This window comes from Pseudotabrizicola sp. L79 (genome assembly GCF_036553525.1).
GTDB lineage: Bacteria > Pseudomonadota > Alphaproteobacteria > Rhodobacterales > Rhodobacteraceae > Pseudotabrizicola.
Genome location: NZ_JAZHDA010000052.1, coordinates 278,686 through 326,966 on the forward strand (window position 1 = coordinate 278,686; position 48,281 = coordinate 326,966).

Genomic DNA, 48,281 nt, shown 5'->3' on the forward strand with positions numbered 1-48,281 from the left:
GCGTCGGCCCTTTGGCCCATACCGTGGAAGACTGCGCCTTGCTGTTTGCCGCCTTGCAGGGCAGCAGCGCCCCCGATCTGCGCGGGGCCAGCCTGTCGGGGGCGCGGCTGTTGGTGCTGGACACCGTGGCCTTTGACGACATCCGCGACCGCCCGGCCAATGGCTTTGACGATGCCGTCAGCCGCCTGTCGCGCGCCGGGGCGCAGATCAGCCGCGCGCCCTTTGCCCCCCTGACCGAGGCCATGGCGCTGACCGGAACCGTTTTCACCGCCGAGGCCTATGGCATCTGGCGCAATACGATCGAGGCCGCACCCGACAAGATGTTCCCCCGCATTCTCGAACGCTTTCGCGCAGGGGCCGAGGTCATGGCCGCCGATTACGTCGCCGCATGGCGCAGGCTGGCCCAGATCCGCGCCGAATGGGCGGCGCAGATGGCCGCCTTTGATGCCGTTCTGGTGCCCACGTCGCCGATCCTGCCCCCCCATGCCGACCGGCTGATGAATGACCCGGCCTATTATGTCACCGAAAACCTGCTGGCCCTGCGCAACACCCGCATCGGCAATCTGATGGATCAATGCGCCATCACCCTGCCAACCATGCAGCCCTCGTGCGGGATCTCGTTGATGGCACCGCCCCGCGCCGAAGAGCGCCTGCTGCGGCTGGCTGCGGCGGCCGAACGTGCCCTGCATTAGCGCCGCACAGCGCCTTCGGGACGAAAAAGACACAATCCCTTGGGCCCAACCCCTCGGGATCAACCGTTTTTCTGGACCTTACGCCCCCCTGTCGCTAATCTGATGGGAAACGGGGCGCAATGACCCCGAAACACGAGGCAGTCATGGCATTTCCTGAGCGGTTTTCGAACCTGCCAGAATACGCATTTCCGCGCTTGCGGACCCTTCTTGACGCGCATGCCCCCGGCGATGCGCCCATTGCCATGACCATTGGCGAGCCGCGCCATGCCATGCCCGATTTCGTCGGCCCCATCCTTGCCGAAAATCTGGCGGGCTTTGGCATTTACCCGCCCAATGACGGCACGCCCGAATTGCTGGGGGCCATCGGCACCTGGCTGCACCGCCGCTACGGCGTGGCGCTTGGCCCGGATCGGCTGATGGTGCTGAATGGCACCCGCGAAGGCCTGTTCAACGCGGCCATCGCGCTTGCGCCCGAAACCAAACGCGGCAAACAGCCCGTCATCCTGATGCCCAACCCGTTCTATCAGGTCTATGCCGTGGCCGCGCTGACGGTGGGGGCCCAGCCCGTTTATGTGCCAGCCACCGCCGAAACCGGCTATCTGCCCGATTACGAAGCGCTGCCGCCCGACCTGCTGGACCGGGTGACGGTGGCCTATCTCTGCTCTCCGGCCAATCCGCAGGGCGCGATTGCCCCCGCCGATTACCTGGCCCGGCTGATGGCCCTGGCCGAAAAGCATGATTTCCGCATCTTTGCCGATGAATGCTATTCCGAAATCTGGCGCGATGCCCCGCCGCCGGGGGCACTGCAAGTGGCCGATGCCACCCAGACCGACCCCGAGCGTGTGGCCGTCTTTCATTCGCTGTCCAAGCGGTCAAACCTGCCCGGCCTGCGGTCAGGCTTTGTTGCCACCGGCGCGGCCAGCATGGCCCGCATCCGCCAGTTGCGCGCCTTTGCCGGTGCGCCCCTGCCGCTGCCCATCCAGCGCGTGTCGCAAGCGGCGTGGGAAGATGAAACCCATGTCACCGCCTCGCGCGCGCTGTATCAGGCAAAGTTCCGCATCGCCGATCAGGTGTTTGCGGGCCTGCACAACCGCGTCGCGCCCGAGGGTGGCTTTTTCCTGTGGCTGCCCGTGCCCGGCGGCGACGGAGAGGCCGCAGCCCTGACCCTGTGGCGCGAAACCGGGGTGCGGGTGCTGCCGGGGGCCTATCTGTCGCGTGATACGGCCACGGGCAATCCGGGCAAGGCTTACATCCGGGTGGCGCTTGTCGCCCCCGAAGACGAAACACACCGCGGGCTGATCAGGCTGCGCGATTGTCTCTACGGTTGAGGTAAGGTCATGGCTTCCATCCACGCCCGTCAGCGCGACCCGCTTTTGGATCAGAACACCCAAGCCATGCTGGAAAAGCGCGGCAAAGAGCTTTTGGGCATTGCCCTTCTGGCCCTTGCGCTTGCCTTTGCCCTGATGTTGGGCAGCTATTCCCCCGAAGATCCGGGCTGGATGGTCGCCAACGAAGAACCGGCGCAAAACCTGCTGGGCCGCTTTGGCGCGGCACTGTCTTCCACGCTGATTATCATCGGCGGCAAGGGCGCGTGGATGATCCCGGTCATCCTTGCGGTCTGGGGCCTGCGCTTTGTCACCCATCGCGGGGCCGACCGCGCGATGGGGCGCATCGTCTTTGCCGTCATCGCAGTGGCCGTTGCCTCGATCTTCGCCTCAACCCTGGTTCCGGGGGCCGACTGGCCACATGCCTTTGGCCTTGGCGGGTTGTTCGGCGACACAATCCTTGGCGCCCTTCTGGGCATGGCCCCGGTCAGTGCGGGCATCGGCCTGAACCTGTTTTCCATGCTGCTGGGCCTGCTGTTGGCCGTGATGGGCTTTTGGGTCACGGGCTTTACCATCGTCGAACTGGGGGGCCTTGCCCGCTTTTTGCTGAACGGTGCGATTTTTGCCTATGATTCCTGTCTGGTGATGATGGGCAAAGGCACCGCCCAGGCCGCCCAGGCGATGGAAGCCCGCCGCACCGCCCGCGCCGAGGCCGCCACCCAGCGCGATGCCCAGCGCAGCCAGGACTGGCAGCCCGAGGCCATGGCACCCGCCGCCGCACCTGCCGCCGCCGCCCGTGGCGGGGCCCGCGTGCAACGCGCGCCAGACGCGTCCGACGCGCCCACCACATGGGGCCGCCCCGCCGCGCTTGCCGGCCCGCTGCGCGCCGATCCGCGCTATCCCGAACCCATGGCCGAGGCCGCCCATTACGCCCCCCCGCGTGAACGCGCTGGCCTGCTGTCGCGGATGCCGCAACTGATGCGCCGCGTGGCCGATCCGGTGCCCGAACCGGAACTGGTCGAACCCGCAACGCTGACGCATTTTGATGCCGAACCGCCCAGCGATGACCGCATCAAGGCCCGCATCTCGGATGCCATCCGCAACCGCGTGCGCCAGCCGATTGCCACCAGCAACCCGATCACCGCCGCCGTTCAGGCCCGCCGCGAACCGCCCGTGGCCCGCAATGCCCAGCGCAGCCTGACCCAGCGCCTGCGCGGCCCCCAGCCGCTGATCGCCAACACCCGCCGCGCCACACCGGCAATCGCGCCCGATGGCCTGCCCGCCGAACCGCCGCTGACCTCGGCCCATGTGCCACCGCAGCCTGCCGCCCGCAGCCCCCTGCCACCACCGCCGCCGTTGCCCACCGAAACGGCACAGCCTTGGCCAGACCACGGCAACCTGTTCGCCCCGTCAGACGACATCGACCACGATGCGCTGTTCGAAACCCCGCTTGATGCCTATGAGGCCGATGCCGATTGGCTGCGCGACACCGCGCCCGCACCGCAACAGGATTTCGACACCGATTTTGATACCGATTTCGACAGCGACGCAGACCTGCATCCCGCCCCCCCTGCCCCACCGCTTGCCGCCCCTTCGGCCCCGTTGCGCGTGGCCCCGGTGATCGAAAGCCGCAAGGGCGTGGTCCAGCACGCCCCGAAAAAACCGCTTACCCCCTCACGTCAGGCCGTGTCCGAGGCCCAGCCCCGCCTGCGCTTTGAAGATCAGGTGTCTCAGGATTACGAACTGCCGCCGCTCTCGCTGCTCGCCTCTCCGTCCACCATCATCCGCCATCAATTGTCGGACGAGGCGCTGGAAGAAAACGCCCGCATGCTGGAATCGGTGCTGGATGATTACGGCGTCAAGGGCGAGATCGTCTCTGTCCGCCCCGGCCCCGTCGTCACCATGTATGAACTGGAACCCGCCCCCGGCCTGAAAGCCAGCCGCGTGATCGGCCTTGCCGATGACATCGCCCGCTCGATGTCGGCCCTCTCTGCCCGCGTCTCGACCGTGCCGGGCCGCAGCGTCATCGGCATCGAACTGCCCAATGCCACCCGCGAAAAGGTGGTGCTGCGTGAAATCCTTGCTGCCCGTGACTTCGGCGACAGCAACATGCGCCTGCCCCTTGCGCTTGGCAAAGACATCGGCGGCGACGCCATTGTGGCCAACCTTGCCAAGATGCCCCACCTTCTGATCGCAGGCACCACCGGCTCGGGCAAATCGGTCGCCATCAACACCATGATCCTGTCGCTCCTCTACAAACTGACGCCCGAGGAATGCCGCCTGATCATGATCGACCCGAAAATGCTGGAACTGTCGGTCTATGACGGCATCCCGCATCTCCTCTCGCCCGTCGTGACCGACCCGAAAAAGGCCGTCGTCGCGCTGAAATGGGTGGTGGGCGAGATGGAGGAACGCTACCGCAAGATGTCCAAGATGGGCGTGCGCAACATCGAAGGCTATAACGGCCGCGTGCGCGAGGCCCTTGCCAAAGGCGAATTGTTCAAGCGCACCATCCAGACCGGCTTTGACGAAGACACCGGCGAACCCGTCTTTGAAACCGAAGAATTCGCGCCGCAGGTCTTCCCCTATATCGTTGTCATTGTTGACGAAATGGCCGACTTGATGATGGTGGCCGGCAAGGAAATCGAGGCCTGCATCCAGCGCCTTGCCCAGATGGCTCGCGCCAGCGGCATCCACCTGATCATGGCCACCCAGCGCCCCTCGGTCGATGTCATCACCGGCACGATCAAGGCCAACTTCCCCACCCGGATCTCGTTCCAGGTGACCTCCAAGATCGACAGCCGCACCATCTTGGGCGAACAGGGGGCCGAACAGCTCTTGGGTATGGGCGACATGCTTTACATGGGCAACGGCGCCAAGATCACCCGGATTCACGGCCCCTTCGTGTCAGATGAAGAGGTCGAGGAAATCGTGAACCACCTGAAATCCTTTGGCCCGCCCAAATACATGTCGGGCGTCGTCGAAGGCCCGGATGAAGACTCGGCCAGCGACATCGACATGGTTCTGGGCCTCGGCGGGGGCGATGGCGAAGATGCGCTTTACGATCAGGCCGTGGCCATCGTCGCCAAAGACCGCAAATGCTCGACCAGCTATATCCAGCGCAAACTGGGCATCGGCTATAACAAGGCCGCGCGTCTGGTGGAACAGATGGAAGAACAAGGCGTCGTCACCTCGGCCAACCATGTGGGCAAGCGCGAAATCCTGATCCCCGAGGCTTAGGGCCATGAAAATCCGGCGCGCCAGCCTTGGCCGCCGGAATCCTTTCCCGTGTTTTCAACGGCTTGCCGGGCGCCCCCCGGCTTGGCCGGAATAAACCTCGCTATTGGGGGGCAAACCCGCTATCCCCAAGGGGCAACTCTCTCTTTCGGACCTGTTCCTTCCGGCTCAGCCTTCGATCTTCAGCTTTGCCGGGCTGTCTCAATCCTGCGGGCAGCAATTATTAAAGGAATACCACGATGGCCAATGGCACCGTGAAATGGTTCAACTCCACCAAAGGTTTCGGCTTTATCGCTCCGCAAGGTGGCAACAAGGACGTCTTCGTTCATGTCACCGCTCTGGAACGCGCGGGCATCCGCGGTCTTGATGATGGTCAGGCCGTCAGCTTCGACATCGAGCGTGACCGCGATGGCCGCGAATCGGCGACGAACCTCGTTCTCGCCTGACCCGACAGGTCAGCTTGCGGCCGGGCCTTGGGCAGATCGCCCGCCCTGGCCGCCCACCTGACGACACCGGCGCCGCCCTGCGCGCGCCGGCCTTATTTTGAAAGCAGACAATCTTGATTGAAATTCAATGGGGGGAACCTCTCTCCTTCGTCATCTCGCCCGAAGGCGAGGTGCAAAACTTCAGCACGCTGGAACAGGCCCGCTACTGGCTGCGCCGCAAATGGCCCGTCGCCGATGCCGCCCGCCAAAGCGCGCTGACCCGGATCGAAGCCGCGATGGATTGCGTCGGCTCGGTGGGCACCGCCCGCCGCGCCTTTATCTCGGCCGCCCGCTCGGCAGGCTTTGTCCATGACCATCTGGTGACTGCGGCCCCACGCTAGGGCCGCACCTGCGCGGGGCCACTGCGCCCCGCCTCTCCCCCTCCCTCCGCCACACCCTCCGCCACCCCGTCCAGCATCGCCAGCAGCAGCGCCTGTATGCGGTCCAGCCGCGCCTGTGCCGCATCTATGGCCTTGTCCGCTGCCGCCCCGCCTGCGGCGATACGGCGATCCAGTTCGGGCTTCTCGGCCATATAGGCCTCCATCTCGCGCAGATAGGTCGCGCGCAGATCATGCCCGTAATCCACATCCGCCGCGCCCTTCACCACCCCGGCCAGCCGCGCCAGCATAAAGGCCCGCAGCACCGCATTCATCCGTGTCAGATGCCCCGCCCCCATCGCCTGAAAGAACCGCAGCACATCTTCATCCAACCGGATCGAGACATGGCGCTTTTTCGGCACGGGGTCTTCGGCGGCAATCTGGTGCCAGGCTTGCGGAATGCGGTCAGATTGCACCAACCCCCAACGCAGATCGGCCTCCAGCCCCCGCATCACCCCGGCCAAATGGTGAAAGGCAGCGCGTTGCTTGGTTTCGCTCGCGGTGATGTTTGGCATGGCAGGCCCCTTTCGCTCTGGCCCCACCCTGCCCCAGATCCCTTGCCAAACAAAAAACCCGGCGCACGCCCTGTGACCACAGATGCACCACGCCAAAACCACAGCAAAACCACGCCCTTGGCACAGCCAAAACCACAGCCTGCCCCCAAAGGGGTGATCTGATCAACAAAAGGGGAAAGTGGCGGACCCGGAGCGATTCGAACGCCCGACCCTCAGATTCGTAGTCTGATGCTCTATCCAGCTGAGCTACGGGTCCGTCGTGTGGGCGGATTTAGCGGCCCCCGCCGGGGTTTGCAAGGGCAAAAGTCACGAAATCTCATTCAACTGCTTGGGAAGGCGAATAATGAACTCGGTTCCCTCCTCATCACTGCGCGCAAGCTCCAGCCGCCCCCCATGGCCGCGCACCAGTTCGGCGGCGATGACCAGCCCCAAACCCGTGCCCCCTTTGCGCGCATTGCCTTGAAAAGCCTCAAACAAATGCTCTTTGGCCTTGGTCGGCAGGCCCGGCCCGGTGTCGCCCACACGCATCCACCAGTCACGCTCATCCTCGCCCGCCGACAATTCAATGGTGCCGCCCTTGCCCGTCGCCTCGATCGCCTGACGGGCATTGCGCACCAGATTGCCAATGGCCCGCAACAATTGCTCGCGGTCGGCCCGCAAGATCAGGCCGGGGGCCGCATCGATCAGGCAGTTAACCTCTCCTTCACTGGAAAGGCCTTCTCCTTCAACGACATCTTCCAACAGCGGGCGGATCGCAAACCTGTCCAATCGCGGCGGCGGTTCCTCGGCCTTGCCAAAGGCCAGCGTCGATTCACACAAATTAACCGCCCTGGTGATCGAGTTCACCAGTTTCGGCGCCGCCCGCGCCACCGTCGGATCTGCGCTGTCTTCGATGCGGTCTGCGAAAAGTTGGGCCGTTGTCAATATGTTACGCAGATCGTGGCTGATCTTGGCCACCGCCCCGCCCAGTTGCGCCAGACGCTCTTTTTGCTTCAGCGCCCCCGTCAACTGCCGTTGCAGGCTTTCCAGCGCCTCTTCGGCCAACCGCAATTCAACCACCCCAGCCGACGGCGCAATCACCCGCCGCGCATCTTCCGGCGCCTCGGCATAGGCCTGCATATGCCGCACCACCCGCCGGATCGGGGCCACGATCATGGTCTGCACGCTGATAAACAAAAGCACCGCCGTCACCGCCGAAATCAGCGCCGAAAGCACCAGAATCCGCGCCCCGTATTCCAGCATCGCCTGCCGTAAAGGCCCGGTTTCCAAGGTAACTTCGATCAGCAAACCGGCCTGCTGCACCGGGTTGCCAATCACCCGGATCACCCGGTTTACCGGGTCGATCATCACCTGAATCGCATTGCGGATCAGTTCCCACGGCCCCGACAGCCGCAGGTCATAGGTTTCATAAATCTCGGCCGGAATGGGCGAGGACAGCACCAGTTGGCGCACCTCATCGCGGCGCAAGACCACGTTGAACACCCCGGCATTCACCAGCAATTCCGCCTCAAGATCGGGGGCGATCATCTCATCTGTGGTCAGCAGTGCCAGCGACGCAATCTGCGCCTTTTCAAGGCGTTGCAGCAGATAATCGGCCCGAAACCGGGCGATCGAGGGCAGAAAGATCAGCACTTCGGCCAGCATGACAAAGGCAATGGTCAACAGCAGGAAGCGCCCGGAAAGGGTTCTCAGGAACCCGCCCCTGTTCTTGCTGTCCTTTGGCACCGTGTCACCCTTGCAAAACCCTAGGGCAGATAGCGCTGCACCAGCCCCACCACCCGCTTTACCATAGGATTATCAAAGAGTTTCGGGGAAAAATAGGCTCCTGCCGCGCGTTTGCTGATTTCCCCCAGCGTCGGATAGGGCGCCACCATCCCGGCCACCGCCCCCATCTTCAGGCCCGACGAAATCGCCAAAGCCCAAAGGCCAATCAACTCGCCCGCCATCGGCCCCGCCATACTGGCCCCCACAGGCCGCCCCTTGACGACCATCACTTTCAGCAGGCCCTTGCCCTTGTTCTCGGCCAAGGCCCTGTCATTATGGCCGAACTCCTGCCGCAGCACCGTCAGCGCCGCGCCATGGGCCTTGCGGGCCTCGGCCTCGGTCAGGCCGACCTGCGCCAATTCAGGGTCGGTATAGGTGGCCCAGGGGATATGCCGCGTGCTGGCACGGGCCGGCAGGCCAAACAGGATCTGCCGGATCACCACGCCCGCGTGATACCCCGCAACATGGGTGAATTGCAGGCCCCCCGCCACATCCCCCACCGCATAAACGCGCCGGTTGCTTGACCGCAGCGCGGCATCCACCGTCACGCCCTTGCGATCATAGACAACGCCCGCCGCCTCAAGGTTCAGCCCGTCCAGATGCACCTTGCGCCCTACGGCCAGCAGCAGATGGCTGCCCTCGATCACACGGCCATCCTTCAGCGTGACGGCAATCGTGCCATCCCAGCCAGCCACTGATGTCACTGGGGCCTCTTCCAGCACCAAAACGCCTTCCTGGCGCAGGTTTTCCAGCACCACAGCCGCCAGTTCAGGGTCATCGCGGCCAAAGGCGCGGGCGCCCTCAATCACTGTCACCTCACAGCCGAGGCGCCGATGGGCCTGCGCCATTTCCATCCCGATGGGGCCGCCCCCGATCACGATCAGATGGTCTGGCTTTTCGCGCAGATCAAAGATCGTCTCATTGGTCAGATAGGGCACCGTCTCAATCCCTGGAATCGGCGGCACAAAGGGGCGGCTGCCGGTGGCGATCACAAAGCGCCGGGCCTTGATCCGGGTCTGGCCAGCCTCAACCGTGTCAGGCCCGGTAAAACGCGCCCAATCGCGGATGACGGTGCAGCCCAGCCCTTCAAAGCGGTCTTGGCTGTCAACGGGGGCAATGGTGGCAATCACTTGCGCCACATGGTCTTTCACAGCCGCAAAATCCACCTGCGGCTCAACCGCCGTGATGCCAAAGCCCGCACCGGCGCGCATCGCATGGGCGGCCTTGGCCGCCGCGATCAGCGCCTTAGAGGGCACGCAGCCCGAATTCAGGCAATCGCCGCCCATCTCGCCGCCCTCGATCAGCACCACGCGCGCGCCCATCTGCACCGCGCCCGCCGCCACCGACAACCCGCCAGAGCCTGCGCCAATCACACAAATATCGGTTTCAATCTGCTGCATCTCAGGCCTCTTTCTTCAGTTTTTTCAGGATGATCGGCAGCGTTGACAGGGCTGCCAACCCCAGCAGCGGCCCCAGAATATGCGGCGCAAAGATGATCGACAGATCTGGCGTCTCGCCCTTGGCGAAGACCTCGCCCAAACCTGCGCCGACCGATGTGTAAACAAGGCCGCCGGGAATGATGCCGACAAAGGTGGTGATTGCAAACCGCGCCAGCGAGGTGCCAACGAACGCAGGCAGCAAATTGGCGACAAAGAACGGCACAGCCGGAACCAACCGCATGATCAGCAGGGCAGACCATTCGTTTTCACGCAAAGCCGCCTGCAACCGCGCCGCTGCACCGCCCTTTTCTTCAATCTTCGCGGCCACATCGGCACCAAAGCCCGCACGGGCCGCCAGAAACACCGCCACAGCCCCCAAAGTGGCCGCCAGCACGTTATACAATGTGCCGGGAAACAGGCCGAACAAGAACCCGCCTGTCAGCGTCGCAACGGTGGCGCCGGGCAAGCTAAAGGCCACAATCACCACATAGGCGGCCACAAAGGCCAGACTGGCCAGCCCGAAATTGGCATCTCGAAACGCCAGCAACGATTCGCGATGCTGGGCCAGGGCGTCAAATGACAACTGGTCGCGCAGGGTAAAGGCCCCCAGAATCGCAGCCAACAAGATCAAGAGAAACGGCAGGCGTTTGGCCCAAACCGGGCGGGGGGCAGTGCGGTCAGTCATATCAGCGTCCTTTTTCATGCGGCCAAGATGGACCAGCCGACAGCACGGGCGATAGGGGCCTCACGCCCGCTTGATCAGCGGGCCGTCAGGCGTGTACAGAACGGGGGGCTTTGAAACATTAGGCGGGCCTTTCACGGGTTTTCGCGGGAAATGTTGCAGGAATTCCGCCCCTGCGCCGTTGACTTGCCCCCCAAGCCCCCGTAAAGGACGGGCTTCAAGTTCCCTGCCCTCGAATCCTTGGGGTTCGGGCAAGATGTCTGATGGAGAGCCGCTATGAAGCGCACATTTCAACCGTCGAACCTGGTCCGCAAGCGCCGCCACGGGTTCCGCGCCCGCATGGCGACCAAAGGTGGCCGTCTGGTGCTGGCTGCCCGCCGCTCCAAGGGCCGCAAGCGCCTGTCGGCCTGATCTGCTGGCCCCTTGGGGTCTGCCGGATGCTGAATGACATGACGCCGCCGAAGGAAACGGGCAAAGGCATTTCTGCCGAAACGCCCGTTGTTCCTTCGGCGGTTTCTGTTTGCCTGTCCACGCTGAAAACCCGGCCCGAATTCTTGCGGGCTGCCTCGGCCCGCCGTCATGGCACCGGGGGTTTTCTGTTGCAGGCACGCTGTCGCAATGATGATACGGCGCGGATGCAGGTTGGCTTTACCGCGTCGAAAAAGATCGGCAATGCCGTGGCGCGCAACCGCGCCAAACGCCGCCTGCGCGAAGTGGCACGGGCGATCCTGCCGCAGTTGGGGCAACCCGGTTGGGATTATGTGCTGGTCGCCCGCCCCGGCGCCACCATCAGCCGCAATTACACCGATCTGTTGGCCGATTTGCAGGGCGCCCTGCGCCAGATCCATAAAGGCCAGCCATGACCCCGCTTGCCCGCATCGTGGCCCTGCCCGTGCGCGCCTATCGCCTGCTGCTGTCGCCGTGGGTCGGGCATGGCTGTCGGTTTCAACCCACCTGCTCGGCCTATGCGCTTGAGGCGCTAGAGCGCCATGGCGCCGCCAAGGGCGGCTATCTGATGGTGCACCGGCTGTGCCGTTGCCATCCTTGGGGCGGGCACGGCTATGATCCGGTGCCGGGGGCAGACCCCCAGCACGATCTAGACCAGCGTGGCGACCACAGCGCGTAGCGTCTCGATCCCTTCGCCCTTTTCCGAACTGGTCACGATGATTTCAGGAAACGCCGCCGGATGCTTGGCCAAGGCCGTCTGCACTTGGGCGATCGTCTCATCCCTTGTGGCTTTGTTCACCTTGTCAGCCTTGGTCAGCACCACCTGAAACGTCACCGCCGCCCGGTCAAGCATGGTCAGGATCTCGTCATCAACCGACTTGATGCCATGGCGCATATCAACCAGCACAAAGGCGCGGCGCAGGGTCTGGCGGCCTTGCAGATAGCTTTTCAGCAAGGCCTGCCACTTGGCCACCACGGCCACTGGCGCCTCGGCATAGCCATAGCCGGGCAAATCGACCAGATAGCGATCTTCGCCCAGAGTGAAATAGTTGATCTCTTGGGTGCGCCCCGGCGTGTTCGAGGCCCGCGCCAGATTCTTGCGCCCGGTCAGCGCGTTGATCAGACTGGACTTGCCCACATTCGACCGCCCGGCAAAGCAGACTTCCACCCGGTCAGCCGCAGGCAGGCCCGACATGGCGACCACGCCCTTGACGAAATCAACCGGCCCCGCAAACAGCAGGCGGCCTTTTTCGCGGCTGAAATCATCGGGTTCATCGGCCAAGGGGAACTTCAGGGTCATATCACGGTCACCTCATCCCCAAGCGCAACAGCGCCGGATTGCACGACGACGGCATAAGTGCCGAAATCTTCATGCCCAAAATGCTGCTGCAACGCAGCCAAAGTATCGGCATCGCTGCGCCCGGTTTCGGGGTTCACCGTCGTGGCCTTGCAACGCGTGATGCGTTGCCGCACCTCCAGCACTGCATCGCCGATCTGCAAATGCCGGCCGATCAGATCAAACTCGGCCCAGGCGGCCAGACCATCCAGCCACAGGTTCCCGCGCCAGCGATGGATCGACAGATCCTGCCCCATCACCTGGCCAAGCGCCCTGTTCGAAGCCAGACCCAGCACCGACACGAATGGGTCGGGCCAGTCGGTCATCGCCTGCCCCGGCAAATGGTCAACCCGCGCCGGCGCAGGCCGCTCGGCGGGCCACAGGGGCCGCAGCCAATCCACCAGTGCCGGGCCTTCTTCATCAGGTGCCACGGTCAGCGCGCCCGCAAAGGGGTGGCGCAGCGTCACGCGGCGCGTCGCCGAATCAAGCTGGGCCGAAATCGCCATCAGCTCGGGCCCTGCGACACCGCGCAGAAAGTTCATCTTGGGGTGCCACTCGGTCAGCCGATCAAACTTTGCGGCCTCGTGCGTTACGGCCCATTCACGGTCGAATGGCAAAGCGCGCCCCTTGGTCAGGGACGCGCCAGCCAGTTCCTCAAAGCCCACGGACTTGATCGGATGGCGAACGATATGCGCCAGCCGGATCATTTCTTCTTGGACTTCGCACCCTTGTCAGCAACCACGGCGGCAGGCTTTTTCTTGAACCCCGACTTGATGTTGCCAAACAGGTCAGGCTTGTGGCCATGGCTGCGCATGATCGCATATTGCTGGGTAAAGGTGATGATGTTGTTGGTGATCCAATACAGCACCAGCCCGCTGGCAAAGCCGCCCAGCATGAACATGAAGATCCACGGCATCCAGGCGAAGACCTGTTGTTGCACCGGGTCGGTGGGGGCGGGGTTCAGCTTTTGCTGCAACCACATGGTGATGCCCAAAAGGATCGGCAGCACGCCAATGAAGATCAGCGCCAGGATACTGCCCGTTTCAGGCGGGGCCCAAGGCAACAGGCCGAACAGGTTGAACAACGAAGACGTGTCCGGGGCGCTCAGGTCATTCAGCCAGCCAAAGAACGGCGCGTGGCGCAGTTCGATGGTGACGAAAATCACCTTATACAGCGAGAAGAAGATCGGGATCTGGATCAGGATCGGCAGGCAGCCCGCTGCGGGGTTCACCTTCTTTTCCTTATACAGCTTCATCATCTCGCGCTGCATCATCTGCTTGTCGTCGCCCGCGCGCTCTTTCAGCGCCTCCATCTCGGGCTGCAACTCCTTCATCCGCGCCATGCTGACATAGGATTTGTAGGCCAAAGGCAGAACCAGCAGCTTCAGCACGAAGGTCAGGGCGATAATGGCCAGACCCATGTTGCCGATCACCGCATGCAGCCAATGCAGCACCGAGAAAATCGGCTTGGTCAAAAAGAAGAACCAACCCCAGTCGATCACATCGATAAAGCCCGCAATCGGCTGGCCCGTGCCGCTGACAGCACCGTCATTTTCATAGGACCGGATGGTTTCCCATTCCTTGGCCCCGGCAAAGATGCGCGACACATTGCTGACCGTCGCCCCGGGTGCCACGGCCACTACCGGCTGGCGGGTCTCGGTTTGGTAGATATCAGCGCTTGGCACATATTTGGTGACCGAGGTGAAGGGCTTGCCCTGCTCGGGGATCAGGATGGTCATCCAGTATTTGCTGGCAAAGCCGATCCATCCATCTGTGGTGGCATCAACCGTTTCGGCCAGCCCCCCTTCACGCTCGACCATGGGCAGGTCGGCCACGTCTTTGTATTTCGTTTCGGTCAGCGTGCCATCGGCGCGGGCCACGACGCCTTCGTGGCTGACAAAGAAGTTCTCCAGTTTGGTTGGCATGCCATGTTGCGCAACGATGCCATAGGGGAACAGTCGCGCCTCGGCCGTGCCGGTATTGGTGACCGTATCGGTGATGGTGAACATAAAGGCTTCGTCCACCGCGATTTCGCGCACGAACTCCAGCCCCTTGTCATTCGCCCAGACCAGCTTGACCGGGTTGCCAGGCGACAGGGTGCCGCCGCCTGCGGGCAGCCAGGTGGTGTTGGCACCCGGCACATCCGCATAATCCAAGGCACCAGCCGGGCCCCAGCCCGACAGGGCGTAATAGGCATTCTCCGTCCCCACCGGTGACAGCAGCCGCACAATACCCGAGTCGTCATCAATCGTCTGGGTATAGGCCTTCAACTCCAGATCATCGAGACGGGCCCCCAGCAGCGAGATCGACCCGGTCAGTTCGGGCGTGTCGATCGTCAGGCGCGGGGCTTCGGCCGCAGGCGTGGGTGCGGCAGTTGCGGTCGTCGCAGCCGGATCGGCCACTGCGGCGGGTGGCGCGGCCAAAGTGGCCGGGGCCTCGGTCGCTGCGATCGCTGGCGCGTTCGGGTCAACCACCGGTTCAGGCGGTGGGAACAGCACGAACCACACCATGATGACCACAAGGGACAACACGGTTGCGAGGATAAGGTTCTTGTTCTGGTCTTCCATCGAAGGCTACCGCCACCATTGTTCAGGTCAGCGGTGGTTCAACAGAAGGGGGCGGGAAAGGTCAAGCGGTTTTCGGGGAAATCGACGGGAAAGGGCCATTGTCATGCCGTCGCCACACCGTGCTTAGCCTTGGCGTGGGGGAATGATCCGCCCAAGAGCTGGCTTGGCCTGCAACGCAGCCTCGGCGCGCTCGATCCAGGAAAACGTCTCTTCCATTGCCATCGGGCGCGCAATCCCAAAGCCTTGCAGAAAACTGCACCCCAATTGCTCTAGCACGACCCGTTCTCCGGGGGTTTCCACCCCTTCGGCCACTGTTTGCAGCCCCAACTGATCACACAACATCAAAATTGCGGCAACGACCTTTTTCTGTTCAGGATCGGTGTCGATGTGGGTGACGAAACTGCGGTCGATCTTGATCCGGCGAATCGAAAAACGCCGGATATTGCCGATCGACGCCTGCCCCGTGCCGAAGTCATCAAGGTCGATGCCAAAGCCCATCTTGGCGATGGCGGCCAGATTGGCGATCACCTGATCATCCTCTGACGTGGCAGTAACGGTTTCCAGCACCTCTACCGTCAGACGGCTGCGATCAAGGCCGAAACGGTCCATCTCCCAGCTTAGCTTGTTGGCCAGACCGGGCGCGCGCAGTTCTGATGCGGACAGGTTGATGGAAACCTGCGGCACGGCGAACCCCGCCTGATCCCATCGGTTCAGCGCGGCAAGGGCCCCATACAGGATGACATCGCCCAAGCGTTCCGAAAGCCCCGCCTCCTCGATCACCGGCAGGAAATCGGCGGGCGAGATGATGCCGCGCTCGGGGTGGTGCCAGCGGGCCAAAGCCTCAAACCCCGAAAGACGGCCCGTATCGGCGCAGATCTGGGGCTGAAACCACGGGCGGATCTGGCCTTCGTCCAATGCCTTTTGAACGCCTTGGCGCAACAGGACCCGGTCTGCACGACGGCGTGACATGTCTGGCTGAAAGGCGCGGATCGCGCCGGGGCCGTGAAACAGCGCCTCATCCGCCGCAATGCAGGCCGCATCCAGCAGGCTGCTGCCCTTGGGCGCGGGGGCGCGTTCGGCTAGGCAAAACCCAACCGAAACCGATGGATGCAGCGTCAGCGCATCGACGACGATGGGCACAATCGCCTCAGACCGCAGGCGTGTGGCCATTTGAACCGCCGTCTCCAGATCATAGCGGCGCACGGCGGACAAACCGACGGCAAGACTGCCATCTGCCAGCCGCACCACCAGGTCGCCCTCTCTGACCGCTGCTGACAGCCGTTCTGCCGTGCGAAGCACCACCTGATCCCGCAGGGCCTGCCCATGGCGATCAAATTGCCGGGCCGGATCATCAAAGCTGATCACAAAACAGGCGGTCGTTCGGCCCTTGATGGGCATGTCACGCAAGATCGGGTCCAGAAAGCCGACCATATCCTCGGCCCCGCCCAACCCCCGCGGGGGGGGCACAGGTTCAGACGGGCGCAGGCTGGACGACAGCGCCAGCCAGACGGCAGGGGCCAGAACCGCCAGCACCACAAGGGCGGTTTCCCCGCCAACCCAGAACGTCAGCAATGACAGCGCCGGCAACAGCACCATCGCCTCAGCCGCCGCACGAAGCACGCGCCCTTTTTCCCAGACCCGTTTGATCGGTGCCATATCGCCCCCAAAGGCCATCGTCAGTTGCGACGACGCTAGGGGCCAGCCTTGACCGAAAGCTTAATCTGCATCCCGAAGTTGTGGAGGATTTTCAGCAGTTTCGAACGATCCCCGCAGCAGGGCGGCAAAGTCAAACAACGCCGGATCGGCCAGATGCGAGGGCCGCACGTTCATCAGCGACCGAAACATCACCTGCCGCCGCCCCGGTGTCCGCGCCTCCCAATCGTCCAGCAGTTTCTTGACCTGCGCGCGCTGCAAACCCTCTTGGCTGCCGCACAAATCGCACGGAATGATCGGATACCCCATCGACCGGGCAAACTTGTCGCAATCGGACTCGGCAACAAAAGCCAAGGGGCGGGCAACGAACAGATCGCCATCCTCATTCAGCAGGCGCGGCGGCATGGTCGCCAGACGCCCCCCGTGAAACAGGTTCATGAAAAAGGTTTCCAGCAGATCGTCGCGGTGATGGCCCAGAACAACGGTTGAACAGCCCTCTTCCCGGGCAATGCGATACAGATTTCCACGCCGCAGGCGCGAGCACAGCGAACACATCGTGCCGCCCGGTTTGATCTTGTCGATCACCACGGAATAGGTGTCTTGGTAGTCAATCCGGTGTGGCACCCCCATGCGCGACAGAAAGTCGGGCAGAACCGTGGCCGGAAAGCCGGGCTGGCCCTGATCAAGGTTGCAGGCCAGCAGGTCAACCGGCAACAGCCCGCGCCATTTCAGTTCATGCAGCACAGCCAGCAGCGTATAGCTGTCTTTTCCACCTGACAGGCAGACCAGCCAGCGATCGCCCGGCACCGCCATGCCATAGGTCTCGATCGCCTCGCGCGCCTGCTGCACCAGCCGCTTGCGCAGCTTGCGAAACTCCAGCCCCTTGGGGGCACCGTGAAACAGCGGGTGAATATCGTCGGCATCATCAAGCATCAGGCATCCCTCTGGCGTGGGCCGCTTATGCCAGAACCGCGCGCGACGCAAAAGCCGCCATTGCAGGGCCGGAATACCAGACCTGAGGTTGGGGGCGGTTTCGGGTAATCTGACAGCCAGATCAGACACAGGGGGCGAGATGGATTACATCTTTTGCACAAGGGGCATCTCGGCAGGGGCCTTTGTGCCCCGCCCCGGCCCCACGAAATTTCTTGAAATCCCACCCGGCGCGATGACCCTGCCCCCCGCCATGGCCATCCCCCGGCGCGACTGGTTTGATCGTGTGGTGGCTTTGGCTGAAACGCGGCGCAGCCCCAAAGGCACGCCTTATGGCGATATCCTGATCTATATTCATGGCTTTAACACCGCACAGTCGGTGGTGCTGGAACGCCACCGACTGATCCGCGCAGGCCTAGAGTCGCTGGGTTACAAGGGGGCAGTGATCAGCTTTGACTGGCCAAGCGCAGATTCGGCGCTGAACTATCTGGATGACCGGACCGATGCCAAGCTGACCGCCCTGCGTCTGGTCAGCGATGCCATTGCCCCGCTGTCGCGCTATATTCAGCAGGGATGCGAGATCTCTACCCATGTATTGGCCCACTCGATGGGCGCCTATGTCTTGCGTGAGGCGCTGGATGATGCCGACGACCGGCGCGAGATCGCCGCTACAGGCTGGACGCTGAATCAGGTGATGATCTGTTCGGGCGATATATCCGCCGATTCGATGGGGACCACTGCGAAAAGCTCTTCGCTTTATCGCAGATCGGTCAGGGTTACGAATTACCAGAACCCGTTTGACTCTGTCCTGTCGATTTCAAACGTCAAACGGGTGGGTGTGTCGCCCCGCGTCGGGCGGATCGGCCTGCCCCCCTCGGCCCCGCAAAAGGCGGTGAACGTGGATGTCGGGCTGTATTTCGACACGTTCCGGGCAGATTTCGTCGGGGCTTTTCCCGACCATAACTTCTACTTTCAGTCACCACAGTTTCTGAAAGACGTTTACCTGACCTTGCTGGGCGAGATTGACCGCGACGCCATCCCCACCCGGATCAGACGCGACGGGCGCCTTTACCTGCGCCCTGATCGCTAAACATGCTGGGCGCCGTTCACCTGAATCTCTGTGCCTGAAATATAGCTGGACTGATCCGAGCACAGGAACCAGATCGCATCGGCCACCTCTCGCGGTTGGCCAAGCCGTTGCATCGGCAGTTGTTCGACGATCTTTTCGGTGCCCGGCGACAGGATTGAGGTTTCGATCTCTCCGGGTGCAATCGCATTGACCCGCACCCCCAGCGGGCCAAAATCATGCGCCATCTCTCGCGTCAGCGCCGCAAGCGCCGCCTTGGACGTGGCATAGGCCGCCCCGGCAAACGGATGCACCCGGCTGCCCGCAATCGAGGTGACATTGACCACCGCCCCCTTGGCTGCCGACAACTCCTCCATCAAACCACGGGCCAGCACGATCGAGGCGAAGAAATTGACGTGAAACACCTGCCCCCAGGTGCGCAGATCGGTTTCCAGCGTGTTCAGCCGCTTGCCCCCCTGCCCCTTTGGACTGATGCCCGCATTGTTGACCAGGGCATGAACCTTGCCATTCACCTTGGCCTTGATCGTTTCGATGGCAGCAATGGTTTTGTCGGGGCTGGCAAGGTCGATCTGGATATGGTTCGCCTCTCCTCCGGGCCAAGGGCAGCGCGGATCAAAGGGTTGACGCGAACAGGTCAGCACCCGCCAGCCTTCGGCCGAAAAGCGCTTGACGGTGGCATGCCCGATCCCTCGGCTGGCACCGGTCAGGACAAGGGTTTTCTGGTCGTTCATATCGGCCCCCAATGGTCTGCGGCAAACCCTACGCCTTTGGTCAGGAAAGACAAGCCGGGCCAATTTCCTTGGCATGGGGGGGCAGGTGCGCTACCAAAGCCCCAGATCCGGAGGCCACAGATGAAACAGCAGACCCTTACCATGCAAGATGCCATTCACACTGCCAAGATGTTGTCCGAAGCCCTGCCCTACCTGCAACGCTATTCCGGGGCCGTTGTGGTGGTGAAATTCGGGGGCAACGCCATGGGCGATGATGCCGCCATGGCCGAATTCGCCCGCGATATCGTGTTGATGCGTCAGGTCGGGGTGAACCCGGTTGTCGTGCATGGCGGCGGGCCGATGATCAACGACATGCTGAACAAACTGGGCATCAAGTCTGAATTCGTGCGCGGCAAGCGGGTGACCGACAAGGCCACGGTGCAGGTGGTCGAAATGATCCTGTCTGGCCTTGTGAACAAGCGCATCGTGCAGGCGATCATGGATGCCGGGGGCCGCGCCGTCGGGATTTCGGGCAAGGATGATGATCTGATGGTCTGTGAGGCTGACGACCCGGAACTGGGCTTTGTCGGCCGCCCGATCGAGATGAACGTGCAGGTTCTGCGCGACCTTTACGCCGCAGGCATCATCCCTGTGATTGCCCCCGTGGGCACCGGCATGGCCGATAATGAAACCTTTAACGTCAACGGCGATACCGCCGCCGGTGCCATTGCAGGTGCCTTGCAAGCCGACCGCCTGCTGCTGCTGACCGATGTATCGGGCGTGAAAAACGCGGCGGGCGAGGTGATGACGGCGATCACCCCGGATGAAGTGCGCCAGATGATTGCCGATGGTGTCATTGCCGGCGGCATGATTCCCAAAACCGAAACCGCGCTTAAGGCGATTGACGAAGGCGTACGCGCTGTCACCATTCTGGATGGACGCATTCCCAATGCCTGCCTGCTGGAATTGTTCACCGACCACGGGGCCGGCAGTCAGATCCGCTCGACCGCGCCGCGCGTCCGGCCGCATGTCAAACGATAAGCCCAGCCAAAGCCAGCACCGCACATTGACACTGGCCGGGTTGCAGGCCCGACTTGCGCCCCATTTTTTGCAGGTTCTTGGCAGTTTTCAGCCCGATGCCAATGATGACATGCCCGAATGGGTGGCCTCGGTGGTGATGCTGGGCCCCGCCGAGCCGGGGTTCTGGCCACATCTGACCAGCCAGAGCGAATGGGCCGATGGCCAGCCCGACCCGCTGGATCGCTGGTCGCGCCGTGTGATCGGCGGGCTGGCCTGTGATCTTGGGGGCAAGGCGTGGTTCCCCTTTGGCGGGCCGCCCTATCACCCCTATTACCGCTGGGCCTTGCGCACCGGGCAGGTGTGGGAAAGCCCGGTTCGCCTGCTGGTGCATGCGACGCAGGGCCTGATGGTCAGTTTTCGGGGCGCCCTTGCGCTGCGCAGCCAGATCGACCTGCCCGCCAGCCCCAAGCCCTGTGACACCTGCGCCCGCCCTTGCCTAAGCGCCTGCCCCGCCGGCGCGCTTACAGGCGCAGGCTATGACGTGCCATCATGCCATGATTTCCTGAACCAGCCGCAGGGGGCCGATTGCCTTAGTTCTGGCTGCCATGTTCGCCGCGCTTGCCCCGTGTCACAGGCCTATGCAAGACTTCCAGAACAGTCGGCCTATCACATGAGCCGATTCCACAAGGCGGAGTAACCGCCTGAAATTCCGGGGAGTGGGAATGAAAAGGCTGATCCTGACACGGCATGCGAAATCAAGCTGGGATGACCCGCTGACCCCCGATCATGACCGCCCCCTGAACGACAGGGGCAAAGCCGCAGCCGCCGATCTGGGGCAATGGCTGGCCAGCCGGGGCTATGTGCCCGACGAAGTGCTGTGTTCGGATGCCGAACGCACGCGCAGCACCTTTTCGGGGATCGCCCCTGCCCTGCCGGGCACCCCGGTGCTGGAACTGAAGCCAACGCTGTATCACGCCGGACCAGATGTGATGCTGGCCGTGCTGCGCCATGCCAAAGGCGATGTGGTGATGATGATTGGGCATAATCCGGGCATCGCCGAATTCGCCGGGCGCCTTGTGGCACAGGCCCCCCGCAATGCCGAATTCAGCCGCTATCCAACTGGGGCGACATTGGTGGTCGATTTCGCCGTCGACACTTGGGCTGATGTCGGCTTTGGCATGGGCACGGTGGATGATTTCATCATCCCGCGCGAGATCGTCGCCTGATTGCATCCGCAAAAACAAAAAAAGGGTGCCCTAAGGCACCCTTTCTCATGTCCTATGCACAGAGTCAGTGCCCCAGAATTTGGCTCAGGAACAGTTTGGTCCGCTCGCTCTGCGGGTTGTTGAAGAACTCTTTGGGTTCGTTCTGTTCAACGATCTGGCCCTGATCCATAAAGATCACCCGGTTGGCCACAGCCTGCGCAAAGCCCATTTCATGGGTCACGCACAGCATGGTCATGCCTTCTTCGGCCAGTTCAATCATTGTATCCAGCACTTCCTTGATCATCTCAGGGTCAAGCGCCGAGGTTGGTTCATCAAACAGCATGATCCGCGGTTTCATGCACAAAGACCGCGCAATCGCCACACGCTGCTGCTGCCCACCTGACAACTGGCCGGGGTACTTCAGCGCCTGTTCGGGGATCTTCACCTTGTTCAGGTAATGCATCGCCACTTCTTCCGCTTCTTTCTTCGGGGTCTTGCGAACCCAGATCGGCGCAAGGGTCAGGTTTTCCAGAATGGTCAGATGCGGGAACAGGTTAAAGTGTTGAAACACCATGCCAACCTCGGACCGCACCTTGTCGATGTTCTTCAGGTCAGAGGTCAGCTCGATCCCGTCCACCACAATCTGGCCCGACTGGTGTTCCTCCAGGCGGTTGATGCAGCGGATCATCGTCGATTTGCCCGAGCCCGAGGGCCCGGCAATAACGATCCGCTCACCACGGTTCACGGTCAGGTTGATGTCACGCAGAACATGGAACTGGCCATACCATTTGTTCATGCTGGTGATCTGAATCGCCACATCGTCAGAGACTTGCATATGGCTGCGGTCGATTTCGCGCGTTACGGCTTCGGACATTTTCCGGCTCCTTAGCGATGGTCGGTTTTCAGCTTGCGCTCGAGATACATCGAGTAGCGCGACATGCCGAAACAGATGAGGAAGAAGATGGCACCAACAAAGATATAGGGTTCCCAGTAGATCCCCTTCCAGTCGGTCGTGGCGCGGACGGCGTCAGTGATGCCCTTCAGCGGGTCAAGCAGGCCGACAAAGACCACCAGAGTGGTGTCCTTGAACAGGCCGATGAAGGTAGACACGATGCCGGGGATCGAGATTTTCAGCGCCTGCGGCATGATGATCAGCCGCGTTGCTTTCCAGTAATCAAGGCCAAGGGCGTCGGCGGCCTCATACTGGCCCTTGGGCAGGGCGGCCAAACCGCCGCGGATCACCTCGGCGATATAGGCGGCCGCAAACAGCGTGACCATGATGATGACGCGCAGGATGATGTCGAAATCAGACCCAGGTGGCAGGAAGTAGTTCAGCAACAGCGAGGCCGTGAACAACAGCGTGATCAGCGGCACGCCCCGGATGAATTCGATAAACCCGACCGACAGTTTGTTCACGATGAACATGTCAGACTGACGACCAAGCGCCAGCATCACACCCAGCGGCAACGAAAAAACGATGCCCGTGACGCCGATGGTAAAGGCCAGCAGAAAGCCGCCAAACTCGCGTGAGCGGACAGTTTCCAGCCCAATCGGCACCGCACCATGCACCAGATCGGCCACGGGGCCAGCCAGCACGATCCACCACACCATTGGCACCACAACGGCTGCAATCGTGGCAACGATCGTGCCTGCCAGCGGCTGAATGATCTTTGCGGCCAGATAACCCACCACAAACCCCATGACAGCCATGACCGGCACCCAGACCGAACCGCCCCAGATCAGCCAATAGCCGACGGCGGGAAACAGCAGCGAGAACCACAGCATCTTGGTCGGCAAGGCCGGAAACAAGACCGGCGCAATGGCCACCAACAGCAAGCCAAAGGCCAGAACCGGGCGCCAGTAGAGATGAGACGGGTAGAAGCCGAACAGATATTGCGGCCAGCGTTCCTTGATCACCGCCCAGCAGGCCCCGTTGGCGCCTTCGCCCCAGGTGGCTGTGACGATCTGCCGACATTCCGCCAGCGAACTGGCATTCCAGACCGAGTGCAAGAACCAGGGCGAGAATTCATAGATCAGGAAGAACGCCGCGGCAAAGCCCAACAGGGTCAGGAAGATGTTCAGCGGGCTGGAAAACAGGTTTTCACGCGCCCATTTCACCGGCCCGGTTTCACCCGCCGGTGGGGGCAGTTGCGGCAAGATATCCTTGCGAACGAAGAAGGCAGGGGATTGGCTCATCTCAGCGCTCCTTCAGTTTGACGCTACGGTTGTAGATATTCATGCCGCCCGAGATGGTCAGACTGATCAACAGATACGTCAGCATCAACAGCAGCATGGCCTCCAGACCGCGCCCCGTCTGGTTCAGGGTAATCCCCCCCAGCGTGCCGCGCACATCCATATACCCAACCGCAATCGCCAGAGACGAGTTCTTGGTCAGGTTCAGATATTGCGAAATCAGCGGCGGAATGATCACCCGCAGCGCCTGCGGCAGGATCACCAGGTTCATCGTGCGGTTCGGCCGCAGACCCAGGGCAAAGGCAGCCTCAGTCTGGCCCCGGCTGATGGCGTTGATACCCGCCCGCACGATCTCGGCCACGAAAGCCCCGGTATAAAGCGTCAAGGCCAGCCACAGCGCAACCAACGAGTTCGACACCTGAAGGCCGCCCGTAAAGTTGAACCCGCGCAGGGCAGGCACTTCAAAATGGCCCCCAAGCAGCAAAAACACGGCAATGATCGGTGCAAACAGCGCCAAAAGCGACTGCCACCAAGTCGTCGGACGCAGACCCGTTTCGCTTTGAATGCGGTTGGCCCGGGCGATCAGCGCCCGATTGACCAGAAACCCGCCGACCACAGCCCCCACGACCAGCGTCAGATCCACACTGATCTGAATGAAACCAAGGTTCAGCCACCCCAGCGAGTTGTCGAACAACACCCAAGGAATCGCCGTATAGCGGTTGGTGAAGGCCGTGGTGCCAAACAGCGACATGGTCGATGTGGCATCCTCGCCGCGGAATGCATTGGGGGCCGGCAACACCTCGGTAAACACTGCATAGATGATCAGAATCCACAGCAGCAGCGGGATATTGCGGAAAATCTCGACATAAGCTGTCATCAACCGGGCCACCACCCAGTTGTTCGACAGGCGCAGAACGCCCGCCATGACGCCGACCACAGTGGCCGCAATGCAGCCCAGAACGGCGACCAGAATGGTGTTCAGCAGACCAACCAGCCAAGCCCGTGCATGGGTCGAGTCGTTGGTATATTCAACCAGCGTCTGGTTGATATCATAGCCCGCCCGCGCCGAGAGGAAGCTGAAATCCACACCCCGACCAAGGGCGTCAAGATTGCGCAGCAGGTTGTCGATCAACCATGCCGCACCGGCCATAACCAGCAACAGAACCACAATCTGAATGGTGATGGATCGATACCGCGTATCATAGATAAGCATCGAGAGCCGAAAGCCCGCTTTCGGTTCTTCCGTAATGACGGCCATTGATTTTCCCCTGATTTCCGCGTGCTGCCGGGCTTTGCCCTTGTCAGCCAGAGACTGGTGCTCTGTTCGTTGCGGCACCCTGTTCAAAGTAGCAAGGAGGGGCGCGCCGTTGACGGGCGCGCCCCAATGTCATGGCCCTTAGCGGAAGGGCGGGGTGTACAGCAGGCCACCCTGGGTCCACTGGGCGTTCAGACCACGAGCCAGACCGATCGGGGTTGCCGAACCGATGGTTGCCTCAAAGATCTCGCCATAGTTGCCCGAAGCCTTGATGGCGCGCTTGGCCCATTCTTTGTCCAGGCCCATCATCGCGCCCAGATCATCCGAAGACCCCAGCAGGCGCTGGACTTCCGGGTTCTGGGACGAGGTCGCCAGTTCATCGATATTGGCCGAGGTGATGCCGAATTCTTCAGCAGCGATCAGCGCGTTCAAAGTCCAGCGCACCACGTCGCCCCACTGGCTGTCGCCGTGACGCACCGACGGCCCAAGCGGCTCTTTCGAGATGATCTCGGGCAGAATGATGTGGTTTTCCGAATCAGCAAAGGCTGCGCGGGTTGCCGCGAGGCCAGAGGCGTCGGTGGTGTAAGCGTCGCAAGCGCCAGCAATATACTGCTGTTCGCCTTCGGCGTTGGTTTCAACCGGAACCGCCGTATAGCTCATGTTGTTCGCCTTGAAGTAGTCGGCGAGGTTAAGCTCGGTGGTGGTGCCGGTCTGGATGCAGACGGTTGCGCCGTCAAGTTCCTTGGCCGAAGACACGCCCAGGTCCTTGCGAACCATAAAGCCTTGGCCGTCATAGTAGTTCACGCCAACGAAATCCATTTTCAGGTCGTTATCGCGTGAGAACGTCCAGGTGGTGTTCCGCGACAGCAGGTCAATCTTGCCCGACGTCAGCTGCTCGAAACGGTCCGAGCTGGTGGTCGGGATATAGACGACTTTCGACGCATCACCCAGAACAGCCGCGGCGACGGCTTTGCAGATTGCAACGTCAAAGCCCTGCCAGTTGCCATTCGCATCTGGCGCAGCAAAGCCGACCAGACCGGTGTTCACGCCACAGTTCAGTTCCCCGCGAGCCTTGACGGTTTCAAGCGTGGTCTGAGCGGCAGCGGCCCCTGCGATCAGCGCGGTGGCTGCGAGGGTGCCGAGAAATACGGTTTTCTTCATTCTTACCTCATCCTGAGTTGCCAGTCTTGGGACCGGCGATTTTTGTTCCCAACCGCTTTTCGACAAGCGACAGGGACGGGTCTGCAGGAGGCGAACCTCTCCCCAGTAGGTGCAGTTTCCTCCGAAGCGGTTTGAAAGGTCAAGACGATCTGACAAAAATGCCGAATTTCCATGCAAAACTTACGTTTACAGCCAAGGATGCGTAATTTCTGTCCACAGGCCGCCGCAATTCTTGAGGATTGTTACCCACACAATCCATAGAATCGCCCGGCGTCTTGAATCGCGGCTTGCTTCAGCGCCTCGATTTGGGTGGCTTCATCATCCGCGCCCCAGAGTTCGATCTGCCAATGTTCGTCGATTCGACTGATCAGAAACGCCTGCTCGGGCGTCAGTCTGCCCTTGGCCACAGCCAACCCCAGACACAGCGACCCCGTGATGGCCACAAGGTCATGCAACGCTGCCAATCGAAAGGCATCCTGCGCAGCAACAGCCGCCCGCAAACGCGCCAGGCTTTGGTCTGGCTGGTCAATCGGTATCACCCCGGCCGTCACCAAAAGCCGGGCGTCAAAGGCCGCATGCAGCCAATCCAGCAGCGGGTCCCATTCCGCCGCTTGCCGAGCGACCAGCTCGATCGGGGCCTCGGCACGATAGCACAGCAGATCTGTGGCCCCGAACCCCGAAATCTCATCCACCACCGCGTCAAACAACGGCCCAACCTTGTCGATGGCCGAATTCGCCGCGCGCGTCACAGGCATCGACTCGGGCCGGATGACGCCGCTTTGGGCGTCCCATTCCGCTGCAATCGCCTCGGCCATCGCCTCGGTCGGCACGATCAGGGGCGCTTTGGCCGGCGTTTTGACCGGCCTGTCATCCAGAACCACCGTAAAGCCGCGCTCAGTCGGCAAGGCCCGTGCGGCCGTCCAAAATCGCTTGGCAGCCCATGCACTCATTTGGAACCCTCAAACGGATCGGCCGGCACGTCTTTCTCGTTCCAGTCCAGCAGTTTCCATGTCTTGACCATGTGATCGGGCAAAGGCGCCGTAAAGGTCATGATCTTCTTGGTGATCGGATGCTCGATCGTCAGGCTGCGCGCATGCAGATGCAGCTTGCGCGACAGATCGCCCCCGATGCCTGCGCCCCAACCATCGCCCTTGTTGTCCTGCTCGCCCCCGCCATATTTGCCATCCCCCAAAATCGGATGGCCCAATTCGGCCATATGGGCGCGCAACTGATGGGTGCGGCCCGTCACCGGCTCCAGCGCCATCCACGACAGACGATTGCCCAGAAACCAAAGGGTGAAAAAGTCGGTCTGGGCGCGCTTGGCATCGGGGAATTCAGCCAGTTTGGCCGGATGGACACAGACCATCTTTTCGCCTTCGCCACCGCGCCCACGCCCCGGCGCCTTCATCAAGGCATATTTGATACTGCCCTGCCGCGGATGCGGAACGCCCGCCACCACAGCCCAGTAAATCTTGCGCGCCGCCCGGTGGCGCAACGCCTCGGACAAAGCACGGGCCACCCGGTCTGTCCGCGCCAGCATCAACACGCCCGAGGTGTCCTTGTCCAACCGATGCACCAGCTTTGGCCGATCCTTGTAGCCAAACTTCAGCGCCTCGGCCAATCCATCGACATGCCGATCCCCCTGCCCCGATCCGCCTTGGCTTGGCAGGCCCGCAGGCTTGTTCAGCACGATCATATGCTCATCCTTGAACAGGACAGCATTCTGAATCATCTTGGCATCGGCCACATTCACGCCATCCACGCCTGGGCGGCTTGGGGCCTCGCTGTCGGGCAAGGGCGGCACGCGAATGGCCTGCCCCGGCACCACACGATCCGACGCTTTGGCCCGCGCCCCATCCACACGCACCTGCCCGGTGCGGCACATTTTCTCGACCGCGCCTTGCGTCACCTGCGGAAAGCGGCGCTTGAACCATTTGTCCAGCCGCTGTTCGCCCTCATCCTCGGACACCGTCAAAAGTTTCACACCGCTCATGACAATGCCCACCTATCTTGAAGAAATTGAAACAGCCAGCCACCAGCCGCCACCGCCGCCAACGACACCAGAACCGACCCTGCCACATAAATCGCCGCTTGCCCGACAGCACCCGCCGTCCACAACCGCAGCGCATCCAGCGAAAAGGCTGAAAACGTGGTAAAGCCGCCCAACAGCCCAGTCATCACCAGCGGGGACAAACCCAAGCGTCCCACCGGCACGAAAAGCAGCCCGATCAGAAAACTTCCCAGCACATTCACCGCCATCACCCCCCAAGGCGCAGGCAGCGCCAGCAGCGCGACATAGCGCAAAACCGAGCCGAGGGCTCCGCCAAGGGCAACAAGGGAAAGGGTCTGGATCATCTGCCGCTCTGTGTGCTCCGCCAGCCTGTTTGTCAACCACAGCAGGGCCAAATCAGAGGTCTTCCCCCGCTTTGCCCTTCGTCTTCCCGAAATTCCCCGCAGCGGCGGCGGCGTCAGCTGCGCCGCTTTTCCCGCAACTTGGCAAAATACTCGACCCGCTTTTTCAACTCCCGCTCAAATCCGCGCTCGGGTGGCATGTAATAGACAGGTCGTTTCATGCCCTCGGGGAAGTAACTTTGCCCCGAAAAGCCATCTTCGGCATCGTGGTCATAGGCATAGCCGGCCCCGTAACCGATCTCTTTCATCATCTTGGTCGGGGCGTTCAGAATATGCTTGGGCGGCATCAGACTGCCCGTGTCGCGGGCGGCCGCACGGGCCGCCTTATAGGCCGCATAGACAGCATTCGATTTCGGTGCCAAGGCCAGATAGACCACCGCATTGGCCAAGGCCAACTCGCCTTCGGGCGATCCCAGGCGTTCATAGCTGTTCCACGCATCCAGACAAACCGCCTGCGCCTGTGGGTCAGCCAGACAAATGTCCTCGACCGCCATCCGGGTCAGGCGACGGGCCAGAAAGCGGGGGTCTTCGCCGCCTTCCAGCATGCGTGCAAACCAGTAAAGCGCCGCATCCGGGTCTGACCCACGCACCGATTTGTGCAAGGCAGAGATCAGGTTGTAATGCTCTTCGCCCGATTTGTCGTATTTCGCCGCCCGCCGCATCAAGCGTGTGGCCAGCTCCTCGCGGCTGATCGGGCGCGCCAGCCGCCAGGCGGCCACCTGCTCGATCAGGTTCAGCAAGGCGCGGCCATCGCCATCCGCCATTTCGGTCAGCGCCTCGCGCGCCTCGCCCGTCAACGGCAGGGTGCGGCCCAACTCTTGCTCGGCCCGCTGGATCAAGCGCTCCAGATCGGCCAACGACAACCGCTCCAGCACGATCACCTGCGACCGCGACAACACGGCCGCGTTCAACTCAAAGCTTGGGTTTTCCGTGGTCGCCCCCACCAGCAGAATCGTCCCATCCTCCATATGCGGCAGAAAGCTGTCTTGCTGGGCTTTGTTGAAACGGTGGATCTCATCGACAAACAGCAGCGTGCCTTGCCCGTTTTGCCGTCGCATTCGTGCGGCCTCGAACACCTTTTTCAGATCGGGCACGCCGGTGAAAATGGCGCTGATCTGCACAAAGGTCAGATCCGTTTCGCGGGCCAGCAGCCGGGCGATCGTGGTCTTGCCCACCCCCGGCGGCCCCCACAAGATCAAAGAGGACAGGCTGCCAGCCGCCAGCATCGCCCCCAATGGCCCCTCTGGCCCCAGAACATGCGCCTGACCAATCACCTCGGACAGGGCTTTGGGGCGCAGCCGGTCGGCCAAGGGCCGGGGGCCTTGGGGCGGGGGTGGCGCATCAGGGGCAGAGTCGAACAGATCAGCCATGGCAGCAGGTTACGCGCCCCTTGGGCCAAGGGAAAGGGTTACAGACGAAAGCGCAGCCGCACCGTTTGGCCCCCGCGCAACAGATCAACCGACCAGCGGCGAATGTCTTGCGCTGCGGCGCGCGCCACGGCCTCGGTCGTGGTGATGGCCGTGCCATTCACCCCCAGAACAATATCACCGGGGCGAAAGCCGATCCGGGCGGCAAGGTCGCTTGCCTCGGTCACCACAACGCCTTCTGCTGCCAGCGGCAGGCCCAGTTCCGCCGCAACGGCCGGGTTGATTTGCACCACCGTCAGGCCCCGCAGCGCCACATCCCCCGTCACTGTCACCGGGTTGCGGGGGGGCGTGTCGGGGGGCGCGATCAGGCTCACCTCGGCTTCGGCTTCGCCCGTCTCTGACAGATAGCGCACCGTGGTGGTGGCGCCGATGCCCAAAGCCGCCAGCCTGAAGATAACCTCTTGCGGCGTGTTGGTCGCCGCGCCATCCAGGCTTAGCACCACATCGCCAGGACGCAGACCTGCCTTGGCAAAGGGGCTGTCGGGGTGAATCTCTGACAGCACCACCCCATCTGGTCGCGGCAGGCCCAAGGCATCTGCCAGGGCCGCATCGACAGCCTGCCCCGTCACCCCGGCCCAAGGGCGCATGAACCGCGTGGCCCCGGTCTTGGCCTGCTCGACCACCGTTTTCACCAGATTGGCCGGAATCGCAAAGCCAATGCCGTTCGACCCGCCCGAGCGGGTCAGAATCGCCGTGTTGATCCCCACCAGACGGCCCTGCATATCCACCAGCGCACCGCCCGAGTTTCCGGGGTTGATCGCCGCATCCGTCTGCACGAAGTAGCCACGCCCCAAATCTGCCGTGCTGCGCGCCAGGCCCGAAATGATGCCAGAACTGACGGTTTGCCCGATTCCAAACGGGTTGCCGATGGCCAGGACCAGATCCCCCACCTCTACCTGATCAGAATCGCGAAAATCGAGCGAGGGCAAATCCGCAGCCCCGGTCAGCCGCAGGATTGCCAGATCGGCTTCCTCATCGGCCAGCATCACCGTTGCCTCAAATTCGCGGCGGTCTGACAGCACCACGCGAATGTCAGTGGCCTGCCCGACCACATGATAATTCGACACCACGATGCCGTCCGACGACAAGATCACGCCCGACCCCAGCGAATTTTGCGCGCGCTGCTGCACTTCGCCGTATCCTTGAAAGAACTGGTCAAAGAACGGATCACCCGCAAAGGGGCTGACACGCTCTTCCACGATCTGGGTGGCGTAGATGTTCACAACAGCAGGTGCAGCCGCCTTGACCACTGGCGCAAAACTTAGCGTGACATCCGCCGCAGTCGTGGGCACGGCCACTTCGGCCACAGCGGGCAGCGCCAAAAGCGGGGCAATCAAGACGATAGGCAAAAGACGACGCATCACAAACCTCAGGGTTTCATGGCTTTGGGGCGGATATTGCACCCGTCAGGCCAGAAAACAACTGCCGCGCACGGCATCGTGCCCCGAAAGAAAAAGCCCCGTCGGATGACGGGGCTTTCTGAACCTAGCGACGGGTGATCAAATCACTCGGCGTCGTTGGCAGCTTCTTCGCGGGCCTTGTCGGCAGCGCCTTTGGCCGAAGTGTCACGATCAACGAATTCGATGATCGCCATCGGGGCCATATCGCCATAGCGGAAGCCCGCTTTCAGCACGCGCACATAACCACCGGCGCGGTCTTTGTAACGCGGGCCAAGGATTTCGAACAGACGGGCCACATACTGATCTTGCTTCAGCTGGGCAGCAGCCTGACGGCGAGCATGCAGATCGCCGCGCTTGGCCAGCGTGATCAGCTTTTCGATGATCGGACGCAATTCCTTGGCCTTGGGCAAGGTGGTCTTGATCTGCTCGTGCTCGATCAGCGAACCCGCCATGTTGGCAAACATTGCCTTGCGGTGTTCGTGGGTGCGGTTCAGCTTGCGATAGCCGTTTGAGTGACGCATGGAACTCTCCTTTTCGCGTTTTACTTTGTCCGGCGGACCTACGTTTGGTCCCGCTCACCTTGGGGTCATGCGACCCATGTTTTCCCCGGCTGACCGGGCATTTGCCGGGGGGCGATGATCGCCACCCGAAGCCTTTGTGCAACCCAACCCCGACCCTTACAGGCCGGCATCGGCTGCATCCATCAGAACTGGTCTTCGAAACGCTTGGCCAGATCTTCGATGTTTTCTGGCGGCCAATCTTCGACTTCCATGCCAAGGTGCAGACCCATACCCGACAGCACTTCCTTGATCTCGTTCAAGGACTTGCGGCCGAAGTTCGGAGTGCGCAGCATCTCGGCTTCGGTCTTCTGGATCAGATCGCCGATGTAAACGATGTTGTCGTTCTTCAGGCAGTTGGCCGAACGCACCGAAAGTTCCAACTCGTCCACTTTCTTGAGCAGCAGCGGGTTGAATTCGAGGCCGGTGTCAATTTCACCCGCCTTGGCCGATTCCGGTTCGTCGAAGTTGACGAAGATCGACAGCTGGTCTTGCAGAATGCGCGCAGCATAGGCCACGGCATCATCCGGTGTCAGGCTGCCATCGGTTTCGATTTTCATCGTCAGCTTGTCATAGTCCAGCACCTGACCTTCACGGGTCGGCTGCACTTCGTAGCTGACTTTCTTGACCGGCGAATAGATCGCATCAATCGGGATCAGACCGATCGGCGCATCTTCGGGGCGGTTCTTGTCGGCCGAGACATAGCCCTTGCCGGTGTTCACCGTCAGTTCCATGAAAACATCGGCGCCATCATCAAGGTGGCAGATCACATGGTCCTTGTTCAGAACCTCGATCCCGTTCGATTCCGAAATGTCGCCAGCGGTCACGACGCCCGGGCCCTTGGCCGAAATCGACAAGCGCTTCGGCCCTTCGACTTCCATCTTCAGCGACACGCCTTTCAGGTTCAGAACGATGTCGGTCACGTCTTCACGCACACCCGCCACCGACGAAAACTCGTGCAGCACGTTGTCGATCTGCACGCTGGTGATGGCCCCGCCTTGCAGGCTGCTCATCAGCACGCGGCGCAATGCGTTGCCCAGCGTCAGACCAAAGCCGCGCTCCAGCGGTTCTGCGATCACGGTCGCCACGCGCGACGGATCAGCACCTGGTTTGACAACCAGTTGCGTCGGTTTGATCAGTTCTTGCCAGTTCTTATGGATCATGCTGTCGCCTCCATTCTTGTCTTTTGGCCCATGTCCAGAAAGCCGAAAGACGCCCGAGGGTCCTTGAATACCGAAATCGGGCCGCGCGACTTCGCACGGCCCGACCTATCTTGAACGAATTAGACGCGGCGACGCTTGGGCGGCCGGCAACCGTTGTGGGCCAGCGGCGTGACATCGCGGATCGACGTGATCACGAAGCCAACAGCGGCCAAAGCGCGCAAAGCCGATTCACGGCCCGAACCCGGACCCTGCACTTCGACTTCCAGCGTTTTCACGCCGTGATCTTGCGCCTTGCGACCAGCATCCTCGGCAGCCATCTGGGCGGCATAGGGGGTCGATTTCCGCGACCCCTTGAAGCCCATCGTGCCAGCCGACGACCACGAGATCGCATTGCCCTGCACGTCAGAAATCAGGATCTTGGTGTTGTTGAACGACGAGTTCACATGCGCCACACCGGTGGCGATGTTCTTGCGTTCTTTCCGCTTAGCGCGGACTTTGGTATCGCGTGCCATATCTGATGCCCTCCCTTACTTCTTCTTGCCGGCGATCGGCTTGGCCGGGCCCTTGCGGGTGCGGGCGTTGGTATGGGTGCGCTGACCGCGGACCGGCAGGCCCTTGCGGTGACGCAGGCCGCGATAGCAGCCAAGGTCCATCAGACGCTTGATGTTCATCGAAACTTCACGACGCAGGTCACCTTCAACGGTGAAGTTCGCGTCGATATATTCGCGGATCGCCAGAACTTCAGCATCCGACAACTGGTTGACGCGACGGGCGCGATCAATGTTCAGGGCTTCGCAGATCGTCTCTGCGTTCTTCTGGCCAATACCGGTGATATACTGAAGCGCAATCGGAACGCGCTTTTGGGTGGGAATGTTGACGCCAGCAATACGTGCCACGCGTGTTTCCTTTTCTTGGTTGCGGTTCCGTAGCCCCAGAACCTTTTTTCACAACTCCGCCGGGGCAGCACCCCTTTGGACCGAATCCCGAAATGGGAGACCACAGCGATTCCGCTGCAGGACGCCGTGCTTTATGGGCAATCGCCCTGCCCGTCAAGGGCAAGGCGCGGCTATTTCATGCTTTGTCAAGAATTTTCGCAATGGCAGCGGCCACGCTGTCCATTTCGGCCAGGCCATCAACCGATGACAGATTGCCCTTGGCATAGTAATAGCCAATCAGAGGCGAGGTTTTCTTGTAATATTCCATCAGCCGGGTCTTCAACGCATCGGCATTGTCATCGGCCCGGCGCTTCAGGTCATGGCTGCCACAACTGTCGCAGGTGCCCTCGACCTTGGTCGGGCGGGTCTGGTCGTGATAGACCTCGCCGCAGGCGCCGCAGGTAAAGCGGCCGGTGATCCGCGCCACAAGCGCAGCATCGTCCACCTGCATCTCGATCACAGCGCCCAGACCCTGCCCCCGGCGCGCCAGCAGCGCCCCCAGGGCATCCGCCTGTTTCAGCGTGCGGGGAAAGCCGTCAAAGATAAAGCCACCGGGCGCGCCCTGCTCCAGCTTTTCCTCGATCAGCCCGATCACGATCTCATCCGTCACCAGCTCGCCGCGGTCCATCACCTCGGCCACCCGGCGCCCCATTTCGGTGCCGCTGGTCTTGGCTTCCCGCAGCATGTCGCCGGTCGAAAGCTGAACCATGCCACGCGTCTCGACCAGTCGCTTGGCCTGCGTTCCCTTACCTGCCCCCGGGGGGCCCAGAAGAATGATGTTCACCATGGATCAACGCCGTGCCGGAGCCTTGGAGCCGCTGCGCTTTTTACCCCGCAGTTGCGATTTCTCGATCAGCCCTTCGTATTGATGGGCCAGCAAATGCGACTGCACCTGATTGATGGTATCCATCGTCACCGAGACAACGATCAGAACCGACGTGCCGCCAAAGTAGAACGGAATGGCAAACTGGCTGCGCAGAATTTCCGGCAACAGGCAGACAGCCGCAAGATAGGCCGCGCCCAGAACCATGACGCGCGTCACGACATATTCCAGATATTCCTCGGTCTTCTTGCCGGGGCGGATACCGGGGATAAAGCCGTTCTGGTTCTTCAGGTTGTCAGCCACCTCATCCACCTTGAAGGCGACGTTGTAGGTGTAGAAATAGGTGAAGAACACGATCATCGCCGTAAAGAACAGCAGATACAGCGGCTGACCCGGCCCGAAATAGGCCAGAATGGTCGACATGATCGGCCCGGTGTTCGAATGCGAGAAAGTGGCAATGGTGGTCGGCAGCAACAGCAGCGACGAGGCAAAGATCGCCGGAATCACACCTGCGGGGTTCACCTTGACGGGCAGATGCGACGACCCGCCATCATAAACCTTCATCCCGACCTGACGGCGGGGATACTGGATGTGGATCTTGCGCAGCGCGCGTTCCATGAACACCACAAAGGCGATTACGGCCACAACCATCACGATCACCCCCACAATCACCGCAGGCGACAAGGCGCCCGACCGGCCCTGGCTCAGGAACTGGGCCAAAGCCGCCGGAATTTCAGCGACGATGCCAACGAAAATGATCAGCGAAATACCGTTGCCGATGCCGCGGGCGGTGATCTGCTCCCCCAGCCACATCAGGAACATGGTGCCGCCTACCAGGGTGATCACACAGGCCGCCTTGAAGAACAGGCCCGGATCATGCGCCAAACCACCGGCTTCGATAGACACAGCAATGCCCCAGGCCTGGAATGTGGCCAGAAACACGGTGCCATAGCGCGTGTATTGGTTAATCTTCTTGCGCCCCTGCTCGCCCTCTTTCTTCAACTGCTCCAGCGCCGGCACCATGCTGGCCAGCAACTGAACAATGATCGAAGCCGAGATATACGGCATGATGCCAAGCGCAAAGATGCCCATGCGGCTGATCGCGCCACCCGTGAACATGTTCAGGATGCCACCGATCCCGGCACCGGCGCTCTCCATGAACTCGCGCAACTGAACGCCATCGATGCCTGGCACCGGAATATAGGTGCCCAGCCGGTATACGATCAGCAGGCCAAGGGTAAAGAAGATGCGGGCGCGAAGGTCGGTCGCCTTGCCAAGGGCGGACCAGCTCAGGTTCGCGGCCATTTGCTCTGCGGCAGATGCCATGTCGGGTCTCTTTCATGGACAGCGCCGCCGAACCGTTTTCCGGTCGGCGGCGCGGGAAAACTGTTGGATGATGTAAGCGGTCCTGCGACCGCTCACAACTCTTTATTCAGCTGCAGCCACCGAAGAAACGGTGAGCGAGCCGCCGGCGGCCTTCACAGCCTCGACAGCAGCAGCCGATGCACCGGTCACAACCAGCTTGACGGCCGACTTGATCTCGCCCTTGTTCAGGATGCGGATGCCATCACGCTTGTTGGTGGTCAGGCCAGCGGCAACCAAAGCATCTTCGGTGATGTCGGCCTTGATGTCCAACTTGCCCAGGCCGATGAATTTCTCGATCAGGCCCAGGTTGACGACCGCATATTCCTTGCGGTTCGGCTTGGTAAAGCCGCGCTTGGGCAAGCGGCGGTACAGCGGCATCTGGCCGCCTTCGTAGCCACCCAAAGCCACGCCCGAACGCGACTTCTGACCCTTGATACCACGGCCAGCGGTCTTGCCTTTGCCCGAACCCGGGCCGCGTGCCACGCGCTTTTGCTTCGGGGCGGCACCGGCGTTATCGCGCAGTTCATTCAATTTCATGTCGCATACTCCTTGGCCGGAACTGCCCAACCTGCGACGGAGAGGGCAAACACGGCATTTCTTGATGATTCCAGTGGCAACAGGGGCCACCGGGGGCGCATACACGACCCTGCCCCCCTTGGCAAGGGATAGGGCAGGCATCGCCTTGCACCGGTGCACCCCAAAGCCCCTATGGGGTTCGGCGCACGGTGCGTCCTGAAAAACGCTCAGCCCGCTGCTGCCGGGTAACTGCCCGTCGCATCATGTTTTTCCTGCCCGGTCAGGGCCGGTGTGAAAATGCAGATGATCCGCATATCCGTCACGGCCCGCAACAGATGCGCCTCGTGCTGATCCAGCACATACACCGTTCCGGGCCCCAGCGGGAATACCTCGCCCGTTGCAATCGCCTCGACATATCCCTGCCCTTCGATGACATAGTTTGTCTCGACGTGATTCTTGTATTCCAACCGCTGCACACTGCCGGCTGTGCAGATCGTATCATGCAGGGAATACCCCAGGCCATCAGAGGCCAGTAAAACACGGCGGCTTTCAAAGGCGTCGCCCTTCACATGGGCGGCGGTGTTCAAAACAGACTCAAGCGTGCGAACGATCATGGCGGGCCTCTGGTTGATGTTCCCCAGACCATAGCCGCAAACGCAAAAAGGGAAACGCCCCGCGGTTTCCCACGGGGCGCAATTCACAATCAAACGCATTCGGGTCAGGCCCGTCTGACGCTTAGCCGCGCTCTTCGATGATCTTCACAAGATGCGAGATCTTGTTGACCATGCCGCGGATCGAAGGCGTATCCTCCAGTTCGCGGGTGCGGTTCATCTTGTTCAGACCCAGACCCTTCAGGGTTGCCGTCTGAATGGCCGGGCGGCGGGCGGCCGAAGCCACCTGCTGCACAACGATGGTTTTCTTGGCGGTCATGATCAGGCCTCCGTCACTTCAGCTTCGGGCTTTTTCAGGATCTCAGCCACCTTCTTGCCGCGGCGCGAGGCCACCGAGCGAGGCGACGATTCCTTTTTCAGGCCGTCAATGGTTGCGCGGATCATGTTATAGGGGTTCTGCGAGCCGATCGACTTCGCAACAACGTCCTGAATCCCAAGCATCTCGAACACGGCGCGCATCGGACCACCGGCGATGATACCGGTACCGGCAACAGCCGTCCGCATCACAACCTTGCCAGCGCCATGACGGCCTTCCTGGTCGTGGTGCAGCGTGCGCGAATCTTTCAGCGGCACACGGATCATCTGGCGCTTGGCCTGTTCCGTTGCCTTGCGGATCGCCTCGGGCACTTCCTTGGCTTTACCTTTGCCAAAGCCGACGCGGCCACGCTGGTCGCCGACAACAACAAGGGCTGCAAAGCCAAAGCGCTTACCACCCTTCACGGTTTTCGAGACGCGGTTGATCGCAACAAGACGATCGGCGAATTCCGGGGTTTCTTCGCGCGCATCGTTGCGGCGATCCCGACGGTTTTCACGTTCTGCCATAGGGCATTCCTTTCGTGAATGGCGTGGTGTCACGCCCATTGACTCCAATCCTGGTGGGCGCGCCAACGGCACGCCCCCGGATCATCGGGGGGACGCGAACGTCCCCCACCAAATCAGAACTTCAGGCCACCTTCACGGGCAGCATCGGCCAAAGCCTTGATTTTGCCGTGGAAAAGGAAACCGCCACGGTCGAAATAGCACTCTTCGACCCCGGCTTTCTTGGCCCGTTCTGCAATCGCAGCGCCGATCTTGGCCGCAGCCTCGACGTTGTTCTTGCCAACGACGCCCAGATCTTTCTCGAGCGACGAGGCAGCGGCCACAGTGACCCCCTTCACGTCGTCGATCAGCTGGACGCTGATGTTCTTGGAAGACCGGTGAACCGACAGGCGCAGGCGCCCGTTGGCCATCGACTTGATCTTGTTCCGTACGCGCAGGCGGCGCTTGAGGAACAGCTCTCTTTTGTTGTTCGCCATCATCGCCACCCTTACTTCTTCTTGCCTTCCTTGCGGAAGATGTACTCACCCTTATAGCGGATGCCTTTGCCCTTGTAGGGCTCGGGCTGACGCCATTCACGGATGTTCGCTGCAACTTGGCCAACAAGCTGTTGGTCAATGCCTTCCACAACGATTTCAGTTTGCTTCGGGACCGCCACAGTGACGCCCTTCGGCACGTCGAAGTTCACTTCGTGCGAATAGCCGAGCGACAGCTTCAGAACATTGCCGGCCATCGCAGCGCGGTAACCCACACCTTGAATCTCAAGCTCTTTCTTGAAGCCGGTCGTGACGCCGGTCACCAGGTTTTCCACCATGGACCGGGCCATGCCCCACTGCTGGCGCGCACGCTTGGAGGTGCCGCGAGGCGCCACCTTCACAGCGTCGTTTTCAACAGTAATGGTCACGTCGTCCGTCGCAGTAAAGCTGCGGGTGCCTTTCGGCCCCTTCACTTCAATGGTCTGGCCGCTGATCGTGGCGGAAACGCCCTTGACCAGCTCGACGGGTTTTTTGCCGATACGAGACATTCAACCCTCCTTAGAACACGGTGCAGAGCACTTCGCCGCCAACATTGGCGGACCGTGCTGCTGCATCGGACATGACGCCTTTCGGCGTGGAGACGATGGAAACGCCAAGGCCATTACGGACCGAGGGGATATCCTTGACACCCATATAAACGCGACGGCCAGGCTTGGACACGCGCTTGAGTTCACGGATCACCGGTTCGCCTTCGTAGTATTTCAGCGAAATGGTGAATTCGCCCTGACCGTTCGGGGTCGAAGCTTTTTCATAGCCGCGGATATAACCTTCCGACAGCAGCACATCCAGAACACGGCCGCGCAGCGTCGAAGCCGGCGTCATGACAGTGGATTTGCCGCGCAGTTGGGCGTTGCGGATTCGGGTCAGCATATCGCCGATAGGATCATTCACAGGCATCTCTGCTCTCCCTTACCAGCTGGACTTGACCATGCCCGGGATCTGACCAAACGAGGCCAGTTCACGCAGCATGATCCGCGACAGTTTCAGCTTACGATAGTAAGCATGCGGGCGGCCCGTCAGCTGGCAGCGGTTGTGCAGACGCACAGCAGACGAGTTGCGGGGCAGTTCAGCCAGTTTCAGGGTGGCGCGGAAGCGCTCTTCCATCGGCTTGCTTTGGTCGTCGATCACCGCTTTCAGGGAAGCGCGCTTGCCAGCATATTGCTTGACCAGCTTGGCGCGTTTCACTTCGCGGTTCACCATGGATTTTTTTGCCATATCTCTGGGTCCTCGCGATTACGACGTGAAGGGCATGTTGAAATGCTTCAACAGCGCCTTGGCTTCTGCGTCGGTCTTGGCGGTGGTGCACATGATGATGTCCATGCCAAGCACTTCGTCCACCTTGTCAAAGTCGATCTCGGTGAACACGATGTGTTCTTTCAGGCCCATGGCATAGTTGCCACGGCCGTCAAACGAGGTGCCTTTCACGCCGCGGAAGTCGCGAACGCGGGGCAGAGCGACGTTGATCAGACGGTCGAGGAATTCATACATACGGTCGCCACGCAGGGTAACTTTGCACCCCAGCGGCATTTCTTCACGCACGCGGAAACCAGCGATCGATTTCTTGGCATGGGTCACAACAGCCTTCTGGCCGGCGATCAGCGTCAGGTCTTCGGCTGCCTGTTTCACCTTTTTGGTGTCTTTGACAGCTTCGCCAACGCCCATGTTCAGAACGATCTTGTCCAGACGAGGGATCATCAGGTCGTTCTTGTAGCCGAACTCTTCTTTCATCGCAGGGCGAATGGTCGAAGCGTAAACGGCCTTAAGACGCGGAGTGTAAGTGGCTTGATCCAGCATCAGATCGCCTCCCCGGTGGTCTTGGCAAAACGCACCTTCTTGTCGCCTTCCATACGGAAACCGACGCGGGTGGCCTTACCTTCTTTGTCCATCAAAGCAAGGTTCGACAGGTCGATCGGCATTGCCTTCGGCATGCGGCCACCCTGGGCACCAGCAGATTGCTTGGTGTGACGGATCGCAACATTGATGCCTTCGACAACGGCCTTGCCGTCCTTGGGCGAGACAGAGGTGATTTCCCCCTTCTTGCCCTTGTCCTTGCCGGTGAGGACGATCACGGTATCGCCCTTTTTAAGTTTCGCAGCCATCAGAGCACCTCCGGAGCCAGCGAGATGATCTTCATGAAGTTCTTGGCGCGAAGTTCACGCACAACCGGCCCGAAGATACGCGTGCCCACCGGTTCACCCTGGTTGTTCAGGATGACGGCAGCGTTGCGGTCAAAACGGATGGCGGTGCCGTCTTCACGGCGAACTTCCTTGGCGGTGCGAACGACCACGGCTTTACGCACGTCGCCTTTTTTCACACGGCCTTTCGGAATGGCTTCTTTGACCGACACCACGATGATGTCGCCCACAGAAGCATAGCGGCGGTGCGAACCGCCCAGAACCTTGATGCACTGAACTCGGCGAGCGCCAGAGTTATCAGCAACATCCAGATTGGTCTGCATCTGGATCATAGGGTTACTCCCGACCTTTGGAGACAGTCATGCAGGTGACGGCCCCAGGGTTTCGATTGCCGCAAGACAATGGTGAGGGGGCCTCAGGCCCCGACAACCACGGTCCAGCGCTTGGTTTTCGAAATCGGCGCACATTCTTCGATACGAACGGTGTCACCAACCTTGAATTTGTTTTCCGCATCATGAGCACGATATTTCTTCGACTTACGAACGGTTTTTTGCAGCAACGGGTGCTTGAAGCGACGCTCGACCAGAACCGTGATGGTCTGTTCGTTCTTGTCCGAGGTCACGACGCCTTGAAGGATACGCTTGGGCATGGGTTTGACCTCTTACTTCGCTGCTTCAGCAGCTTTTTGATTGAGAACGGTCAGCACACGGGCAGCGTCACGACGGACGGCGCGCATGCGGGCGGTGTTCTCAAGCTGGTTCGTTGCGGCCTGGAAGCGCAGATTGAAGGCTTCCTTTTTCAGTGAAACAAGCTGATCACGCAGCTGGTCCGGCGTTTTGCCGTGCAGTTCTTTGGCGTTCATGCGCCTCTTCCTTTTCTCAATCACCAGAAAGCCCCTGAGTCAGGGTAACTTTGAACCCGGTGGATCAATGATAGACCAAAGATTCCGAGTCGCCTCGGAACCGCTGGATGCGTTCCTATAGGGGGGAAGGCCCAGCGGGGCAAGCACAATCTGCCCTTCAGGCCCAACCATAGTTGAAACTGACCGAGATCCGCTCTTCTTCCGACATGTTCATCGGCACTTCATGGCGCAGCCAGCTTTCCCACAGCAGCACATCGCCCACCACCGGCGCGACATAGACAAACTGCCGCAGTTCCTCGGGCGCCTCCTTGCGGCGCAGGGGTGACATCATCATCATCGGCAGCCGCGGGTCTTCCAGCTTCAGCGAGCTGGTGCCCTCGGGCATCTGCACATAGGTGGTGCCCGAAATCACCGAATGCGGGTGAATATGGCTGGCATGCGTTCCCCCCTCGGGCAGAATGTTGATCCACAGGGCGTTCAGCTTCAGCTTCTTGCCATCCAGATCAAAGGCCAGATCGTCACAAAACGCCGCCACATGCTTGTCCAGCGCGGCTTCCAGCGCCTTGAAGATCGGAAAGCGCCAGGGCAGATCATCCAGCGAGGCATAAGAGGTATAGCCCGGATAGCCATTCGCCTCACACCAATCCTGCCCGGCCTCGTCATCCTCGGCAATGGCATTGCACGAGGCAGCCAGCTCTTCGTAATCGACCTTTTTCTTGGCCAGATCGTTCAGCCTGGCGCGATACAACTTGGTGACGAACAGCGATGTGGTGGGCATGTCTTCCTCGGGGGGCTTTGAAACAAAAAGCCCCCGCCGTTTCCAGCGGGGGCCGATAGCGTAGGTCGGGCTTCAGCCCGACAGCCTTACCAGTCCTCGCGAGCGACGACGCGGGTCGTGACCGGAAGCTTCATGGCACCAAGGCGCAGGGCCTCGCGCGCGATGACTTCCGACACACCGTCGATCTCGAACATGATACGGCCCGGCTTGACCTTGGCGACCCACCGGTCAACCGAGCCCTTACCTTTACCCATACGCACTTCGATGGGCTTGGCCGAAACCGGCAGATCCGGGAAAATCCGAATCCAGACGCGGCCTTGACGCTTCATGTGACGGGTGATCGCACGACGGGCTGCTTCGATCTGGCGTGCAGTCACACGCTCAGGTTCCGTAGCCTTGAGGGCGAACGAGCCGAAGTTCAGCAGGAAGCCGCCTTTGGCTTCGCCATGAATACGGCCCTTGTGCTGTTTGCGGAACTTTGTCCGTTTGGGTTGCAGCATTTCTTTCTACTCCCTTACGCGCGTTCGCGATCGCGACGCGGCTGACGAGGGGCTGCCCCTTCCTGTGCTTCCGCCGCACGGCGGTCACGGGCCTGGGGATCATGCTCCATGATCTCGCCTTTGAAGATCCACACCTTCACACCAATGATCCCGTAGGGGGTCTTGGCTTCCGACAGCGCATAGTCGATGTCGGCACGCAGGGTGTGCAACGGAACGCGGCCTTCACGATACCATTCGGTCCGTGCGATCTCGGCGCCGCCCAGACGGCCAGCGACGTTCACACGAATACCAAGGGCACCGATCCGCATGGCGTTTTGCACGCCGCGCTTCATGGCGCGACGGAACGACACGCGACGTTCCATCTGCTGGGCGATCGACTCGGCCACCAGTTGGGCGTCAAGTTCCGGCTTGCGCACTTCGACGATGTTCAGGTGCAGTTCCGACGAGGTGAAGGCCGACAGCTTCTTGCGAAGCGTTTCAATGTCAGCGCCTTTCTTGCCGATGATCACACCGGGGCGGGCAGCATGGATCGTCACGCGGCACTTCTTGTGCGGACGCTCGATGATCACGCGGCTGATGCCGGCCTGCTTGGCTTCCTCATGGATGAATTCGCGCATCTTGAGGTCTTCCAGCAGCAGGTTGCCATAGTCTTTCGACTCTGCAAACCAACGGCTATCCCAGGTCCGGTTGACCTGCAGGCGCATCCCGATCGGGTTTACCTTCTGTCCCATTATGCCGACTCCCCGGTCTGACGCACCTTGATGGTGATTTCGCTGAACGGCTTCATGATCTTGCCGAAACGGCCACGAGCCCGCGGACGGCCCCGCTTCATCACAAGGTTCTTGCCGCACCAGGCTTCGGCGACGATCAGATTATCGACGTCCAGGCCGTGGTTGTTCTCAGCGTTTGCAATCGCCGACTGCAGGCACTTCTTCACGTCCTGCGCGATCCGGCGCTTCGAGAAGGTCAGATCGGCCAAAGCCTTTTCAACCTTCTTGCCGCGGATCAGACCGGCAACGAGATTCAGTTTCTGCGGCGAGGTGCGAAGCATGCGGCTGATCGCCATTGCTTCGTTGTCCGCCACGCGGCGCGGATTCTTTTCCTTACCCATGGCTTACTTCCTCTTGGCTTTCTTGTCGGCGGCGTGACCGTAATAGGTCCGGGTCGGCGAATATTCACCGAACTTCTGGCCGATCATATCTTCGGTAACGGCAACCGGAATGTGCTTTTGGCCGTTGTAGACGCCAAAGGTCAAACCCACGAATTGCGGCAGGATGGTGGAACGACGCGACCAGATCTTGATCACTTCGCTTTTGCCCGACTCGCGCGCTTTTTCGGCCTTTTTCAGGACGTAGCCATCGACGAACGGGCCTTTCCAAATAGAACGTGACATGGATTAGCGCCCTTTTTTCTTGGCGTGACGCGAGCGGACGATGTACTTGTCCGTCTCTTTGTTCGACCGGGTGCGGTTGCCCTTGGTGCCCTTGCCCCACGGGGTAACCGGGTGACGGCCACCCGAGGTCCGGCCTTCACCACCACCGTGCGGGTGGTCGATCGGGTTCATAGCCACGCCGCGAACGGTCGGACGCACACCCATGTGGCGCTTACGACCGGCTTTGCCGAGGTTCTGGTTCGAATGGTCAGCGTTCGACACGGCACCGATGGCAGCCATGCATTCCTGACGCACCATGCGCAGCTCGCCCGACGACAGGCGGATCTGGGCATAGCCACCGTCACGGCCGACGAACTGGGCATAGGTGCCAGCTGCACGGGCCAACTGACCGCCCTTGCCAGGCTTCAGTTCGACGTTGTGAACAATGGTCCCGATCGGCATGCCCGAGAACGGCATGGCGTTGCCCGGCTTGACGTCGGTCTTGGCGCCAGCGATCACGCTGTCACCCACGGCCAGACGCTGCGGGGCCAGGATGTAGGACAATTCCCCATCCGCATATTTCACGAGCGCGATGAACGCGGTGCGGTTCGGATCGTATTCAATCCGCTCGACGACCGCAGCAATATCGAACTTGCGACGCTTGAAATCCACAATGCGATACAGACGCTTCGCGCCGCCGCCCTTGTGCCACATTGTGATACGTCCGGTGTTGTTCCGGCCACCAGTCTTGGTCAAACCCTCAACAAGGGCTTTGACCGGACGGCCTTTCCACAGCTCCGAACGGTCGATCAGAACCAGCCCACGCTGGCCAGGCGTCGTCGGCTTATACGACTTGAGTGCCATGCTTTCTGTCTTCCGTCAGCTAAAGGGTCTGCTGTTACAGACCCGCGTTATAGGGCCCCGAAGGTCCCCGGCTTACAGGGCCCCGAAGGTCCCCAGTCGAGGTTCCCAGCCAAGGCCAAGAACAACGGAAAAGCCCCGGAACGAATCCCGGGGCAAAACCGATGGGGTGCAATAGGCGGGTTGGGGGATGAGGTCAAGGGGTGTGACGCCAAATCAAAGGGCACATTCCAACATTCACACCCTGCCAGGCGACGGCGACATTAATCCCAGACCAATATCACCGTGACGAACATCAAAACTACGTACCCCACGACCAAAAGCGTGGCGCAGATCAAACCGCCCAAGAGAACTCTCAAGAGTCTTCCGACAAGCGGGCTTTGCGCCCTCTGTCTGGTTAAGAAACCGTATGAGCCACCAATCAGAGCACCGATGACCATAATCACGATGAAATCGAAATTAAAAAACATGTAGATCGCCCCAATAGTCGATGGGCTAACGGTAAGCGTAACGACAACAAAAGTCACTACAAAAGGCAAAAGGCCCCGCTTGCGCAGGGCCTTTTCTTTGGTTTGTCAAGACGATCAGAGTCCGGTGGACACGTCGATCGTGTTGCCCTCTTCAAGGGTGACATAGGCCTTTTTCTTGTCGCTGCGCTCGCCGGGGCGACCGCGGAAACGCTTGACCTTGCCCTTGGTGATGGTGGTGTTGACCGCCTTCACCTTCACACCAAAGACGGCCTCAACGGCCTCTTTGATCTGCGGCTTGGTCGCATCCATGGCAACCTGAAACACAACCGCACCATTTTCCGAGGCCATGGTGGCCTTTTCCGTGATGATCGGCTTTTTGATCAGGTCGTAATGTTGGGGTTTCGCGCTCATTTCAGACGAGCCTCCAGTGCTTCGAGGCCGGCCTTGGTGATGACCAGCGTGTCACGACGCAGGATGTCATAGACGTTTGCGCCCATCGTCGGCAGCACGTCGATGCCTTCCAGGTTGCGGGCAGCGGCGGCGAAGTTCTGGTCAACGGCAGCGCCGTCGATGATCAGAACGCGCTTCCAGCCCAACTCCTTGGCCTGCTTGGCAAGGATCGCGGTCTTGGCTTCCGCCATCGCCAGCGTATCCACGATCATCAGCTCACCCGCTTTGGCCTTGGCCGACAGCGCGTGGCGCAGACCCAAAGCACGCACCTTCTTGGGAAGGTCATGGGCGTGGCTGCGCGGGGTCGGGCCCTTGGTGACACCACCCTTGCGGAAGATCGGCGCCTTGCGCGACCCGTGGCGTGCGCCACCGGTGCCTTTTTGGCGGTAGATCTTCTTGGTCGAGTAGGACACTTCGGCGCGGGTCAGCGTCGAATGGGTGCCAGCCTGCGCCTTGGCGCGCTGCCACCGCACGACACGGTGCAGAATGTCTGCACGCGGGTCCAGACCGAACAGGGCTTCGTCCAGATCGATCGACCCGGCCGAGGCGCCATCAAGTTTGATCACGTCGAGTTTCATTTGTCGTCTCCCTTGCCTTCGCCGGCTTCGTGCTGCTCGGGCGACAGACGCTCTTCAACGCCCAACTCCTCGGCACGGGCTTCCTGCTGGGCCAGTGCGGCGGCTTCAGCGGCCTTGCGGGCGGCTTCTTCCTCGGCAGCAGCGGCAGCAGCAGCTTCGGCAGCAGCCGCAGCAGCAGCACGCGCAGCCGACCGCAGAGCAGCCGGACGGATCGCGCTCTCGGGCTCGGGCTTCTTCACCGCGTCCTTGATCGTGACCCAGCCACCTTTGGAACCGGGAACAGCGCCTTTGACCATGATCAGACCACGGTCAGCATCGGTGCGCACAACTTGCAGGTTCTGCGTGGTCACACGGACCGAACCCAGATGGCCAGCCATCTTCTTGCCCTTGAACACCTTGCCGGGGTCCTGGCACTGACCGGTCGAACCGTGCGAACGGTGCGAAACCGACACACCGTGCGAGGCCCGCAGACCGCCGAAGTTGTGACGCTTCATCGCACCGGCAAAACCTTTACCGATCGAGGTGCCCGCCACGTCAACGAACTGACCTGCGAAATAGTGATCCGCAATGATCTCTTCGCCGACTTCGATCAGGTTGTCCGGGGTCACCCGGAATTCCGCGATCTTACGCTTGGGTTCGACATTGGCCTTGGCGAAGTGGCCGCGCATGGCAGCCGAGGTCCGCTTGGCCTTGGCCGAGCCGACACCCAACTGAACGGCCGTGTAGCCGTCTTTGTCGGCGGTGCGTTGCGCCACGACCTGAAGGTTGTCGAGTTGAAGGACGGTCACAGGAACCTGCTTGCCATCCTCGAGGAACAGCCGGGTCATGCCCAGCTTCTTTGCAATAACGCCAGAGCGCATCGTGATGCCCCCTTACACTTTGATTTCGACGTCGACGCCAGCAGCGAGGTCGAGCTTCATCAGCGCGTCCACGGTCTGCGGGGTCGGATCGACGATATCGAGCAGACGCTTGTGCGTCCGGATTTCCCACTGGTCACGCGACTTCTTGTCGATGTGCGGACCGCGGAGAACGGTGAATTTCTCGATCTTGTTCGGCAGGGGAATCGGGCCGCGCACTTGGGCGCCGGTCCGCTTGGCCGTGTTGACGATTTCCTGGGTGCTGGCGTCCAGCACGCGGTAATCGAAGGCCTTCAGCCGAATGCGAATGGTTTGACCTTGCATTTCTTTGTCCTTCGGAACGTAAAACGGGCGCAAACGGCCCGTTCCATAGGTTCAGCTTGTTGTTATCAGGCAGGCAGGTGCGGCGCGCCGATTCGGGCGCGCCGCGGGTTCTTATCAGGCGATGATCTTGGACACAACGCCTGCGCCGACGGTGCGGCCGCCTTCGCGGATGGCGAAGCGCAGTTTTTCTTCCATCGCGATCGGGGCGATCAGCGTGACGTTGAACTTCAGGTTGTCGCCCGGCATCACCATTTCGGTGCCTTCCGGCAGTTCAACCGTGCCCGTCACGTCGGTCGTGCGGAAGTAGAACTGCGGACGGTAGTTCGCGAAGAACGGCGTGTGACGGCCGCCTTCTTCCTTGGTCAGGATATAGGCCTCGGCTTCGAACTTGGTG

At 61.2% G+C, this 48,281-nt stretch carries 61 protein-coding genes and 1 tRNA gene (1 of these 62 running past the window's edge); 12 read left to right on the forward strand and 50 right to left on the reverse strand.

Features of this window, described 5'->3' with window-relative positions:
- From V3C85_RS14575 to V3C85_RS14595, 5 genes are all read left to right on the forward strand, one after another.
- Nucleotides 1-692: the 3' portion of an amidase gene (locus V3C85_RS14575; RefSeq protein WP_331796043.1), read on the forward strand. 640 nt of this gene lie to the left of the window's left edge; the window shows 692 of its 1,332 coding nt (coding positions 641-1,332); the start codon falls outside the window, past its left edge; its stop codon occupies nucleotides 690-692.
- Between the two features lie 143 nt (nucleotides 693-835).
- Entirely contained in the window at nucleotides 836-2,020 is a 1,185-nt protein-coding gene (locus tag V3C85_RS14580; protein ID WP_331795927.1) for an aminotransferase class I/II-fold pyridoxal phosphate-dependent enzyme, read from the forward strand.
- Nucleotides 2,021-2,029: 9 nt separating this feature from the next.
- On the forward strand, nucleotides 2,030-5,257 hold the full coding sequence (locus V3C85_RS14585) for a DNA translocase FtsK (RefSeq protein WP_331795928.1): 3,228 nt from the start codon (nucleotides 2,030-2,032) through the stop codon (nucleotides 5,255-5,257).
- 236 nt (nucleotides 5,258-5,493) lie between these two features.
- Complete coding sequence (locus tag V3C85_RS14590; RefSeq protein WP_331795930.1) at nucleotides 5,494-5,700, forward strand: cold-shock protein; 207 nt, start codon at nucleotides 5,494-5,496, stop codon at nucleotides 5,698-5,700.
- A gap of 113 nt (nucleotides 5,701-5,813) precedes the next feature.
- On the forward strand, nucleotides 5,814-6,080 hold the full coding sequence (locus V3C85_RS14595; protein ID WP_331795932.1) for a DUF982 domain-containing protein: 267 nt from the start codon (nucleotides 5,814-5,816) through the stop codon (nucleotides 6,078-6,080).
- Here the strand turns inward: V3C85_RS14595 and V3C85_RS14600 are convergent.
- The 5 genes from V3C85_RS14600 to V3C85_RS14620 form a co-directional block, all read right to left on the reverse strand.
- Nucleotides 6,077-6,631 (reverse strand): BrnA antitoxin family protein, encoded by a 555-nt coding sequence (locus tag V3C85_RS14600; protein WP_331795934.1) that lies wholly within the window; start codon nucleotides 6,629-6,631, stop codon nucleotides 6,077-6,079. The genes V3C85_RS14595 and V3C85_RS14600 overlap by 4 nt on opposite strands.
- Nucleotides 6,632-6,810: 179 nt before the next feature.
- Nucleotides 6,811-6,887 (reverse strand) — tRNA-Arg (locus V3C85_RS14605).
- Between the two features lie 50 nt (nucleotides 6,888-6,937).
- Nucleotides 6,938-8,275, reverse strand: a complete 1,338-nt coding sequence (locus tag V3C85_RS14610) for a sensor histidine kinase (RefSeq protein WP_331796045.1) — start codon at nucleotides 8,273-8,275, stop codon at nucleotides 6,938-6,940.
- A 101-nt stretch (nucleotides 8,276-8,376) separates the two neighbouring features.
- The gene (locus V3C85_RS14615) at nucleotides 8,377-9,795 is read right to left on the reverse strand and encodes a dihydrolipoyl dehydrogenase family protein (protein ID WP_331795936.1); all 1,419 of its coding nucleotides are present in this window, start codon (nucleotides 9,793-9,795) and stop codon (nucleotides 8,377-8,379) included.
- Nucleotide 9,796: 1 nt separating this feature from the next.
- Nucleotides 9,797-10,519 (reverse strand): TVP38/TMEM64 family protein, encoded by a 723-nt coding sequence (locus V3C85_RS14620; RefSeq protein ID WP_331795937.1) that lies wholly within the window; start codon nucleotides 10,517-10,519, stop codon nucleotides 9,797-9,799.
- Between the two features lie 273 nt (nucleotides 10,520-10,792).
- Between V3C85_RS14620 and rpmH the strand changes: the two genes are divergently transcribed.
- Genes rpmH through yidD form a run of 3 tightly spaced genes read left to right on the forward strand, consistent with a single transcriptional unit; the run spans nucleotide 10,793 to nucleotide 11,642 of the window.
- Nucleotides 10,793-10,927 (forward strand): 50S ribosomal protein L34, encoded by a 135-nt coding sequence (gene rpmH, locus V3C85_RS14625; RefSeq protein ID WP_331795938.1) that lies wholly within the window; start codon nucleotides 10,793-10,795, stop codon nucleotides 10,925-10,927.
- Between the two features lie 38 nt (nucleotides 10,928-10,965).
- Nucleotides 10,966-11,379 carry a ribonuclease P protein component gene (rnpA, locus tag V3C85_RS14630; RefSeq protein WP_445942022.1) on the forward strand — a complete coding sequence of 138 codons (414 nt, stop codon included), beginning with the start codon at nucleotides 10,966-10,968 and terminating at the stop codon, nucleotides 11,377-11,379.
- Nucleotides 11,376-11,642 (forward strand): membrane protein insertion efficiency factor YidD, encoded by a 267-nt coding sequence (yidD, locus tag V3C85_RS14635; RefSeq protein WP_331795941.1) that lies wholly within the window; start codon nucleotides 11,376-11,378, stop codon nucleotides 11,640-11,642. Before rnpA ends, yidD begins: the two co-directional genes overlap by 4 nt.
- On the opposite strand, the gene yihA is transcribed toward yidD, so the two are convergent.
- From yihA to ttcA, 5 genes are all read right to left on the reverse strand, one after another.
- Nucleotides 11,613-12,263, reverse strand: coding sequence for a ribosome biogenesis GTP-binding protein YihA/YsxC (gene yihA, locus V3C85_RS14640; RefSeq protein WP_331795943.1), 651 nt, complete (start codon nucleotides 12,261-12,263; stop codon nucleotides 11,613-11,615). The genes yidD and yihA overlap by 30 nt on opposite strands.
- Nucleotides 12,260-13,006 carry an MOSC domain-containing protein gene (locus tag V3C85_RS14645; protein ID WP_331795945.1) on the reverse strand — a complete coding sequence of 249 codons (747 nt, stop codon included), beginning with the start codon at nucleotides 13,004-13,006 and terminating at the stop codon, nucleotides 12,260-12,262. The genes yihA and V3C85_RS14645 overlap by 4 nt, the downstream gene beginning before the upstream one ends.
- Nucleotides 13,003-14,865, reverse strand: coding sequence for a membrane protein insertase YidC (yidC, locus tag V3C85_RS14650; protein WP_331795947.1), 1,863 nt, complete (start codon nucleotides 14,863-14,865; stop codon nucleotides 13,003-13,005). Before yidC ends, V3C85_RS14645 begins: the two co-directional genes overlap by 4 nt.
- Nucleotides 14,866-14,988: 123 nt before the next feature.
- Nucleotides 14,989-16,521 carry a putative bifunctional diguanylate cyclase/phosphodiesterase gene (locus V3C85_RS14655; RefSeq protein WP_331795949.1) on the reverse strand — a complete coding sequence of 511 codons (1,533 nt, stop codon included), beginning with the start codon at nucleotides 16,519-16,521 and terminating at the stop codon, nucleotides 14,989-14,991.
- A gap of 60 nt (nucleotides 16,522-16,581) precedes the next feature.
- Nucleotides 16,582-17,451 carry a tRNA 2-thiocytidine(32) synthetase TtcA gene (gene ttcA, locus V3C85_RS14660; RefSeq protein WP_331795950.1) on the reverse strand — a complete coding sequence of 290 codons (870 nt, stop codon included), beginning with the start codon at nucleotides 17,449-17,451 and terminating at the stop codon, nucleotides 16,582-16,584.
- Nucleotides 17,452-17,683: 232 nt separating this feature from the next.
- Between ttcA and V3C85_RS14665 the strand changes: the two genes are divergently transcribed.
- Complete coding sequence (locus V3C85_RS14665) at nucleotides 17,684-18,538, forward strand: alpha/beta fold hydrolase (protein WP_331795951.1); 855 nt, start codon at nucleotides 17,684-17,686, stop codon at nucleotides 18,536-18,538.
- Here the strand turns inward: V3C85_RS14665 and V3C85_RS14670 are convergent.
- A complete protein-coding gene (locus V3C85_RS14670) occupies nucleotides 18,535-19,266 on the reverse strand; it encodes an SDR family oxidoreductase (protein WP_331795952.1) in 732 nt (243 codons plus the stop codon). The two genes, V3C85_RS14665 and V3C85_RS14670, sit on opposite strands and share 4 nt — an antisense overlap.
- Nucleotides 19,267-19,386: 120 nt before the next feature.
- Here V3C85_RS14670 and argB point away from each other — a divergent pair, with 120 nt between their 5' ends.
- Genes argB through V3C85_RS14685 form a run of 3 tightly spaced genes read left to right on the forward strand, consistent with a single transcriptional unit; the run spans nucleotide 19,387 to nucleotide 21,491 of the window.
- Nucleotides 19,387-20,286 carry an acetylglutamate kinase gene (gene argB / locus V3C85_RS14675; RefSeq protein WP_331795953.1) on the forward strand — a complete coding sequence of 300 codons (900 nt, stop codon included), beginning with the start codon at nucleotides 19,387-19,389 and terminating at the stop codon, nucleotides 20,284-20,286.
- A complete protein-coding gene (locus tag V3C85_RS14680; protein WP_331795955.1) occupies nucleotides 20,273-20,962 on the forward strand; it encodes a ferredoxin in 690 nt (229 codons plus the stop codon). Before argB ends, V3C85_RS14680 begins: the two co-directional genes overlap by 14 nt.
- 25 nt (nucleotides 20,963-20,987) lie before the next feature.
- Complete coding sequence (locus V3C85_RS14685) at nucleotides 20,988-21,491, forward strand: SixA phosphatase family protein (protein WP_331795957.1); 504 nt, start codon at nucleotides 20,988-20,990, stop codon at nucleotides 21,489-21,491.
- Between the two features lie 64 nt (nucleotides 21,492-21,555).
- Here V3C85_RS14685 and V3C85_RS14690 read toward each other — a convergent pair whose 3' ends face one another.
- The 39 genes from V3C85_RS14690 to V3C85_RS14880 all read right to left on the reverse strand — a co-directional run.
- Nucleotides 21,556-22,344, reverse strand: a complete 789-nt coding sequence (locus tag V3C85_RS14690; protein WP_331795958.1) for an amino acid ABC transporter ATP-binding protein — start codon at nucleotides 22,342-22,344, stop codon at nucleotides 21,556-21,558.
- An 11-nt stretch (nucleotides 22,345-22,355) separates the two neighbouring features.
- Nucleotides 22,356-23,666 carry an amino acid ABC transporter permease gene (locus tag V3C85_RS14695; protein ID WP_331795960.1) on the reverse strand — a complete coding sequence of 437 codons (1,311 nt, stop codon included), beginning with the start codon at nucleotides 23,664-23,666 and terminating at the stop codon, nucleotides 22,356-22,358.
- A 1-nt stretch (nucleotide 23,667) separates the two neighbouring features.
- Nucleotides 23,668-24,921, reverse strand: a complete 1,254-nt coding sequence (locus V3C85_RS14700; RefSeq protein WP_331795962.1) for an amino acid ABC transporter permease — start codon at nucleotides 24,919-24,921, stop codon at nucleotides 23,668-23,670.
- A 138-nt stretch (nucleotides 24,922-25,059) separates the two neighbouring features.
- Nucleotides 25,060-26,079 (reverse strand): amino acid ABC transporter substrate-binding protein, encoded by a 1,020-nt coding sequence (locus tag V3C85_RS14705; RefSeq protein ID WP_331795963.1) that lies wholly within the window; start codon nucleotides 26,077-26,079, stop codon nucleotides 25,060-25,062.
- A 242-nt stretch (nucleotides 26,080-26,321) separates the two neighbouring features.
- Entirely contained in the window at nucleotides 26,322-27,029 is a 708-nt protein-coding gene (locus V3C85_RS14710) for an ATP12 family chaperone protein (RefSeq protein ID WP_331795965.1), read from the reverse strand.
- A complete protein-coding gene (locus tag V3C85_RS14715) occupies nucleotides 27,026-28,072 on the reverse strand; it encodes an RluA family pseudouridine synthase (protein WP_331795967.1) in 1,047 nt (348 codons plus the stop codon). The genes V3C85_RS14710 and V3C85_RS14715 overlap by 4 nt, the downstream gene beginning before the upstream one ends.
- A complete protein-coding gene (locus tag V3C85_RS14720) occupies nucleotides 28,069-28,434 on the reverse strand; it encodes a fluoride efflux transporter FluC (protein WP_331795969.1) in 366 nt (121 codons plus the stop codon). Before V3C85_RS14720 ends, V3C85_RS14715 begins: the two co-directional genes overlap by 4 nt.
- 113 nt (nucleotides 28,435-28,547) lie before the next feature.
- Nucleotides 28,548-29,861 (reverse strand): replication-associated recombination protein A, encoded by a 1,314-nt coding sequence (locus tag V3C85_RS14725; RefSeq protein ID WP_331795971.1) that lies wholly within the window; start codon nucleotides 29,859-29,861, stop codon nucleotides 28,548-28,550.
- Between the two features lie 38 nt (nucleotides 29,862-29,899).
- Nucleotides 29,900-31,282 (reverse strand): trypsin-like peptidase domain-containing protein, encoded by a 1,383-nt coding sequence (locus V3C85_RS14730; protein ID WP_445942023.1) that lies wholly within the window; start codon nucleotides 31,280-31,282, stop codon nucleotides 29,900-29,902.
- A 140-nt stretch (nucleotides 31,283-31,422) separates the two neighbouring features.
- Nucleotides 31,423-31,839 carry a 50S ribosomal protein L17 gene (gene rplQ, locus V3C85_RS14735; protein WP_331795973.1) on the reverse strand — a complete coding sequence of 139 codons (417 nt, stop codon included), beginning with the start codon at nucleotides 31,837-31,839 and terminating at the stop codon, nucleotides 31,423-31,425.
- Nucleotides 31,840-32,021: 182 nt separating this feature from the next.
- Nucleotides 32,022-33,038 carry a DNA-directed RNA polymerase subunit alpha gene (locus V3C85_RS14740; RefSeq protein WP_331795974.1) on the reverse strand — a complete coding sequence of 339 codons (1,017 nt, stop codon included), beginning with the start codon at nucleotides 33,036-33,038 and terminating at the stop codon, nucleotides 32,022-32,024.
- Nucleotides 33,039-33,157: 119 nt separating this feature from the next.
- Nucleotides 33,158-33,550, reverse strand: a complete 393-nt coding sequence (rpsK, locus tag V3C85_RS14745) for a 30S ribosomal protein S11 (RefSeq protein ID WP_331795975.1) — start codon at nucleotides 33,548-33,550, stop codon at nucleotides 33,158-33,160.
- Nucleotides 33,551-33,565: 15 nt separating this feature from the next.
- Entirely contained in the window at nucleotides 33,566-33,934 is a 369-nt protein-coding gene (rpsM, locus tag V3C85_RS14750; RefSeq protein WP_331795977.1) for a 30S ribosomal protein S13, read from the reverse strand.
- Between the two features lie 175 nt (nucleotides 33,935-34,109).
- The gene (locus tag V3C85_RS14755; RefSeq protein ID WP_331795978.1) at nucleotides 34,110-34,760 is read right to left on the reverse strand and encodes an adenylate kinase; all 651 of its coding nucleotides are present in this window, start codon (nucleotides 34,758-34,760) and stop codon (nucleotides 34,110-34,112) included.
- A 3-nt stretch (nucleotides 34,761-34,763) separates the two neighbouring features.
- Nucleotides 34,764-36,122 (reverse strand): preprotein translocase subunit SecY, encoded by a 1,359-nt coding sequence (gene secY, locus V3C85_RS14760; protein ID WP_331795979.1) that lies wholly within the window; start codon nucleotides 36,120-36,122, stop codon nucleotides 34,764-34,766.
- A 102-nt stretch (nucleotides 36,123-36,224) separates the two neighbouring features.
- Entirely contained in the window at nucleotides 36,225-36,698 is a 474-nt protein-coding gene (gene rplO / locus V3C85_RS14765) for a 50S ribosomal protein L15 (RefSeq protein ID WP_331795980.1), read from the reverse strand.
- A gap of 206 nt (nucleotides 36,699-36,904) precedes the next feature.
- Nucleotides 36,905-37,291: an ectoine synthase gene (locus V3C85_RS14770; protein ID WP_331795981.1), complete on the reverse strand. Its 387-nt coding sequence runs from the start codon at nucleotides 37,289-37,291 to the stop codon at nucleotides 36,905-36,907.
- A gap of 121 nt (nucleotides 37,292-37,412) precedes the next feature.
- Nucleotides 37,413-37,607, reverse strand: a complete 195-nt coding sequence (rpmD, locus tag V3C85_RS14775; protein ID WP_331795982.1) for a 50S ribosomal protein L30 — start codon at nucleotides 37,605-37,607, stop codon at nucleotides 37,413-37,415.
- A 2-nt stretch (nucleotides 37,608-37,609) separates the two neighbouring features.
- Complete coding sequence (gene rpsE, locus V3C85_RS14780; protein ID WP_331795983.1) at nucleotides 37,610-38,170, reverse strand: 30S ribosomal protein S5; 561 nt, start codon at nucleotides 38,168-38,170, stop codon at nucleotides 37,610-37,612.
- 113 nt (nucleotides 38,171-38,283) lie between these two features.
- Nucleotides 38,284-38,643, reverse strand: coding sequence for a 50S ribosomal protein L18 (rplR, locus tag V3C85_RS14785; RefSeq protein ID WP_331795984.1), 360 nt, complete (start codon nucleotides 38,641-38,643; stop codon nucleotides 38,284-38,286).
- A gap of 11 nt (nucleotides 38,644-38,654) precedes the next feature.
- Nucleotides 38,655-39,188 (reverse strand): 50S ribosomal protein L6, encoded by a 534-nt coding sequence (gene rplF / locus V3C85_RS14790; RefSeq protein WP_331795985.1) that lies wholly within the window; start codon nucleotides 39,186-39,188, stop codon nucleotides 38,655-38,657.
- A 10-nt stretch (nucleotides 39,189-39,198) separates the two neighbouring features.
- Nucleotides 39,199-39,597 carry a 30S ribosomal protein S8 gene (gene rpsH / locus V3C85_RS14795; RefSeq protein ID WP_331795987.1) on the reverse strand — a complete coding sequence of 133 codons (399 nt, stop codon included), beginning with the start codon at nucleotides 39,595-39,597 and terminating at the stop codon, nucleotides 39,199-39,201.
- A gap of 12 nt (nucleotides 39,598-39,609) precedes the next feature.
- Entirely contained in the window at nucleotides 39,610-39,915 is a 306-nt protein-coding gene (gene rpsN, locus V3C85_RS14800; RefSeq protein ID WP_331795989.1) for a 30S ribosomal protein S14, read from the reverse strand.
- 18 nt (nucleotides 39,916-39,933) lie between these two features.
- The gene (gene rplE, locus V3C85_RS14805; RefSeq protein ID WP_331795990.1) at nucleotides 39,934-40,494 is read right to left on the reverse strand and encodes a 50S ribosomal protein L5; all 561 of its coding nucleotides are present in this window, start codon (nucleotides 40,492-40,494) and stop codon (nucleotides 39,934-39,936) included.
- On the reverse strand, nucleotides 40,494-40,799 hold the full coding sequence (gene rplX / locus V3C85_RS14810; protein WP_331795991.1) for a 50S ribosomal protein L24: 306 nt from the start codon (nucleotides 40,797-40,799) through the stop codon (nucleotides 40,494-40,496). Before rplX ends, rplE begins: the two co-directional genes overlap by 1 nt.
- Nucleotides 40,799-41,167, reverse strand: a complete 369-nt coding sequence (gene rplN / locus V3C85_RS14815) for a 50S ribosomal protein L14 (protein WP_013066055.1) — start codon at nucleotides 41,165-41,167, stop codon at nucleotides 40,799-40,801. The genes rplX and rplN overlap by 1 nt, the downstream gene beginning before the upstream one ends.
- A gap of 83 nt (nucleotides 41,168-41,250) precedes the next feature.
- Nucleotides 41,251-41,484 carry a 30S ribosomal protein S17 gene (gene rpsQ, locus V3C85_RS14820; protein ID WP_331796015.1) on the reverse strand — a complete coding sequence of 78 codons (234 nt, stop codon included), beginning with the start codon at nucleotides 41,482-41,484 and terminating at the stop codon, nucleotides 41,251-41,253.
- Nucleotides 41,485-41,496: 12 nt separating this feature from the next.
- Nucleotides 41,497-41,697, reverse strand: coding sequence for a 50S ribosomal protein L29 (rpmC, locus tag V3C85_RS14825; RefSeq protein ID WP_331796016.1), 201 nt, complete (start codon nucleotides 41,695-41,697; stop codon nucleotides 41,497-41,499).
- 157 nt (nucleotides 41,698-41,854) lie between these two features.
- The gene (locus tag V3C85_RS14830; RefSeq protein ID WP_331796017.1) at nucleotides 41,855-42,475 is read right to left on the reverse strand and encodes a TIGR02466 family protein; all 621 of its coding nucleotides are present in this window, start codon (nucleotides 42,473-42,475) and stop codon (nucleotides 41,855-41,857) included.
- Between the two features lie 86 nt (nucleotides 42,476-42,561).
- Nucleotides 42,562-42,975 (reverse strand): 50S ribosomal protein L16, encoded by a 414-nt coding sequence (rplP, locus tag V3C85_RS14835; RefSeq protein WP_331796019.1) that lies wholly within the window; start codon nucleotides 42,973-42,975, stop codon nucleotides 42,562-42,564.
- Nucleotides 42,976-42,989: 14 nt separating this feature from the next.
- Nucleotides 42,990-43,706 (reverse strand): 30S ribosomal protein S3, encoded by a 717-nt coding sequence (gene rpsC, locus V3C85_RS14840; protein WP_331796021.1) that lies wholly within the window; start codon nucleotides 43,704-43,706, stop codon nucleotides 42,990-42,992.
- The gene (rplV, locus tag V3C85_RS14845; protein ID WP_331796022.1) at nucleotides 43,706-44,086 is read right to left on the reverse strand and encodes a 50S ribosomal protein L22; all 381 of its coding nucleotides are present in this window, start codon (nucleotides 44,084-44,086) and stop codon (nucleotides 43,706-43,708) included. The genes rpsC and rplV overlap by 1 nt, the downstream gene beginning before the upstream one ends.
- A 3-nt stretch (nucleotides 44,087-44,089) precedes the next feature.
- The gene (gene rpsS / locus V3C85_RS14850) at nucleotides 44,090-44,368 is read right to left on the reverse strand and encodes a 30S ribosomal protein S19 (RefSeq protein ID WP_331796023.1); all 279 of its coding nucleotides are present in this window, start codon (nucleotides 44,366-44,368) and stop codon (nucleotides 44,090-44,092) included.
- Nucleotides 44,369-44,371: 3 nt separating this feature from the next.
- Nucleotides 44,372-45,211, reverse strand: a complete 840-nt coding sequence (gene rplB / locus V3C85_RS14855) for a 50S ribosomal protein L2 (protein WP_331796024.1) — start codon at nucleotides 45,209-45,211, stop codon at nucleotides 44,372-44,374.
- Nucleotides 45,212-45,792: 581 nt separating this feature from the next.
- Nucleotides 45,793-46,089: a 50S ribosomal protein L23 gene (locus V3C85_RS14860; RefSeq protein WP_331796025.1), complete on the reverse strand. Its 297-nt coding sequence runs from the start codon at nucleotides 46,087-46,089 to the stop codon at nucleotides 45,793-45,795.
- On the reverse strand, nucleotides 46,086-46,706 hold the full coding sequence (gene rplD, locus V3C85_RS14865) for a 50S ribosomal protein L4 (RefSeq protein WP_331796026.1): 621 nt from the start codon (nucleotides 46,704-46,706) through the stop codon (nucleotides 46,086-46,088). Before rplD ends, V3C85_RS14860 begins: the two co-directional genes overlap by 4 nt.
- Nucleotides 46,703-47,566: a 50S ribosomal protein L3 gene (gene rplC, locus V3C85_RS14870; RefSeq protein WP_331796027.1), complete on the reverse strand. Its 864-nt coding sequence runs from the start codon at nucleotides 47,564-47,566 to the stop codon at nucleotides 46,703-46,705. Before rplC ends, rplD begins: the two co-directional genes overlap by 4 nt.
- A gap of 12 nt (nucleotides 47,567-47,578) precedes the next feature.
- Nucleotides 47,579-47,887, reverse strand: a complete 309-nt coding sequence (rpsJ, locus tag V3C85_RS14875; RefSeq protein WP_023666234.1) for a 30S ribosomal protein S10 — start codon at nucleotides 47,885-47,887, stop codon at nucleotides 47,579-47,581.
- Nucleotides 47,888-48,001: 114 nt separating this feature from the next.
- On the reverse strand, nucleotides 48,002-48,281 hold a 280-nt coding region (locus tag V3C85_RS14880; protein WP_445941961.1), incomplete at its 5' end, for an EF-Tu C-terminal domain-related protein.

Excerpts from the sequence above, each read along its gene's own strand:
- V3C85_RS14770 (WP_331795981.1), bottom strand. The coding sequence starts at position 37,291 with ATGATCGTTCGCACGCTTGAGTCTGTTTTGAACACCGCCGCCCATGTG.
- rpsQ (WP_331796015.1), bottom strand. The coding sequence starts at position 41,484 with ATGCCCAAGCGTATCCTTCAAGGCGTCGTGACCTCGGACAAGAACGAA.
- V3C85_RS14645 (WP_331795945.1), bottom strand. The coding sequence starts at position 13,006 with ATGATCCGGCTGGCGCATATCGTTCGCCATCCGATCAAGTCCGTGGGC.
- rpsC (WP_331796021.1), bottom strand. The coding sequence starts at position 43,706 with ATGGGACAGAAGGTAAACCCGATCGGGATGCGCCTGCAGGTCAACCGG.
- V3C85_RS14685 (WP_331795957.1), top strand. The coding sequence starts at position 20,988 with ATGAAAAGGCTGATCCTGACACGGCATGCGAAATCAAGCTGGGATGAC.
- rplB (WP_331796024.1), bottom strand. The coding sequence starts at position 45,211 with ATGGCACTCAAGTCGTATAAGCCGACGACGCCTGGCCAGCGTGGGCTG.
- rnpA (WP_445942022.1), top strand. The coding sequence starts at position 10,966 with ATGACGCCGCCGAAGGAAACGGGCAAAGGCATTTCTGCCGAAACGCCC.
- V3C85_RS14720 (WP_331795969.1), bottom strand. The coding sequence starts at position 28,434 with ATGATCCAGACCCTTTCCCTTGTTGCCCTTGGCGGAGCCCTCGGCTCG.
- V3C85_RS14670 (WP_331795952.1), bottom strand. The coding sequence starts at position 19,266 with ATGAACGACCAGAAAACCCTTGTCCTGACCGGTGCCAGCCGAGGGATC.
- rplQ (WP_331795973.1), bottom strand. The coding sequence starts at position 31,839 with ATGCGTCACTCAAACGGCTATCGCAAGCTGAACCGCACCCACGAACAC.
- rpmD (WP_331795982.1), bottom strand. The coding sequence starts at position 37,607 with ATGACCGCCAAGAAAACCATCGTTGTGCAGCAGGTGGCTTCGGCCGCC.
- rpsE (WP_331795983.1), bottom strand. The coding sequence starts at position 38,170 with ATGGCAGAACGTGAAAACCGTCGGGATCGCCGCAACGATGCGCGCGAA.
- V3C85_RS14610 (WP_331796045.1), bottom strand. The coding sequence starts at position 8,275 with ATGCTGGCCGAAGTGCTGATCTTTCTGCCCTCGATCGCCCGGTTTCGG.
- rplN (WP_013066055.1), bottom strand. The coding sequence starts at position 41,167 with ATGATCCAGATGCAGACCAATCTGGATGTTGCTGATAACTCTGGCGCT.
- V3C85_RS14715 (WP_331795967.1), bottom strand. The coding sequence starts at position 28,072 with ATGAGCGGTGTGAAACTTTTGACGGTGTCCGAGGATGAGGGCGAACAG.
- rpmC (WP_331796016.1), bottom strand. The coding sequence starts at position 41,697 with ATGAACGCCAAAGAACTGCACGGCAAAACGCCGGACCAGCTGCGTGAT.
- rpmH (WP_331795938.1), top strand. The coding sequence starts at position 10,793 with ATGAAGCGCACATTTCAACCGTCGAACCTGGTCCGCAAGCGCCGCCAC.
- yihA (WP_331795943.1), bottom strand. The coding sequence starts at position 12,263 with ATGACCCTGAAGTTCCCCTTGGCCGATGAACCCGATGATTTCAGCCGC.
- rplV (WP_331796022.1), bottom strand. The coding sequence starts at position 44,086 with ATGGGTAAGGAAAAGAATCCGCGCCGCGTGGCGGACAACGAAGCAATG.
- rpsS (WP_331796023.1), bottom strand. The coding sequence starts at position 44,368 with ATGTCACGTTCTATTTGGAAAGGCCCGTTCGTCGATGGCTACGTCCTG.
- rplR (WP_331795984.1), bottom strand. The coding sequence starts at position 38,643 with ATGGCGAACAACAAAAGAGAGCTGTTCCTCAAGCGCCGCCTGCGCGTA.
- V3C85_RS14755 (WP_331795978.1), bottom strand. The coding sequence starts at position 34,760 with ATGGTGAACATCATTCTTCTGGGCCCCCCGGGGGCAGGTAAGGGAACG.
- ttcA (WP_331795950.1), bottom strand. The coding sequence starts at position 17,451 with ATGCTTGATGATGCCGACGATATTCACCCGCTGTTTCACGGTGCCCCC.
- rpsJ (WP_023666234.1), bottom strand. The coding sequence starts at position 47,887 with ATGCAAGGTCAAACCATTCGCATTCGGCTGAAGGCCTTCGATTACCGC.
- rpsN (WP_331795989.1), bottom strand. The coding sequence starts at position 39,915 with ATGGCAAAAAAATCCATGGTGAACCGCGAAGTGAAACGCGCCAAGCTG.
- V3C85_RS14615 (WP_331795936.1), bottom strand. The coding sequence starts at position 9,795 with ATGCAGCAGATTGAAACCGATATTTGTGTGATTGGCGCAGGCTCTGGC.
- V3C85_RS14725 (WP_331795971.1), bottom strand. The coding sequence starts at position 29,861 with ATGGCTGATCTGTTCGACTCTGCCCCTGATGCGCCACCCCCGCCCCAA.
- yidC (WP_331795947.1), bottom strand. The coding sequence starts at position 14,865 with ATGGAAGACCAGAACAAGAACCTTATCCTCGCAACCGTGTTGTCCCTT.
- V3C85_RS14580 (WP_331795927.1), top strand. The coding sequence starts at position 836 with ATGGCATTTCCTGAGCGGTTTTCGAACCTGCCAGAATACGCATTTCCG.
- rpsH (WP_331795987.1), bottom strand. The coding sequence starts at position 39,597 with ATGCCTGTGAATGATCCTATCGGCGATATGCTGACCCGAATCCGCAAC.
- rplO (WP_331795980.1), bottom strand. The coding sequence starts at position 36,698 with ATGAAATTGAATGAACTGCGCGATAACGCCGGTGCCGCCCCGAAGCAA.
- V3C85_RS14740 (WP_331795974.1), bottom strand. The coding sequence starts at position 33,038 with ATGATCCATAAGAACTGGCAAGAACTGATCAAACCGACGCAACTGGTT.
- argB (WP_331795953.1), top strand. The coding sequence starts at position 19,387 with ATGAAACAGCAGACCCTTACCATGCAAGATGCCATTCACACTGCCAAG.
- V3C85_RS14590 (WP_331795930.1), top strand. The coding sequence starts at position 5,494 with ATGGCCAATGGCACCGTGAAATGGTTCAACTCCACCAAAGGTTTCGGC.
- rplD (WP_331796026.1), bottom strand. The coding sequence starts at position 46,706 with ATGAAACTCGACGTGATCAAACTTGATGGCGCCTCGGCCGGGTCGATC.
- secY (WP_331795979.1), bottom strand. The coding sequence starts at position 36,122 with ATGGCATCTGCCGCAGAGCAAATGGCCGCGAACCTGAGCTGGTCCGCC.
- yidD (WP_331795941.1), top strand. The coding sequence starts at position 11,376 with ATGACCCCGCTTGCCCGCATCGTGGCCCTGCCCGTGCGCGCCTATCGC.
- rplP (WP_331796019.1), bottom strand. The coding sequence starts at position 42,975 with ATGCTGCAACCCAAACGGACAAAGTTCCGCAAACAGCACAAGGGCCGT.
- V3C85_RS14705 (WP_331795963.1), bottom strand. The coding sequence starts at position 26,079 with ATGAAGAAAACCGTATTTCTCGGCACCCTCGCAGCCACCGCGCTGATC.
- V3C85_RS14655 (WP_331795949.1), bottom strand. The coding sequence starts at position 16,521 with ATGGCACCGATCAAACGGGTCTGGGAAAAAGGGCGCGTGCTTCGTGCG.
- rplE (WP_331795990.1), bottom strand. The coding sequence starts at position 40,494 with ATGCTGGATCAAGCCACTTACACTCCGCGTCTTAAGGCCGTTTACGCT.
- V3C85_RS14830 (WP_331796017.1), bottom strand. The coding sequence starts at position 42,475 with ATGCCCACCACATCGCTGTTCGTCACCAAGTTGTATCGCGCCAGGCTG.
- V3C85_RS14665 (WP_331795951.1), top strand. The coding sequence starts at position 17,684 with ATGACCCTGCCCCCCGCCATGGCCATCCCCCGGCGCGACTGGTTTGAT.
- V3C85_RS14600 (WP_331795934.1), bottom strand. The coding sequence starts at position 6,631 with ATGCCAAACATCACCGCGAGCGAAACCAAGCAACGCGCTGCCTTTCAC.
- rplX (WP_331795991.1), bottom strand. The coding sequence starts at position 40,799 with ATGGCTGCGAAACTTAAAAAGGGCGATACCGTGATCGTCCTCACCGGC.
- V3C85_RS14620 (WP_331795937.1), bottom strand. The coding sequence starts at position 10,519 with ATGACTGACCGCACTGCCCCCCGCCCGGTTTGGGCCAAACGCCTGCCG.
- V3C85_RS14860 (WP_331796025.1), bottom strand. The coding sequence starts at position 46,089 with ATGAGCGCGAAACCCCAACATTACGACCTGATCAAAAAGCCGATCATC.
- rplF (WP_331795985.1), bottom strand. The coding sequence starts at position 39,188 with ATGTCTCGTATCGGCAAAAAACCCGTCGAGCTGGTCAAGGGCGTTTCC.
- V3C85_RS14680 (WP_331795955.1), top strand. The coding sequence starts at position 20,273 with ATGTCAAACGATAAGCCCAGCCAAAGCCAGCACCGCACATTGACACTG.
- V3C85_RS14710 (WP_331795965.1), bottom strand. The coding sequence starts at position 27,029 with ATGAGTGCATGGGCTGCCAAGCGATTTTGGACGGCCGCACGGGCCTTG.
- rpsK (WP_331795975.1), bottom strand. The coding sequence starts at position 33,550 with ATGGCACGCGATACCAAAGTCCGCGCTAAGCGGAAAGAACGCAAGAAC.
- V3C85_RS14585 (WP_331795928.1), top strand. The coding sequence starts at position 2,030 with ATGGCTTCCATCCACGCCCGTCAGCGCGACCCGCTTTTGGATCAGAAC.
- V3C85_RS14700 (WP_331795962.1), bottom strand. The coding sequence starts at position 24,921 with ATGGCCGTCATTACGGAAGAACCGAAAGCGGGCTTTCGGCTCTCGATG.
- V3C85_RS14690 (WP_331795958.1), bottom strand. The coding sequence starts at position 22,344 with ATGTCCGAAGCCGTAACGCGCGAAATCGACCGCAGCCATATGCAAGTC.
- rplC (WP_331796027.1), bottom strand. The coding sequence starts at position 47,566 with ATGCGCTCTGGCGTTATTGCAAAGAAGCTGGGCATGACCCGGCTGTTC.
- V3C85_RS14695 (WP_331795960.1), bottom strand. The coding sequence starts at position 23,666 with ATGAGCCAATCCCCTGCCTTCTTCGTTCGCAAGGATATCTTGCCGCAA.